The organism is Methylophilus sp. DMC18, assembly GCF_056314005.1.
In genome coordinates, this window is record NZ_JBQUZE010000005.1 from 166,234 (window position 1) to 222,627 (window position 56,394).

A 56,394-nucleotide genomic window follows, 5' to 3' on the forward strand; every position below is an offset into this window, starting at 1 on the left:
CTGATGGCACAAGGCAAAGCCGTGGTCGGTGATGTCGAGCTGTTTGCGCGCTTCCGTGCGCCTTATGCCAAGGTGATTGCCATCACCGGCTCCAACGGCAAAACCACCGTGACCTCGCTGGTGGGCGAAATCTGCAAACAGGCCGGTCTCAATACTATTGTGGCTGGCAATATCGGTTTGCCCGTGCTGGATACGCTGCACATGCCCGCGCCAGACGTTTATGTGCTGGAGCTGTCCAGTTTTCAGCTGGAAACCACGCACAGCCTGGAGATTGATGTTGCCACGGTGCTCAATCTGTCCGAGGACCATATGGATAGATACGACAGCATGACCGATTATGCGCAGGCTAAGGCCCGTATCTACCAGCATGCCCGCATTGCCGTGGTAAATCGTGATGATCCTGCCAGCATGGCCTTGGCTGGTGCCATGCCGCAGATTTCATTCGGCGTTAACCCGGCCCCTAGCATCAATGATTACGGCCTCAATGACGCAGGCTGGCTGTGCGCGGGTAATCGCCACTATATTGAAGCCGATACCCTGCAGATCCGCGGCAAACACAATATTGCCAATGCGCTGGCTGCCATTGCGCTGGCGCAGGCCATCGGCATAGACAAAGTTTCCATCCTGCATACCGTGCAGTCGTTTGCCGGCTTGCCACACCGCGTGGAGTGGGTGGCCAACATTGAGGATGTCGACTTTTACGATGACTCCAAAGGCACCAATGTTGGCGCGACCTGCGCTGCCATCAGCGGCATGCTCAAACAGGGCAAACCACAAAAAGTGGTGCTGATTGCGGGCGGCGACGGCAAGGGCCAGGACTTTAATCCCTTGCGTGATGCCGTGTTGCACCATGCACGCGCTGTAGTGTTGATCGGCCGTGATGGTCCCAAAATTCAACAGGTTTTGCAGCACTTGCAATTGCCTGTGGTCGATGCCGTTGATCTAACCGCGGCAGTGCATATTGCCAAAACACTGGCTGAGGCGGGCGATGCGGTCTTGCTGTCCCCTGCCTGCGCCAGTTTTGATATGTTCCGCAACTACGAACACCGCGCACAGGTATTTGTCGAGGCTGTGAAAGCCATGGAGGCCGCATGCTTGGGCCGTTGATGATGTCGCGTGAGCGCTATAACTCGCCCAGCTATGATCAGTCGCTGGTGTGGGTGGTGCTGTCACTGCTGGCGTTTGGCATGGTCATGGTGTATTCGGCCTCCATCGCCTACGCAGACTCAAGCAAGATGTTTGGCCATAACAGCACCTACTTCCTGGTGCGTCAGGCTTTGTATATTTCTGTCGGCTTGGGGGCGGCCATCGTGGTTTTTCAAGTGCCCATGGCCTGGTGGCAAAAGATGTCGCCCTACCTGTTTATTGCCGGCATTGTGCTGCTGATTCTGGTGTTGATCCCCGGCATCGGCAAAGTGGTCAATGGCAGCCGCCGCTGGATTTCCCTGTTGATCATGAATCTGCAGCCTTCAGAACTTATGAAGCTGTTTATTGCCATGTACGCCTCGGACTATGCCGTGCGTAAGGCCAGCAGCATGCACAGCTTTAAAAAAGGCTTTTTACCCATGCTGGGTGTGATGGTGTTTGTCGGCGTGCTGCTGTTGAAAGAGCCCGATTTTGGCGCGTTTGCTGTCACGGCCTCGATTGCGTTTTCCATCATGTGGCTGGGCGGCGTCAATCTCAAGGTGTTTCTGGCCATGCTGGGCGCCTTGCCATTGGCGGTGATTGGTCTGGTGGTGATGGAACCCTATCGTCTGGAGCGCATGAAAGGCTTTTTGAATCCGTTTGATGATCCATTTGATACCGGTTATCAGTTATCGCATGCCCTGATCGCGTTTGGTCGCGGTGAGTTTTGGGGCGTGGGTCTGGGCGGCAGTGTGGAAAAACTGCTCTACCTGCCAGAGGCACATACCGACTTTTTACTGGCTGTGGTGGCGGAAGAGCTGGGCTATGTGGGTGTGCTGGTCGTGGTCTTGCTGTTTGCCTGGCTGGTGATCCGCGCCTTTAGCATTGCCAAAGAAGCCGTTGCCAATGAGCGTTATTACTCGGCCTTGCTGGCACAAGGCATCGGCGTCTGGATGGGCGTGCAGGGTTTTATCAATATGGGCGTGAACATGGGCCTGTTGCCAACCAAAGGCCTGACTTTGCCACTTTTGTCTTACGGTGGTAGCGGCATTTTGGCAAATTGCATCGCTTTGTCGGTGTTGCTGCGCATTGACTTCGAGAACAGACGTCTGCAGAAAGGCTTGCAGTCATGACCCGTGCATACACATTACTGGTGATGGCGGGCGGCACTGGCGGCCATGTGTATCCTGCGATGGCCGTGGCCGATGCCTTGCATGCACAAGGTTGGCAAATTGTCTGGCTGGCCACCGAGGGGGGCATGGAAAACCGCCTGATTGCAGACAAACCCTATGCAAAAGCCATGATGACCATGCAAGGCGTGCGCGGTAAAGGGGTGATGGGCTGGTTGACTTTACCAGTCAAGCTGCTGCGTGCATTTGCCCAAGCCAGGCGGGCGATTGCGGAACATCAGCCCGATGTCGTGTTGGGCATGGGCGGCTTTGCCGCGTTTCCAGGCGGCGTCATGGCCAAGCTGGCTGGCGTGCCGCTGGTGATTCATGAGCAAAACTCGGTGGCGGGGTTGACCAATAAAGTGCTGGCCAAGCTGGCAAATCGGGTATTGACCGGTTTCCCCAATGCGTTGGGGGCCAAAGGGGAAATGGTCGGTAATCCGGTACGTGAAGGCATTACCACCTTGCCTACGCCCGAACAGCGTTTTGCCGAGCATCACGGCGTGTTGCGGGTCCTGGTGGTTGGCGGCAGTTTGGGCGCGGTGGCATTGAACACCTTGTTGCCACAGGCTTTTGCGCAGTTGCCGACCAATGCGCGGCCACAGATCATTCATCAGTCTGGTGAAAAACAGATTGAGGCTTTGAAAAAAGCCTATGCCGAGGCAGGTGTGGCGGCTGATTGCCGCGCCTTTATTCATGACATGGCAGAAGTGTATACCTGGGCGGATCTGGTCATTTGCCGGGCTGGAGCCCTGACCGTGGCGGAGTTGGCTAATGTGGGCGCTGCCAGCATTCTGGTGCCCTTCCCGTTTGCGGTGGATGATCACCAGACCACCAATGCCGCGTATTTGGCACAAGCAGGCGCGGCGCAGCTGATTCAACAGCGTGACCTGGATATTGGGTCATTGGCCGCCTTGTTGCAAACACTGGATAGAGCCACTTGCCTGGCGATGGCGCAAAAAGCGCGCGCACTTGCCAGGCCACAGGCCACGCGCCAGGTGGCAGCGGTTTGCCAGCAACTGGCCGAGAACAACGGAAAACTTAAAGCACTATGAAACATAAAGTCAAAAAAATTCATTTTATCGGCATCGGCGGCTCGGGCATGAGCGGCATTGCCGAAGTGCTGCTGAACCTGGGCTTTGAAGTCAGCGGGTCAGACCTGGCCAGCAATGCCACCACCAGACGCTTGCAAGGGTTTGGCGCCACCGTGTTTCAGGGCCATGCCACCGAGCATCTTGGCAATGCGGATGTGGTGGTGGTATCCAGTGCGATCAATGAAGAAAACCCGGAAATCATCGCCGCGCGTGCGCGCAAAGTGCCCGTGATTCCGCGTGCGGTCATGCTGGCCGAACTCATGCGCTTCAAGCAAGGTATCGCCGTGGCAGGGACACATGGCAAAACCACCACTACCAGCCTGATTGCCAGCATTCTGGCAGAGGCCGACATGGACCCGACCTTTGTCATTGGCGGCAAGCTGGAAGCGGCCAGCGCCAATGCGCGCTTGGGTACCGGTGAATTGATCGTGGTAGAGGCCGATGAGTCTGATGCGTCGTTCTTGCACCTGACGCCGATTATGGCGGTGGTGACTAATATCGACCAGGACCACATGGACACTTACGAGCACAGTTTTGACAAACTCAAAACCGCGTTTGTCGAGTTCTTACAGCAGATTCCATTCTGGGGCATGGCTGTGTTGTGCATCGATGACGCCAATGTGCGTGAAATCCTGCCGCGCGTCACCCGGCCGGTGACCACCTATGGCACGCACGAAGAGGCCGCGATTCGCGCGGAAAATATTGTTGCCGACAACGGCAAGATGCATTTCACCCTGGTGCGTAAAAACGGCGTGACCGTGCGTAATGAAGTGACTTTGAACCTGCCCGGCCACCACTATGTGCTGAATGCGCTGGCGGCAATTGCGATTGCTACCGAGTTGAATGTGCCGGATGCCGCCATCCTCAAGGCGCTGGCTGAGTTCCGCGGGGTGGGCCGTCGCTTTGAGCGTTATGGTGAAATCCCGACCAGTCAAGGCGAGCCTGCCGGTGGACACTTCACGCTGGTGGATGACTACGGACATCACCCGATTGAAATGCAGGCGGTGATTGCAGCCGCGCGCGGCGCCTTCCCGGGTCGCCGTCTGGTACTGGCCTTCCAGCCGCACCGCTATACCCGCACCCGCGACTGTTTTGAAGATTTTGTAAAAGTACTGTCGACCGTGGATGCCTTGCTGTTGACCGAAGTGTATTCGGCGGGCGAATCACCGATTGTGGCGGCGGATACGCGCAGCCTGATCCGCGCCATCCGCGTCAACGGCAAGGTGGAGCCTCGCTTTGTGGAAACCACCGAAGAACTGCCGGCAGCCATTCTTGAGAGTGTGTTGCCTGGCGATGTGGTGGTAGTGATGGGCGCTGGCAATATCGGTAGCGTGGCGGCCAAAACACGGGAAATGGCTAGCGTATGAGTGCCACCCGTGTGAAAACCTCAGGCTTGCAAGTGCTCAAGAACGAGCCTTTGGCCCGCTATACCAGCTGGCGTGTCGGCGGCCCGGCGGATCGCCTGGTGCTGGCTGACAGCGTAGAAGCCTTGCAGCAGTTTTTGCAGCAATTATCGGCCAGCGAGCCGCTGACTTTTATTGGCCTGGGTAGCAACCTGCTGGTAAGGGATGGTGGAGTGCGCGGCACAGTGGTGGTCATGCATCAGGCGCTGCAAGCGCTGGAGATGCACGGTGAGCGCATTTATGCGGATGCTGGCGTGACCTGTGCCAAGCTGGCGCGCTTTGCGGCCAGCCAGGACCGCGTTGGGGCCGAGTTTATGGCTGGCATTCCTGGCACCGTCGGCGGTGCACTGGCGATGAATGCTGGTTGTTACGGGGGGGAAACCTGGCAATGGGTGGATCAGGTAAAAACGATTAACCGTGCTGGCATCGTGCAAACCCGTGCAAAAGCTGAATACCAGCCCAGCTATCGTCATGTGGCGCATCCGGCGGCAGATGAGTGGTTTTTGGGTGGCTGGTTTGCAGTCCCTGCTGGCGATGGCAAGGCGTCTGCCGAACAGATCAAGCAGTTGCTGGCGAAGCGCTTGGCCAGCCAGCCACTGAATATGCCGAGTGCAGGATCTACCTTTAGAAATCCTGAAGGCGATTTTGCTGCGCGGCTGATTGAAGCTTCAGGGTTGAAGGGCGCCACCATCGGTGGCGCGCAGGTCTCTGAAAAGCATGCCAACTTTATTGTGAATCTGGGGCAGGCCAGCGCGGCGGATATTGAAGCCCTGATTGAGCACGTGAAAACCACCGTGCGCGCCAAACAGGGCGTGGCATTGGTGCAAGAAGTAAAAGTAATTGGGGAAGGTGTTTTACAAGCATGAGTACAAGTCAGTCTCAATTTGGCAAAGTGGCCGTGTTGTTCGGCGGTCGTTCCGGCGAGCGTGAAGTGTCGCTCAAAAGTGGCTCGGCTGTGCTGGCGGCCTTGCAGCGCCAGGGCGTGGATGCGCATGCCTTTGATCCGGCCAGCCAGGACTTGTCGGCGCTCAAGCAGTTTGACCGTGCCTTTATTGCCTTGCATGGCCGCTTTGGTGAAGACGGCACCATACAGGGGGCGCTTGAGTTAATGGGCATCCCTTATACCGGCAGCGGCGTCATGGCGTCGGCACTGGGCATGGATAAGTGGCGCACCAAGTTGTTGTGGACGGCTGCGGGTGTGACCACGCCTAACTATGTGCTCATGGATGACCGTACCCATGTTGAAAATGTCGTCACGGCATTGGGCTTGCCACTGTTTGTGAAACCAGCCAATGAAGGTTCCAGCATCGGTGTCAGCAAGGTCAAGCAGGCGGGGGATTTGCAGGCAGCCTATGCACTGGCCAAACAGTCAGACCCGCTGGTGATTGCCGAACAGTTTGTCGGTGGCGGTGAATATACCGTCGGCATTCTGGGCGAGACCGCACTGCCTGTCGTGCGCATTGTGCCCAAAAACGAATATTACGATTACGAAGCCAAGTATTTGCGCGACGACACCGAGTATCGCTGCCCTTGTGGCTTGTCTGCCGAGCAGGAACAACAGATCCAGGCTGAAGCCGTGCAGGCGTTCAAGGTGCTGGGCTGCAAAGGCTGGGGACGGGTGGACTTTTTGATGGATGAGGCCGGTAAACACTATTTTCTGGAGGTGAATACCAGCCCAGGCATGACCGATCACAGCCTGGTGCCGATGGCAGCGAAAGCGGCCGGCATGGACTTTGATGCCTTGGTGATCCGTATTTTGCAACAAACCTTGCGTGACGCATAACGAGGACGACTGAGACGATGTGGGATAGACCAACATTGCTGAACTGGATTGCCAATCTGCTGTTTTCACTGGCAGTGGTGATGCTGTTGTACGCCTTGTTGTTTGTGGTGTTGCATTTGCCCATCTTCCCGGTCAAGCAGGTACAGGTGGAGGGCAACCTCGATCATGTGAACCATGAGCAGATCCAGCTCATCGTGCGCAAATACCTGAAGGGCAATTTTTATACGCTGGATTTGCAACGCACGCGTACCGCTTTTGAAAAACTGCCCTGGGCGCGCAAGGTGGCCGTCCGTCGCCAGTGGCCAGACACTATTGTGGTACAGATTGAAGAGCATCAGGCCCTGGGTCGTTGGGGTGGTGTGGCATTGGTTAACAAGCATGGCGAACTGTTTCAGGCCGCCTCAGATGAGCAATTGCCCACCTTTTATGGGCCGGGCGATGCCGTGAAAGAAGTGGCGCAAGGCTATGCCAGTTTTGCACAGATGCTGTCAGGCACACCGCTACAGATACAGCAACTGAGCCTGTCCTCGCGCCGTGCCTGGGAAATTAAAACAGCGGATGGCCGCCAGATGATGCTGGGGCGTGAAGCCGCGAAACAAAGATTGCAACAGTTTGTGACGGCTTACCGTCAGCAAGCAAGTATTGCAGAGAGCGACTGGCGTTATGCCGATTTACGCTACCCGAATGGCTTTGCCTTGCGCATGCCACGGCCTGGGGCGTAGGCGGCACATTGCCAGAAAGAAGGTCAAGGAAAACACATGAGTAGAGTCAGAGAAGATAAAAATTTGATCGTGGGGCTGGATATCGGCACCTCGAAGATTGTTGCGATTGCGGCAGAGATTTTGCCGGAAGGCACCCTGAAAGTGATCGGGGTCGGGCAGCATGCTTCCCGTGGCTTGAAAAAAGGCGTGGTGGTGAATATTGACTCCACCATGCAGGCGATTCAGCGCGCGATTGAAGAAGTGGAGTTGATGGCGGATTGCAAGATCAATACCGTGTATTCCGGCATTGCGGGCAGCCACGTGAAAAGCCTCAATTCGCACGGCATGGTGAAAATCAAAGAGAGCGAAGTCTCGCAGATGGACATCGACCGCGTAGTAGAAACCGCCCGTGCGATTGCCTTGCCGGCAGACCAGCAGATTCTGCATATCCTGACCCAGGAATTCATTATCGACGGTCAGGAAGATGTGCGCGAACCGCTGGGCATGAGCGGCATCCGCCTCGAAGTGCGGGTACATATTGTGACCGGCGCCATTGCCGCGGCACAAAACATCGTCAAATGCATCAAGCGCTGCGGCCTGGAAGTCAGCGACCTGATTTTGCAGCCACTGGCTTCCAGTGAGTCAGTGCTCACTGATGATGAAAAAGAGCTGGGCGTGTGTCTGGTAGATATCGGTGGCGGTACCACAGACCTGGCGGTGTTCAAGAATGGCGCGATCCGCCATACCGCAGTGATCCCGATTGCCGGTGACCAGATTACCAATGATATCGCGGTGGCCTTGCGCACGCCGACGCAGTCGGCAGAAGAGATCAAGGTCAAGCATGGCTGTGCCTTGCGCCAGCTGGCCGACCCACGCGAAGTGGTGGAAGTACCTGCGGTGGATGGCCGTGAGCCACGCCAGTTGTCCTGCCAGGCGCTGACCGAGGTGATTGAGGACCGCGTCGAAGAGATTTACGAGTTTGTGCAGCAAGAGCTGCGCCGCAGTGGCATGGAATCCATGATTGCTTCCGGCATCGTCATTACCGGCGGCGCGGCACAAATGCGCGGCATGGTCGAGCTGGGCGAAGAGATTTTTCATACGCCGGTGCGTTTGGGTGTGCCGCGCTATGTGGAGGGCTTGTCAGAAGTGGTGGGCAATCCACGCTATGCCACTGGCATCGGCTTGTTGCTGATGGCCAAACAGCAGGTGGAGAAACAAATGGTAGGCGATCTGCAATCCGGATCATTTGGCAGATTGTTTGAAAGAATGAAGCGCTGGTTTACCGGCAACTTTTAGGTTTTTGTTGTTTTTTTAATGTGTTTTAGGGCGAGTGTACGGGGCAAACCAAGCACTCAAATAATAGGCAATGGAGGGTGAGTATGATTGAGATTTTTGACAAAGAGAATGATGGCGCCGTGATCAAGGTGATTGGGGTCGGTGGTTGCGGTGGAAACGCCGTAGAGCACATGATGACCAAGAGCGTGACAGGCGTTGAGTTTATTTGCGCCAACACGGATATGCAGGCCTTGAAAAAGAGCCATGCCAAAGTCGTGCTGCAAATTGGTTCTGACATTACCAAAGGCCTGGGCGCTGGTGCCAAACCGGAAATCGGTCGCGAAGCTGCGCTGGAAGACCGCGACAGTATCGCCGAAACCATTGATGGTGCAGACATGCTGTTTATTACCGCAGGCATGGGTGGCGGGACTGGTACTGGGGCTGCACCTATCATTGCAGAAGTGGCGCGTGAAATGGGCATCCTGACCGTGGCCGTGGTGACCAAGCCGTTTGCCTTTGAAGGCAAGCGTGCCAAAGTCGCACAGGAAGGTCTGGAAGAACTTTCCCAATACGTAGACTCTCTTATCGTTATCCCTAACGAAAAGCTGATGGACGTGCTGGGTGAAGACGTGACCGTGGTAGAAGCTTACCGTGCAGCCAATGACGTTTTGCACAATGCCGTGTCTGGCATCGCTGAAATCATCAACTGCCCAGGTCTGGTCAACGTGGACTTTGCTGACGTACGCACCGTGATGTCTGAAATGGGCATGGCGATGATGGGCTCTGCAGAAGCCAGCGGACCTAACCGTGCACGGATTGCCGCAGAACAAGCGGTTGCCAGCCCATTGCTGGAAGACGTGAATCTGGCCAATGCGCGTGGCGTATTGGTGAACATCAGTGCCAGCGGCAGCTTCAAGATGCGTGAATACTATGACGTGATGAACACGATCAAGGAGTTCACCGCAGAAGATGCGACCGTGATCGTCGGTAACGTGATGGATGAAAGCATGGGCGATAACCTGCGTGTGACCATGGTGGCCACCGGCTTGAATGGTTCTGTTGGCAAACGCCAGGCCAAACCTGAGCTCAAGGTGATGACGACCCTGCGTGATGGTACGACTAACCAGCCGATCTTCAACACGGTTGAAGAAGACGAGCCAGCCGTATTCACCAGCAACAGCCGTCGTGCGCAGGTCGAAGCCATGAAGAACTCCGGGATTGAGGAATACGATATTCCGGCATTTTTGCGCAAGCAGGCTGACTAATGATGCCCCTGGCGGAACCGGGTGCAACACAGGGAAGGCCAGATGAATCATGAGTGAGTACAGCGATTGGCTTATAATGTCGCCAATCATTAACAGTAGAGAAAACCATGTTAAAGCAACGCACGCTTAAACAATCGATCAGCGCCACTGGCGTTGGGCTGCACAGCGGTGAAAAAGTCACGCTGACGCTCAAGCCTGCGCCCGCTGATCACGGAGTGGTGTTCCAGCGCATCGATTTGCCCGATGCGCCTGCCATGCGGGTTGCCCCGACGGCAGTGAATGACACTCGCCTGAGCTCCGCCCTAGAGTTTTCAGGTGCGCGCGTGGCTACCGTGGAGCATTTAATGTCTGCCCTCGCCGGTTTGGGGGTAGACAATGTATTGATAGAACTGACGGCTGCCGAGGTGCCCATCATGGATGGCAGCTCGGGACCGTTTATCTATCTGTTGCAAACGGCCGGACTGGCTGAGTTGGAGGCACCGAAAAAATTCGTGCGTATCCTCAAGCCGGTAGAAGTAAGCGAAGGCGATAAATGGGCAAAATTTACGCCGCACCATGGCTTTAAAGCCGAATTTACCATTGATTTTGCACATCCCGTGTTCGAGTTTTCTGGTAAAACAGTCACCATTGATTACGACAGCCAGAGCTATGTGGACGAGATCAGCCGTGCACGCACATTCGGGTTTATGCATGAGGTCGAATACCTGCGGGCCAATGGGCTCGCCAAAGGCGGCAGCCTCGATAACGCGATTGTGCTGGATGAATACAAAGTCCTCAACGGCGGTGGCTTGCGTTATGAAGACGAATTCGCCAAACACAAAGTCCTCGATGCGATTGGCGATTTGTATATTCTGGGCTATCCGATTATCGGACAGTTTACTGCGTTCAAATCTGGGCATGCCTTGAATAACCAGTTACTGCGCGCCCTGCTGGCCGATGAAAGCGCCTGGGAATACTGTTCGTTTGATAACGACGCCCATGCCCCGGTTGGCTTTGTCAAACAACGCGACTATTTTAGTCCGGCGCCGCTGTTGCCGGCGTAAACCGCGTCCAGGCAGATCACAATGTGGTGGATACGAATCTTGTTTGCCGTGCTGGTGTTGAGCACCCTGATCCTGGGTTTGCTGAGCTGGCAGACCGGGCAGCCACGCTACTGGCGCTGGCTCAAAGCAGTCTGGCGCGGTGGGTTTGTGGTCATCCTGTTATTGCTGTTGTTCTTTTTCCTCAGTCGATTGGCCAGAATTTGAAATTGATCACGCCATCACGTGATCGTTAATGCATGAAGACTAGATTCCCCATTTTCGTGGCACTGGCTGCTGCGCTGTTCATTTTCGCGACTGCTGCATTCGCTGGCGACGCTGAGGTCTATGCACAGGCCAAACAGGCCTATCAAACCAGAAACCTCGCCCAATTATCCGAAGCTACTGATACGCTCAGGCAAAAGCGCTCGCCGTTGCTGCCTTATTTGCAATACTGGCAGATGATCCTCACGCTGGATCAACTCTCTTACAACCAGGTGCAGGCGTTTTTGCAGGAAAACAATGAATCCTTGCTGTCGCAACGGGTACGTGAACTGTGGTTGAAACGACTAGGCCGCTTGCAGTTCTGGGACCAGTTTATTGAAATGCGTGCGCAAATGCCCATGTATTACAGCCTGAACGATGTGGGTAACCAGTGTTACCAGATTCAGGCCGGGATCGCCATGGATGATCCGAACGCTTACGAGGACGGCAAGAAACTGTTGCTGGCGGGCAAAGACCTGCCGCCCGATTGTCAGGGCATGCTGGAAGCCTTGCAGCAAGTGGGCGTGCTCGACGAGAAGTTGTTACTGACCCTGTATCGGGACGCGCTGTTTGCCAACAAGCCCGGCTTGGCCAAAACAATGGCCAAACGCAGCAGCAAAACAGATGCTGCGCTGTTTAAACAACTGGACGAAGTCACGCAAAATCCGGCGTTGGCGCTGAAAAAAGGCACGATTCAGGACCGCAGCGCTTATGGCCGGGCGTTATACATGTATATCATCCATAGACAGGCCAAGGCTGAGATCGAGGTCGCGCGGGCCAGTTATCAAAAATATAACGGCTTGCTGGATGCTGAAGAAAAGCAACTGGTTCAGGCTTATATCGCACTGGAAGCGGCACGTAAACACGCGCCGGAAGCCTTGCAAAGTTTTAACAAAGTGACGGCCTCTGTGCTCAATAACGAGCAGTGGGAATGGTATGCACGGGCCGCTTTGCGTCAGCAGGACTGGAACCAGCTGCTGAAGGTGATCTCGGACATGCCGCCGGTCTTGGCCGAAGAGGCCGCCTGGCGGTACTGGAAAGCACGTGCGCTACTGATGAAAGGGACGCCTGCAGAGGCTAATGCCTTATTGGCCAAACTCTCGCAGGAACGGCATTTTTATGGCTGGCTGGCCGCTGAAGAGTTGGGGCCAATGCTGGGTGAGCCGACGGCCACTTATCAACCCGCTGACGACGAAGTCCGGCAGTTTTCACGGCAACCGGCAGTCAAACGCATGGAAGCCTTGTTTGACGTCGAGGCACGCTACGAGGCGAGGCTGGAGTGGATGTACTTGCTGGAAGCGCTGGATGATCCCGGACGTATCGTCGCCGCACAATATGCCATGCTCAAAGGCTGGTTTGACCTGGCGGTGCTGGCGGCAGACAAAACCAGTCGTACCCATAATTTTGAGTTGCGTTACCCCACGCCCTACCGCGATTACCTGCAAAAAGCCTCTCGCAGCCGGGAGATTGATGAAGCCTGGGTCTATGGCATTATCCGGCAGGAGAGCCGGTTTATGCACTACGCCAAGTCATCGGTGGGCGCAGGTGGTTTAATGCAGGTGATGCCTGCTACCGCCAAATGGATCGCCAAAAAACTCGGCTTGAATAGCTACCATGATGGCATGCTGCATGACATCGAAACCAATGTGAACCTGGGCACTTATTACATGCGCTACACGCTGGATACGTTTAATGGCCAGGAGGTGATGGCCACCGCCGCCTACAATGCCGGCCCCAGCCGTGCACGGCGCTGGGCGGCCAGTACGCCGCTGGAAGGCGCAATTTATGCCGAAACTATCCCGTTTAGCGAGACGCGCAATTACGTGAAAAAAGTACTGGCCAATGCGCATATGTATGCTGCGCGTCTGGGCTTGCCGGTGGTGACCCTCAAGAAACGTCTGGGGACGATCCCCGCACGTAGTGTGGCCGAGGCTGACACGGTCACCACCACGATCACGATTTCAGAGCAAGAGTAAGCGGCGGTTTTTCGGTACAATAAGCAAATTCGGACTCAGTTAACGCAAGACGCATCAGGAACAAGCAAATGAAGACAGTCACAGTGTTGGGTGGTAGCGGTTTTGTTGGTAGCAGTGTGGTCGCCAGGCTAGATCAGGCCGGTTACCAAGTCAAAGTGCTGACGCGGCGTCGCGAGCAGGCCAAGCACTTGATTTTGCTGCCTAATGTGCAGGTGGTTGAGTGTGATATTCATGATCACGCTGCTCTCAAGGCGCAATTGCAGGGCAGTGATGTGGTGATTAACCTGATTGGCATCTTGCATCAAACCCGTGATAACGCCTTTGAAAAAATGCATCACCAGTTTCCACGCCAGGTCGCGCAATTGTGCGAAGCGTTGGGGATCCCGCGTTTGCTGCATATGAGCGCCCTGCAGGCTTCTGCCAGCGCCCCCAGTGAATATTTGCGCAGCAAGGCCGCGGGGGACAGTGCCGTCATGGCGTTCAGCAAAAAACTGCATGTGACCATCTTCCGGCCTTCAGTCATTTTTGGCACGCGTGACCGCTTTATCAACCTGTTCGCCAAGCTGATCCAATGGATTCCCGTTTTGGCACTGGCCATGCCCAATGCCAAGTTCCAGCCGATTTGGGTGGAAGACGTCGCTGCCGCCATGGTGAATGCTGTCGATGAACCTGCGACCTATGGCAAGACTTATGAGCTGGGTGGCCCCGCCATCATGACCTTGCAGCAAATCATTGAGGCGGTCATGAAAACCATCCATGTGCAGCGCCCCATCCTGGGCTTGAGCCTGCGCATGTCCCTGCTGCAAGGCAGCTTTATGCAGCTGTTGCCCATCAAGCTGATCTCACGCGATAACGTCAAATCCATGCAGGTAGATAATGTGTGCCAGCAACCGATGGCCAACGAACTGTGTGTGGTCCCGACGGATATGTTCGCCGTGATTTCCGGGTATCTGGTCAAAAACAATCCGCGGGGGGCTTATGATCAGTTCCGCGCGGCCGCTGGGCGTGTCATCAACGCCAGACGTTGATTGCGTACAGGGCTGCCTGTCATGCAGATTTACCAGGTAGGGGGTGCCGTGCGGGACAGCCTGCTCGGCCTGCCCGTCAAAGACCGTGACTATGTGGTGGTGGGTGCCAGCCCCGAACAAATGCTAGCCGCAGGCTACCGCGCAGTCGGCAAGGATTTTCCGGTTTTTTTGCATCCCCAGACCCAGCAAGAATACGCGCTGGCGCGTACCGAGCGCAAAACCGCCAAAGGCTACAAGGGCTTTAGTGTTCACGCCGATCCAGACGTGACCTTGGAGGAAGATCTCGCTCGCCGTGACTTCACCATGAATGCCATTGCCCAGACCGCGGAGGGTCAACTGATTGATCCGTTCGGTGGCCAGGCAGATATTGAAAAAAGAATCTTGCGGCATGTGACAGCCGCGTTTAGTGAAGATCCGGTCAGAATCCTGCGTGCTGCCCGTTTTTTAGCCAGATTTACCGATTTTACTGTGGCACCTGAAACCATGGTGCTGATGCGCGAGATGGTCGCTGCAGGCGAGGTGGATGCCCTGGTGCCCGAGCGCGTCTGGCAAGAGATCGCCAAAGGCCTCATGGAGTCCCAACCGAGCCGCATGTTTGAGATGCTGCGTGCTTGCGGCGCGTTGAAAATCATCTTCCCAGAGCTGGACCGATTGTGGGGTGTACCGCAAACCGCCACTTATCATCCTGAAGTGGATACCGGCATCCATATCATGATGGTGATTGATTACGCTGCGACGCAAGCCTTTAGCCTGCCTGTACGCTTTGCGGCACTGACCCATGATCTGGGCAAGGGCACTACGCCTGCTGAAGTGCTGCCGCGCCATATTGGCCATGAGTTGCGCAGCGTTGATCTGATTAGGGATGTCGTGGCCCGCCTGAAAGTGCCCAATGATTGCAAGGATCTGTCACTGGTGGTGGCGAAATATCATGGCAAATTGCATGCGGCGCGGCAAATGAAGGCAAGTACGCTGCTGCATTTTCTAGAGGAGCTGGACGCATTCAGACAGCGCAGCCGTTTTGAGGATTTTCTCAAGGCCTGTGAATGTGACAGCCGAGGCCGGCTGGGATTAGAGCAATGCCCACTGGAGGATGCCGAGCATCTGAGCCGCGCATTGCAGGCGGCCTTGACCGTAGACGCGGGCGCAATTGCCAAACAATGCCAGTCGCCTGTGCAGATCAAACAAGCGGTGGCGGAAGCCAGAACACAGGCCATCCAGCAGGCCATGCATCTGAATTAACCAGTCCGCGACCGTTTAGGGTCTAAACCTCTTCCTGCAAGACTATCCGGTTTCTGCCTTGATGCTTGGCGTGATACATCAGTCTGTCTACATCCGCCAAAAAATCATTCATCTGGTCTGTTGCTGAGGGGATGATGCTGCCCACCCCCACACTGATGGTGAGCAGCTGACTGACGGCTGAGTGCGCATGCGGAATCTGTGCCTTGAAAATCAGATGGCGGCAACGCTCAGCGATCTTGCCTGCGGAAACAAGATCGGTCTCCGGTAAAATCCAGGCAAACTCTTCGCCGCCAAATCTGGCAAAAAAATCATTTACACGCACGCCAGCATGAGACAAGAGGCTGGAGACTTGCTTGAGTATCTCATCGCCTTTCAGATGCCCGTAAGCATCATTGAATTGCTTGAAATAGTCGATATCGATCATGATCAGTGCCAAGGGCTGCTGATGTCGGCTGGCTTCCAGCCATTCTTTTTCCAGCACGCTGTCAAACATGCGGCGGTTGGCGACGCCAGTCAGGCTATCCTGATAGGACAGCACTTCAAGTTGTTTTTGCAAATCCAGTAATTGTTGCTCTGTTTGTTTGCGTTCGCTGATATCAAACATAAAGCCAATCAGTGCCTCGGGCTCGCCGTTCGCAGCACGGATCACATGTACTACATCGCGTATCCAGACAAAGCCACCGTCAGCCGTCAGTGCGCGGTAGTCGGCTTCATGATCCAGGCCTTGCAGTGATTGCGAGATACAAAAATTGAATACCCGATCGCGGTCTTCCTCGTGCATGCGTGCGGCCCAGTCCTCTGCGGATTGCCAGCTGTCCTGTGTCCAGCCGAGTAAGGACTCAATTTGTGGGCCAATATAAGTGAACCGTTTGGAGGCCCAGTCTAATTTCCATGGAATCGCTTTGGTGGATTCCAGCAATGTTTTATAAGTATCGTTATCTTGAGGGGGCAGTACGTGATCCATGGCGAAAACGGTGGTGTGAGAAAATTGATTAAGGGTAGCGGACGGACAGCAGGATCGCAATAGCCAATTCAGGCTTGCTGCCCTAGAAATGCGTTCACTTCATGGGCCAGGGCTTGCCCTAATTGCAGATGTTGTGGAGCATCCAGATGCACGCCATCTATTTCACTGGCGGTGACGATGCGCCCTGCATCGACAAACAGGCAATCCATCGCCTGGCTGACTGCGCGGTAAGCCGCGGCCAGTCCCTGGCATTTTTGTGCGGCGCCAGCAAACTTTTCTGCAATCGGTCCTTGTGGTTGAGTGATGAGTGGTGGCGCCAGGATCATGACTTGGGGGACAGGCATGCCTGGTTCAATGGGGGCTTGCCGTATGGTGGTGACCAGGCTGGCTATGCCTTGCGCGGCGTGCCAGGCGGTGTGCGGATGCATGGACTGAAAGTCATTGGTGCCTAGCATGAGGATGACCAGCGCCAGCGGAGAATGGATTTCGATACGCTGCGCCAACCCTTGCTGGCCGTTGCGTCCGGGTTTGAACGGGTCTTCGAACACCGTGCGCCTGCCATTCAGGCAATCTTCAATCACGCGCACGCGTTGCTGCATTTGACTCAGGCTGATTTCGAGGACCCCAGGCCAGCGCTGGTCAAACGGCAGGCGCTGACGGGTATTGGGGATGATGCCCCAGCTTAACGAGTCTGAGTAAACCAGGATGTGCTGCATTGCTTCACCTCACCAAGGGAGCATGCAGTATAAAGCAGACGCTGGTTTTGATAAAACAGGTGAATATTCACTATCTGAATATTCAGCTAGTGAATATTCAGATAGTGCTGAATGGCAAATTTGGCCAGGAATCCGACCAGACCCAGCGTCAGGGCCAGAAACAAGGCAAAGGTGCCGGTTTTGCCCGCTTTGGATTTCCAGGCCAGGTTGCCCACAATAAAGACAATAAACAGCATGAGGAACGCAAGGCCCCAAGACATGCCAAACTCGGTGAGTTGGGCTTCATTCATGCCAAAAATAGTGGTTTCCATCCGTGATACTTTCTGTTGAAACTTATTGCAGGCAGCCCGTAATCAGCTGGGCCAAGTGTTGCTCAAGATTGTCGCTCGGTTTGCGTTTGAAGCCGCTTTTGGCAAAAGCATGCCAGCGGCCCAGCACAAAACTGATCATGGTATTGGCCGCCGTGCCGGCATCATTGATTTTGTGACCCTGAGCTTCGGCAATGCGCAACGATTGCTTGAGGCTGGCTTCTAACCTGTCCAGCAATTGGTTGATACGTAATTGCAAGGCGTCATCTTCATTGACCAGGGCATCGCCAATCAACACCCGTGACATGCCGGGATTGCGCTCAGCAAACTTGAGCATGGTTTGCAGCATCAGCTGTACTTGCTTGAGGCCATCGGTTTCGTCGGTGGTGATTTTGTTCATGACACCAAACAACGCGCTTTCAATAAACTCGATCAGGCCCTCAAACATTTTGGCCTTGTTGGCAAAGTGGCGGTAAAGTGCCGCCTCGGAAACATCGAGTTTGGCAGCCAGGGCTGCCGTGGTGACTTTTTCGCCACGTGGTGTTTGCAGCATGCCTGCCAGGGTTTCCAGAATTTGCTGTTTACGGTTTGCGCGTGCTTCTTTATTGATAGTAGCCATAATGATGTGGGAGCCTGAGCCTGATCGTTAGGTGGTTATTTTGACCCGTATTTTAACCTTATTCACAGACGGCGGGAATGTAAAGCGGCCCTTTTTTCAGGCCACTGTGAGTGAGCGCCAACATATGCGCTAACCTATATTGCACAAAGTTTGGTTTGCGTAACTTGCGGCTGATCCACACCGTGCGCATCCCCAGCCGTTTGGCCGTCATCAGTGCGGGCAGGCTGTCTTCAAACAAGGTGCAATCTGCCGCACGGCATTTAAGCTGGCGTAGCAGCAATTGAAACCCGCGCACGCTGGGTTTGGCGTGAAAGCCACTGGATTCCACACTGAAGACCAGTGAAAAGCAATCCTCAATGCCCAGCACTTGCAGCACGCGCAACGCATAGTGACGCGGCGCGTTGGTAAAGACGCATTTCCGCCCCGGCAGTTGCTGCAATAATTGCCTGAGCTGTTTGGTGGTGTGCACCATTTCGTCCGTCAGAAAGGCATGGGTTTCTGCAAGAAAATGATGCGGGTTGACCCCGTGGTGGCGCATCAGCCCTTTGAGGGTGGCGCCATAGACCTGCCAGTAATGCTGGCGCAAGGCGCAGGCGGCTGGTTCATCCAGTTGCAAGTGATCCTGGATATATTGGGTCATGGCCCGGTTCATCACCGGGAAGATGTGCGCCGAGGCGTTGTGCAGGGTGTCGTCCAGGTCAAAAATCCACACCCTGCGCGTCATTACTGTCGAGCCAGATTAAAGGGCATCTGCCCGCAATTTGGCCGGGCGGTGCAGCAGGCGGTTTAAGTAGTCGTCAAAGACGGCACGCGGCGGATAGGCTTTGGTGTAACGCATGCCAAACGCCAGATGGGTCGCCAGATAGACATCGGCGGCGGTGAACTGGTCGCCACACACATAGGCATGCTGGCGTAAATGCGATTCCAGGGTATCTAGCGTGAGTGTCAGTGAGCCAAAGCCCAGAAAAGCCTGACAAGGCGTACCCAAAGGTGTTTTTTCCGGCGTTTGCCAGCCCAGAAACTCAGCCGTCGTTGCCGCTTCCAACGGACCGGCGATAAAAAACATCCAGCGGTAAAAAGCTGCCCTTTCCGGGGTGCCCGCGGCTGGAATAAAGCCCTTGTCGGCAAACGTGTCTGCCAGATAGGTCAGGATCGCAGCCGTCTCGGTGACCACGGCCCCGCCATGCTGGAGGGCAGGTACTTTGCCCATGGGGTTGATGGCCAGGTAGTCTGCTTTTTTCATGGCCGGACCAAAGTCCAGCCACACCGCCTGATACGCAAGGCCCAACTCTTCGAGCAGCCAGTGCACGGCACGGCCACGCGACAGTTTGTTGCTGTATAAAATAATCTCAGCCATGGTTGGGCACTGCTGATGAGCGTGGCTGAATGGCTATTTCGCCTTGATCAGCGTGCCCACGCCTTCGTCAGTCAACACTTCCAGCAGCAAGGCATGCTCCACGCGGCCATCAATGATGTGCACAGACTTGACGCCACTGCGCGCCGCATCTAGCGCAGAACCGATTTTTGGCAACATGCCGCCACTCAGGGTGCCATCCTCTACCAGGTCATCGATTTGCTTGGGTGTCAGGCCGGTCAGCAGCTGGCCATTTTTATCCAGCACACCTGGTGTATTGGTCAGCAAAATGAGTTTTTCTGCATTAAGGATTTCAGCCAGTTTGCCCGCCACCACATCGGCATTGATGTTATAAGTTTCGCCATCCTTGCCTACGCCAATCGGCGCGACGACCGGTATAAAGTCACCGCTATCCAGAAACGTAATGATGCTGGGGTCTATGCCGGAAATCTCGCCCACCTGGCCGACATCAATCATTTTGCTCGGGTCTTTGAGGTCTTCCATCAGCAGTTTGTGCGCATGGATAAAGTTACCATCCTGGCCGGTCAAGCCGACGGCCTTGCCGCCATGGCGATTGATCAGGTTCACGATTTCCTTGTTCACCTGCCCCCCCAACACCATTTCCACCACGTCCATGGTTTCTTCGTCGGTGACGCGCATCCCCTGAATGAATTCGCCTTTTTTGCCCAGCTTGTCCAGCATTTCATTGATTTGCGGGCCGCCGCCATGCACCACCACCGGGTTCATGCCCACCAGTTTTAACAGCACCACATCCTGCGCAAAACACTCTTTGAGGCGATCGTCCGTCATGGCGTTGCCGCCATATTTGATCACGATGGTTTTATCAAAAAAGCGTTTGATGTAGGGCAGCGCTTCGGACAGGGTTTTTGCCTTTTGCGAGGCAGTGGCATGTTGCATCATCGGAGGTCCGTATTGAGTTCAAAACAGCGTGAATTTTACCGCAGAAATGTGAAGCGCTGATTAAAAAACAGCGCTTACACATCATGCGAATTTAGGGCAGCCAGTAGCTTAACCTGGATGCATCATCCAGATTAGGCTTGCTGAATCCCTGCCAATAACCATGGCGCATTGCTTGGCTGTAGCGCTTTTTGCAAGTGCCAGATTTCATTGATGTGTTCAATCGCACCATTGTTTTCGCGCAACTGACCCGAGTAACGCACACTGGCAATGGTGTAAGCGCCTTCATTGACCACCTCAATCAGCTCGGCATCAATATTCAATACCTCGGTTATTTGTGGGGCATCGCCGCGTTCTTGCAATTGCAGGCTGATTTCAGCATAGACCTCAGGGGTGGTGTATTCACGAATGTCTTGGATGTCTTTGCGGTCGTTGGCGGCTTGCAGACGAATAAATGAAGCTTTGGCACCACGTAAAAAACTATCCACCGGAAAATCGGCAGGAATATCAGCTTTTATTGTGGATGCAGCGCTGGCGTTGTATGCGGATTCAGATTGAAATCCGGCGGGGGCGTACGGTGCGCCTGCGCCGGCGTATTGCGGCGGCGAGGCTTGCACATTTTTGTAGCGACGCACTAAAAACATCAGCAAGGCAAAGCCTGCAACCACCATCAATAATGTGCTGAAATTATTGGCAAAATCGCCTAATCCGCCGTGTGAAAACAGGGTTGCCAAGCCGGCACCAATGGCAAGACCGGCCAATGGCCCCATCCATTTGCTCATCCCGTTACGTGGTGCAGCCGCAGGGGCTGGTTGTGGCGTCGCTTCGGGCGCACGTTGCATTTGTTTGGCAGGCGCAGGCCGATTTTTACCAAAACTGCCGCCACCGCCCAATCGCTTGGCCTCTGCCACACCAGAGAACAAACTCATGCAGACCATCAACACCATCAATAGCTTCCAAAACTGTTTCATGTTTTCCTTTTGTTTCTGTGTTTTAAATAAATGCTGGATTGCCAGAGCGCTTGCATGGCAATCGGATATCCAATGTAACGTAAGTGGGCATGAAATGGTTGCATTTCAAGAAGCTAAGGCCATTGTTTGTTTTTTAGGGGCCATAAAAGGGTCAGCCTTTTGGCTGCGGCCTTACAAAGGTTTCACAAACACCTTGGACTTGCGCTGGAAATTATAGAACTTGAGTTTCTCTTGCGGCAGTTGCTCCACGCTTTGTTCGCTAAAGCCGCGCTCCAGAAACCAGTGTTCGGTGCGGGTGGTCAGGCAGAAAAGCTGTTTAAAGCCTTTTTGACTGGCTTGCTGCTGGCAAAAGTTAAACAGCTTGTCACCGCGGCCACCGCCACGGTAAGCGGGATCTATCGCCAGGCAGGCGAACTCTACCATTTTTTCCTCGTGAAACGGATATAAAGCCGCGCAACCGATGACGCGGTTATCATGTTCCATCACATAAAAATAGTTGATCTCCATCTCGATGCGTTCGCGGCCGCGCCGCACCAGAATGCCCTCATTCTCCAGGGGTTCAATCAACCGCAAAATGCCGCCTACATCTTCGATATTGGCCTGGCGCATGGTTTCCAGTGACAGTTCGGTGATCATGGTGCCTATGCCCTGGCGCGTAAACAGCTCCTGAATAATGGCGCCATCAATGTGGCGCGAGATCAGGTGGGTTCTGGCCACGCCATGCTCGCAGGCACGCACGGCGGCGGGCAGGTAATAATTGACGTCCTCGGAATAGAAAATCGGCTCATCACTTTCCTGCACGTTACGTAGCAGGTTGCGCGCCTTGGCCGAGGTCATTTCGCGCAACAATTCGCCGCGCAGGTTCTGGATCCCTTCTGAGTCCATCAGGAAAATCAGTTTTTCTGCATCCAGCGCAATCGCGGCACTCACCGCGACATCTTCCAGGGTCAGGTTAAAGGTCTCGCCGGTGGGGGAGTAGCCCATGGGCGACAACAACACCATCTCGCCATCGTCCAGCCGTTTCTGGATGCCGACCGCATCAATCTTGCGCACTTCGCCGGTATGTTGCAGATCCACACCGTCGCGTACGCCCAAGGGTTTGGCAGTGACAAAATTACCACTAGCAACACGGATGTCGCTGCCTGCCATCGGCGAGTTGGCAATGCCCATGGATAACAGCGATTCAATCTCGACCCGGATGGCGCCATTGGCTTCTTTTACCGCCTCCATGGCGGCATCATCGGTAATCCGCAAGCCGTTATGCAGTTTGGGGGTGAGGTGGTCACGTTTCAGGCGTTGCTCAATTTGCGGCCGGGCGCCATGGACTAATACCAGTCTGACTTCGAGGCTGGCCAGCAGGTTGAGGTCGTGCGAGAGGGCCACAAACTGTTGTTCACTGACGACTTCTCCGCCAAATGCAATGACAAAGGTGCTGCCGCCAAAGGCGTGGATATAAGGCGCCGCAGAGCGAAACCAATGCACAAACTCTTTGCTATTAGTGCTAGAGAGGATGGCGGGTGGCGTGTTGGTCAGTGAGACGGGGGTTAGGTTGGCATCATAGAGCCGGCCAGGCGTGGTATGCAGCGCCTGTGCGGCGGCGCGTAGCAGGGCTTCAGAGATGCCAATCTCACCGCGTTCAATGCGCGATAAATTGCTGGCATCTGTGCCCATGCGGGCAGCCAGTTGCTGCAAGGTTAAATTTTGCGATTTACGCAATTCCCTGATGTTTGAGCCTAGCATTTTGCGTTTAATTTAAGGTTAATTTGCAAAATAATAAATAAAAATGGTTTATATTGCAAATATTGGGGTGTTGATTTTTCACCGATGAAAGCAGATAAACGCCGATCAGGCGGACCCGGTGTGAGTTTTTAGCGTAAGTAAAGCGCGCGCAGTTTCAAGCGCAGCAGAATGTTAGCAGGGCAGTCCGCGCTCATCGGCGTGTATCGGCGCTTAAAAATTTTTGTGGTTGTAGATTTTCAAGGGTAACGGCACATAAAAAAATGACGGCCAAGGCCGTCATATTAAGGTCAAGAACACAGAGAGACTACGTCAACATCAACTGACTGGCTGCGGGCGGATTGAGCGATAGACACGGTTGCTCTGCCGTTTGCTCAATACCAGCTGCCAGAGTTGCCCTTGCCGGGCGCGGAAATAGCCTGCACAACACATCAGGTAGTATTTCCACATCCGGTAAAAACTTTCATCATACTTAAACTGCAATTCAGGCCAGGCACGGTTGAATTTGTCCCACCAGGCCATCAGGGTGCGGTCATAATCCGGTCCGAAGTTATGCCAGTCTTCAATTAAAAACTTTTCTTCAATCGCCCCAGTGATTTCGCTGGCCGAGGGCAATTTGCCATTCGGAAAAATATAGCGGTCTATCCAGGCGTCGGTATGCAGGGCGGTTTTATGATTGCCTATGGTATGCAACAAAAACAGCCCGTTATCCTTAAGCAAACGCTGTGCGGTGGCAAAATACGTTTCGTAGTTCTTTTGGCCCACATGCTCAAACATGCCGACCGAGACAATTTTGTCGAATTGACCATGCAACTCGCGGTAGTCCTTGAGCTGGATATCCACCGGCAATCCTGCACAACGTTCTCTGGCTAAGGCCTGTTGTTCAACTGACACCGTGATGCCGAGCACCTGCACCCCATAGTGTTGTGCCATATGCTTGGCCAGCCCGCCCCAGCCACAGCCGATTTCCAGCACGCGGTCACCGGGTTGCAAATCCAGCTTTTGGCAAATCATATCCAGCTTGTGACGCTGGGCTTCTTCCAGCGTTTGCGCATGTTGCCAGTAGCCGCAAGAGTAACTCATGCTCGAATCCAGCATGGCTTCAAACACATCATTGCCAATATCGTAGTGTTGCTGCGCCACCTGATAAGCCCGGTGCGGCGCTTGCAGGTTAAACAGGGTATGACGAATGATCTCAGCCAATAATTTGAGTCTGGCCGTCCCGCCCATTTTTTCATCCAGGTCCGCCCGCATGACGCGATGGAAAAACTCGTCCAGTCGGTTGCAGCCCCAGCGGCCCTCGATAAACGCCTGTCCCAGTCCGAGCGAGCCTTTGGTCAACACATCGCGGTAGACGCTTTCTTCATACACCTGGATATCCCAGGGCGCGTTGCCATTAATCGTGATCCCGGCGCCCGCCAGCAAACTGGCCAGCGTATCCGGTGGCGCGGGATGCGCACTGAGGTAATGGTTGGTCGTGGTTTTCGGCATGATCGTTTGATAATCCCTAATAACACTTCACGGAGGCATGACTGATGGATTGCATCATAAAAACAGTTGCGCTTGCAGACAACTCGTCATATGACGTATGACAGATTTGACGGCAAAGATTCCGTCGGACAGGATGGTTTTAACGAGCTAAAGCGGTTGCTGTCAGGGCTGCAATGCTGCAAACCATACTGACAGGCTGGCGATGCTGAGCAGGGTACTCAAGAACACGGCCGCGGCATACAGTGCGCCATCCAGGTGATAGCGCTCGCAGATAATAATGCCAAATACCATGGTCGGCATGGCAGCCAGCAAAATGCATGCAGTCAGGGTGTCACCCGAGATGCCCAGCCATTGTGCAAAGCACCAGGTCACCAGCGGTGCGACGCACAGGCCAATCGCACACACGGGCAATAACAAGGGCATGAATTTCAGTTTAAAAGTATCCCAGCGGATGCTCATGCCCAGTGCAATCAGCATCAGGGGCACCACGCCGCCCGCCAGGGTATGCAAGGCATGTGCAACCATGACCGGTTGCGGAATGTGGCACAGATTGAGGATGGCCGCCAAGAGCATGCCCAGGCTGAGCAAGATGGGCGTGCAGGCAAACAGGTCAAACTTGAGCACAATTTCATGCGTCCAGTCGCCCAATACCTCGCTGGTCACCGGTAGTCCAAGGTAGGTCGCGTTCGGGAAGGTGGCCGCCAGCATCAATGCGCCTTGCTGTGCACGGGTCACGGTCATCAGACGTTGCAATAATTGCAGTATCAGCCACATGCACGAGGCCGCGACCGTCAAGCGGCACACGGCAGTCAGCGCAATTTTGACTGCACTCAAATCAAACGGTGCTTGCCATAAGATATTGAGCACCAAGGCTGGCAATAGCACATAAAACACCAGATCTGTCAGCGCACGACGGTGCGACAGGGCGGTGATGTGCGAGGGCGCCCACCGTTGCCAGAGCATGCCTGCCAGAATCAGCAAGGCCATTTGCAGCATGACTTGAAACATGTGCCGCCTTATAAACCGAGCGCGGTCAGTCCGGGGTGCTCATCCGGGCGTCTGCCCAGGGGCCAGAAGAATTTGCGGTCTGCTTCTTTAATCGGCAGGTCGTTAATACTGGCGTGGCGCTGCATCATCAGCCCGGCGTCGTTAAACATCCAGTTTTCATTACCGTAGCTGCGATACCAATTGCCAGCGTCGTCGTGCCATTCGTAGGCAAAGCGCACAGCAATCTTGTTATCCAGAAACGCCCAGATTTCCTTGATCAAACGGTAATCCAGTTCGCGCGCCCATTTGCGCGTTAAAAACTGATGCACCTCTGCACGCCCCACCGGAAACTCGGCACGGTTACGCCAAACCGTATCTTCCGTGTAGACCTGGATCACGCGATCCGGGTCGCGGCTGTTCCAGGCATCTTCGGCCATGCGTACTTTTTGCATGGCAGTTTCCAGGGTAAAGGGCGGTAAGGGTGGGCGGGTTTCCATAGAAGCTCCTTGGGTTGCTAAGTGCGCAGTGTCAGACCTGCTTAAAAGTCTCCCCACAGTGACTGCATCACGCTCATGGCAGTCAATGCTGCGGTTTCAGTACGTAAAATCCGTGGGCCAAGCACGATAGACTGGAAGTGATGTTGCGAAGCGAGCGCAATTTCTGCCGCACTCAGGCCGCCTTCCGGGCCAATTAATAAATGAATGGCGTTTTTTGGCGGGTTTAGTGATGCCAGCCTTTGTGCACCGACAGGATTCAATAACAGGTTAAGGCTGTCAGCGGTCGCGTGCTGGCTCAGCCATTGTGCAAGCGTGAGAGGCGCATGTACTAAAGGAATTATGGCGCGGCCACTTTGCTCGCAGGCGGCGATTGCCACGCCTTGCCAATGTTCGACGCGCTTTTCGGCGCGGTCGCCACTGAGTTTGGTCACGCAGCGCTCGGTACTTAACGGGAAAATTTCGCGCACACCCAGTTCCACCGCTTTCTGGATGGTGTAATCCATGCGGTCGCCGCTAGAGATGCCTTGTAGCAGGCGGATATTCAGTGGCGATTCATTGCTGACCTGTGTGCGGCTGAGGACTTCAACGGTAGCGGATTTTTTCTCGACCTGCGTCAGCGCGCAGAGATAGTCAAAACCATCCCCACAAAACAAAATCAACGTGTCGCCTACTTTGAGCCGCATAACCCTGACCGCATGCGCCATGGCGTTATCACTGAGTGGGACGGATTGGCCCACAGTCAATGCAGCCGGGCTATGAAATCGTAAATTACTCATGACTGGCATTGTAACCAAAATGCCTGTGTGCGGGCACGGTGGTGACAAGATTCACCTTGGCGTCTTAATCACGTACCATAATGGTTTGATCTAATTGCAGGAGCAACGCTGATGGCAAGTATTAGCCCCCCCGTATGTGATTTTGGCTGGAAAGCACCGGCATTCAATTTGCCTAATGTAGATGGCAAGCTCGTCAATCTTGAAACCAGCATGGGGCCAAATGGTCTGCTGGTGATGTTTATCTGTAACCATTGCCCTTACGTGAAAGCCATCTTGCCTCGCCTGATCGCTGACGTAAAAGAACTACAGACGCTGGGCGTGAATACGGTGGCAATTATGTCTAATGACCCTTCCGATTATCCGGAAGACAGCCCTGAGAACATGCGCAAAATTGCCACCGAGATGGCGTTTCCGTTTCCTTATCTGTTAGACGAAACTCAGCAAATTGCCAAACTTTATGATGCTGTGTGTACGCCAGACTTTTTTGGCTTTAATAAAGATTTTGCGTTGCAATACCGGGGTCGGTTTGACGAGAGCCGCAAGGAAACTGCTCCTGAGAGTACCCGTGAATTGTTCAAAGCCATGAAACAGGTGGCCGAAACTGGGCAGGGTCCAAAAGAGCAAATCGCCAGTATTGGTTGTTCTATCAAGTGGAAAGAATGAGCGTTAACCGGGCGTGCCGTCAATGCGTGGTTGACTGAGGATCGGCCAATAGACAATCGTAAATAATGTGAATGCGGCGATCCAGGTGCTGGCAGCCAGCATCACTGACAAACGGTAAAAGTCTGGCAGCACGATAGGCAATAACACCCGGCTCAGGGTAGCAAAAATGACCAGGCCAAATATCCATACCAAGCTACGCGGTGGGTTATGAATATTGCGGCCTGTGTGCCCTAAGGAGACCCTAGCCATCATCGCTAGCGTAATCACGCCGATGCCGCCAATCGCCCAGCAATGGATGGCCATAATCACCGAAATGCTTGGCAGCAAAAAACTCAAGACATAAAGTAAAAAGCCCAGGTTAATAAGCCACAGCCCCAGATAAAAACTCCACAGTAGCGGCAGCTGCCAAATACCTGGTGTATGCCAGCGCCATAACCTAAAGCTTGCGCTGATGCTGATAGTAAGTCCTAACACTGTATTCAGCATTTCAGCATTGGCGGTTAATATATTGATCAACAGTGCGGTCAGGCAGACCATCAACAGGCGGTCTATCCAAACTGAATTTTTGAGCGTCACCTGTTCTTTCACACCACGCTCAATAAACATGGGCAAAATGCGGCGGCTCATCACCATGATCAGGCTGACATTGAGCAGTAAACCCATCCATAGCGCGGCATGTGCACCTTGGTTTGTCCAGCCCAGCGCTTGCGAATAAAAAGCCAGGTTGCCAACCGACAGCAACAGTACTTTTGACAGTACGCCCAGTTGGCGCCATTGCTTCACCTGAATAATTGGTCTGGCAATCGCGATGAGCAGCCACAGGTTGAATAGGCCGTCAAACGCAGCTGCCAATGCGACCAGAGAGGGTGCCATCAGCATGACGGCGCGGGCCAATGCCCAGCAGGTGACCAAGCCCATGAGCGGGCGACCATACAAGGTCTGAAGACCGGTCCAGTTTTTGACCGCGGTCAGTAAAAATCCAGCAATCACGGCAAAGGCAAAACCATATAGCATTTCGTGTGCATGCCACTGTGATGCGGTCACGGTGCTCAACACTGGCGCAGAAAGCGTTGCATATTTCCACACCCAGAGGCCAATCGAGAGCACCGCAAAGCAGGCAGCTAACAAGAAAAAAGGCCTGAAGCCCAGGTTGAACAGTGCAAACTGGTTAGCCGGTACCTTGCGGCTGGGTGGTGAGATGGTGAGTGGTTGCATGCAGGCCTCCTCAAAAGCGTATAGCGAATAATACGGCGCTGAGGTGCCCGCATATTGCGCTGACGCAAACATGATGCATGCAAAAATGCCAATTAAAAACCCCGCGCTGAACGGGGTTAAATCAACATCAGGCCTGATGGCCAAGGTGTCGGTGAGTTATACACGCAGCGGTTGTTTTCTAAACAGGCACAAGCCTGCGACCCCCAGGCCAAGCAGGCTGGCGGATAACGGCTCGGGCACTGGCGTCGCCAGCGTCGTCGCATAGGTGACATCGTCTACGGCAAACGTACTGGAGCAGCAACCGGTGCCAGCAAAGACGATGCGATTAAACGCCACATCGGAGGTGAACCCAATAAAGCCATTTAGAGTTTGATTGCTGACGTAAGGGTCTGGCGCGGCATAGGTGGCAATATGATGGTATTCACCATAGGCTGGGCCGATACGGGCCAAGCTGATGGAGAGCAATTGTAGCCGACTATTGTTCATGGTGAGCCCAAAGGCAGTGATTGGCTGACTAAATATCAGATCCGCCCAGCCGCCGTATGAGGTGTTGAAATAGAGGTTGGTTGTGCCATTGATATCTATCGCTGAAGAAGGTGCATCGACACTGACACTGCCGCTCAATGTGAAGTCATTGAGGTGGATGCCGGTGCTGCTGGGATCTAGGTCTGCCGTCACTGCGTCAAAGGTTTCGCTAGACACCGTACCCGCTGCAGTCAAAAAGCTGGCTTTATCCGTGTATACCGTGAAGGCTGCCATCGCGGGCATGCTAGTCAGGCCAATAGTAAAAAGCGTAACGAGTTTGATAAACCAAGCTGGATTAATCGCTGGGGATGACATCATATGCTCCTTTTAAGTAAATGATGGGATGAGAATGCTTGTATGTGTGTTAAAGCGACCTGGCAAAATATGCCTGTATTTTCTCAAGCGCTTTGACGACGCCATAACAACAGTGGCAAGCCAATCATGAGCAGCCAGGCCTGGCTTGGCTCTGGCACTGGGGTCACTGCCCAGCTGGCGACGACCAAAAACTGGTTGCTGTATATATTGTTGAGTTGCAAGCGCGAGGCCGTGCTCTGTCCGCTGAGTTCTAGCAAACCACTAGAGATTTCGCCGATATAGACTTCACCTTCACCTTGCAACACTGCCGAACCGGCATAATCGCTGTTACCAATCACCGTCAGGCCATTTCCCTCCAGCAAACTGATGCGATCATATAATCCATTCCGTAACAGAGCATAGCGAGCAGCATCTGGCAGGTTGAGTTCTACCAAGCCGCTGCTGCTATTGCCCAAGTAATAGATGGAGAGCATGGCGTCAGTCAACCCAAGTAATGCCCCATCCAGCGTCAATTGAGGGGCGGCACTTGTCGTGAGCGGCATGCCCAGCGCTTGATCCAGTTTCGAAGCAAAATCATGCTCATTGCTGCCGCTGGCAATCAGCGATAATGCCGCCAGCGACAGGGCTGCATTATCACTGGTCAGGTCTTCGCTGCTAAAGCCAGCCGTTGAGCGTCCCAGAGAGGGGTTCACGGTTGCGGTGACGTTCCATAGCTGGCGCATGAGATCGAAGGGTGAGTTGAACGTGGTAGGGGCTGTCGCGCCTGCATTAAGCAAGGTTGCACTGTCTCTGGCGGCTGCGAGCAGTGTTTGTGCATCTTTTAGCTCGGGCGTGCGGGCGATTTTCAGGGTATTTTCGACTGCGACATCCGTCAGTACGCTATTGCGCAGGGATTGAATATCGGTTGCGGCAGCATCCCAGCGAGCGGCTGCGACTCCGCCACCTGCCCCTGGGGTGGCGGCGAGGGCATCTGCCACATATTGGCTACGTGTTTTGGCGGTAAAGGTGGCATTCACATTGACTGTGCCGGATAAAGAGAGCCCGGCATAATTGATGCTCACCCCATCCGCGGTAAACGTGGGTGCGCCACTGGCTTGCAAGCGTATGGGTTGCACCAGTGCCGCTGCACTGGTGGTTGAGTTTGAGAGCGGAGAGAGAAATTTTAACGTGCTATAGACTTCGTCGCGGGTACAGGAAAGCGCGGTTGCACGGCAAAACCAGGTGGCATCGAGGTTGAGTGACTCGATGGTGGTCAGTAGGCCGCCGCTTAATGTGGCGCCGGCTTCTATCCGCGTCAGTGTGCGTTGGGTATCTGGCAATACTGAAACCCCAGGGTCATTTAGTGAAATAAATTGATTTCCTCTTAGTTCAATCGTCATGCTGCCGCTACTGAACGTTCCAAGTCGGGTGCTCAAAAACCGCGCATTGGCAATACTTGGGTCCAAGGTCAACAGCTTGTCAATCTGGTTGCTGTAAGTGGTGATATCCACGCCATCGACAGACACCGAGGTGGTTCTGTTCATGATGGCAATCTCGTTAAAGTTTAGCCGCATGTTAGTTGCGATTTCTGTGGCGAGGGCCTGGAAAGGCAGGCAAGCAGCCAACACAATGATGGCGGCAGATGGTTTAGCGTAGCGCTGCAAGGTCAACATGACAAACCCTTTGCCCTGGTTGGGCACGATATTAAGAATGTCCCTAGACTAGTGCAATCATCTGAAAAAAGGCACCCCCAGTTCAGGGGGTGCCATCACAGCTACTCAAAGCGTGAAGCAGTCGTTTTTATTTTTTACTAGGATTTTGGCGCGTGACAGCGCCTTTATTCTGTAGTCGATTTGCGCGTGCGCCTGTATCCAGCCACGCCTAGCAAGCCCAGGCTGAGCATGAGCGCCGAGGTGGGCTCTGGCACACTGCTCACCATTTGCCCATACTGGATATGATCCACTTCAATGCCGCCCCCGGTGCCTATGGTGATTGATTTTATGCCGCCGGCAAACTGCACACCAAAGAAGCGGTCATCGCCGGTGGTGCCGCCAAACGTGCCATCAGGAATGCCCGTATAGGACTGTGAACCCAGTGATTGCCCCAGTGCATCTGTTGCGCTGAACGTAATGGTGCCAGAGCCATCCGTCCAGACCACACCAAAAGCCGTTGGCAGAGGGCCGCTACCCGTGTAAGTAAAGGTTACAGTGCCTGAAAACCAGCTACGTCCTGCGGTGCCAAAACCATCAATGTTGCCATCATCGGCATCCACCGAGTCGGCAATGCCGGTGGGTCCATACACTGAACCGTTACTGGCACTGATAGACGCATCCAGCGAGCCATCTTCCAGATTATCTAGTAGGACAGGATTGCCTCCCAGGTAAAAGCCAGTTGGGATGTCACTCGAAGATAGGTAAGGCGTGGGTCCCCAGAAGATCGCGGTACTACTCATGGCATGTGCCATATTGGCACTGGCAAATAAACAGCCAGCGAGTGCGGTCATTATTGTTAATCTGTGCATGTCTCTATCCTCCTGATGATTGGAGTGCTCATCTTAGAGACTTTGCCATTTTGCTTGCACCCCCTGGATAGGGGGGGTTAATGGGGAGCTTGCGCGAATGCTTGCAACGGCAGTTGCAGGCAGAGCTTGAGCCCGCCTGCGGACAAGGCTTCAAAGTGCACTTCACCGCCCAGCAGCGTCGCGCGTTTCTGAATATTGTTCAAACCGCGGCCTTTGTTTCTGGCCGACTCGACGGGCAGCCCGATGCCATTGTCACTTACCGTCAGTAACAGCTGCCTGTCGCTACGACTCAGGTTGACTGTGACTTGGCTTGCCTGGGCATGGCGGATCACATTTGAAACCGCCTCGCGGATAATACGGCCCAGGTTCAGGACTTGCGGTTGCGTCAGGAGCAAGTGGTCTTCCTTCATCTCAATTTGCCAAACCAGCTGGATATGGACATCACTCAAGCGTTTTTCGCACTCGATACGGTAGTCGGCCATGGCATCCGTCAATGGGATATGTTCTGTGCCGGCCCGTGAAACTACATCGCGCAGGTCTTGCAGGGCAGACCTGGCAAGTTCGGCATTGTTGCTGTCTTGGGCGCGGTATACCAGGGTCAGCAGTTTTGCACCCAAGTCGTCATGCAGGTCCTGGTAAATCCGCTCGCGCTCCTCCAGTGAGGCCTGCTCTTTGAGAATGGACTGCAATTGCTGAAAGTTTTGATTCAGCTCTTCATGCTTGGAAACCACGCGTTGTTCGAGTTGCTGATTCAGTTGCTCGTAATCATTGAGGGCCCCCACATACCTTGAAGTCATCATGAGCCCGACAATCAAAAACAGCACGGGGGCCGAGAATTGCATCAGATATTCCTCATTGCTCACCCAGTGGTTGAGTGCAGCAATATTGGTGTGTATCAGCCAGTCATGAAAGGCAAATAGCAGGATCAAACTCAAGGTCAGCAACAGTAAGTTGGCATCCTTGTTGCGGTGCATAATGCCTTCTTTTGCCAGCAAGCAGAGGCCGAACACCACCACGCCCATGGTCACCAGGTGCCATACATCGGTGACGTCAGTAAAGTAAGCATCGGGAGTGCACAGCAAAGTCAGCGGCGACATGATGAGGATCGCCCACAGCAACTGATTGAAACGCTTAAGTCGGATGCCGACAAAATCGAGCAGTGAGATCAGCCACAAGGTGGCAATCGCCTGAAAACTCGCATTCACAAACAACTCCCATTGTGGGGTCGGCAAGGGCGCGGTGATGATGTAAAAATTGAGGGATTGCAGTGCCCAGACAAAGGCGGCCAGTCCAAACAGGCCGTAGGCGGTATCCTGCTTTCTGCGCCACCACAGGCTCAGCATCAGCAGCCCAATCCCCACGATCAGCAAGCTTGACGTCTGGTTCAGTGTGATACGGATAAATCTGGCTTCTTCAAAGCGCGGTTGCAGATGCTCTAATGTATCTATTTGCGGCGGAGCGAGCATGCCTTGAGAGTGTGCGGGGGCAATGACTCTTACGAGTAACAGATTGTCGCGGGGCTTGAGCAGGTGGGGCGGGATGGCAAATAACAAGGGGCGGTTCCAGTGCCTGGCGACGGGCTCTTCAAACGCACCGCCAGAGCCTATCTTCTCACCATTGAGAAACGCTTCCGCATTCAGGCTGAGCCTGGAAAGGTAGAGTCCATACAAAGCCTTCTGGCTGAGTGTCGGGTAATCAAACTGAAAGCGATACCAGCCTATGCCCTCTGCCGTCGGATGACTGATCTTCCAGATGTCCGGCAGGCTGGCAGGTTGCCAGTCAGCCTCGTCACCTGGGGGCTGGGGAGCGGCACTCTGGACAAACTCTCCTTGTTTCATGCTGACTAGGGCTTTGCTGGTCACTGCCGGGGTTGCAAATGTGCTCAGAGAGGCGAGCAGCAGCCACAAAAAAATGCAGCTATCGCGCAATGGTTTTAAGGGAGTATGCACGCAAAAGCTCATCTAAACAAAGCCGTCACTTGCAGGTAAATGTCGCGGACATCGACAAAGTTGCGCCCGGAAAAAGTATCCTGCATTTCGAGCCTGACGATGAGCGGCAGCGGTAACTTGCCTTGTTGCCAGGCCTGGATACCACTCCAGGTCGCGCTGAGCCGGTATTGGTCTGCGCGGGTGTAGGTGTTCGTTTCCAGGCTGCTGGTATCGGTGCCAAGGTCAGAGCGGTAAGTGTCAGACTGCTTTTCATAACGGTGCCAGGTGGCCGCCCAGCGCCAGTTGGACCAGCGATACCCCAACTCAATATCGGTTTCATAAAAGTCCCCCAGGTCGCGCTGTAATCTTTGTTTGCTACTGGCGAGGGCCAGTAACTGGCCTGATGAGGGGATGCGCATGCTGGCTTTGTCGCGGGTTTGCCAGTTGTAATCGGCCAGTAACCGCAAGTCGAGGTGACTGCCTATATTCTTGAAATATTCTATGCGGGTGCGCAGGTCGTCGCTACCGTCGCCGGGCGGCGTATCCAGCAAGTTATCCGGGTCGTCTTTTCTGGCCAGGCCGACACGCCAGCCGATGCCCACAATCAGGCTCTGGTCTGCCGCCTTGTAGGCCCGCCAGAGTACGCCTATGGTCGGGTCGCTAAATCCCTCTGACTGTTGAGAAGCAATCTGCTTGTATTCATAACCATACGCCGGATTCGTCAGGATATTTTGCACGCCAGCCGTATCCATGGGAGCCACAGCGCCACCCGCAGGCGCAAACGGAAAGTTGCCCGCGCTGATGGGCTGACTCGCGTCAAACGCGGGGTTTGCGCCGACATTACCACCGTCGACGCCAAAACTGACGCGCGTGTGTGATTTCACATAAGGGATGATCGCGCCTACTGTGATATCTGGCGTGATGCCATAGCCGATGGTCAATGTGCTGATCTGGTTACGCACCTCACTCTTGAAGCGCGTCGTTCCCAGCGAGGCACCGGGACCTAATAGTGCGAGCGAAGGGAAAATGCTGCTATTTAATTGAATGCCGTCAAAGCTGGCGCCTAGTCCCTGCAAGTTGCCATGTTGATCATAGGTCTGGTGGTAGTCGTTGTTGCGTTGCTCAAAGCGGATGCCCCAGCTACTTTCTGGCGCCATGGTATTGAGGCCAAACGCCGTGGGTATGGGTAATTCATCCATGGCGAATGCCTCTTGGGTTAGAAAGTTACCCAGTAATAGCCCGCCCATCAATAAACTGATCCAGTTCGTGCGTAATAGGGGGCGCATTCGATTAGGTAACAAAACAGGCAAACACAAAAGAGTCTTAGTCATGAGTGTATTCGAATTATTTTTTGATCGGAGCCCCCTGTTTGCGGGGGTGTTATACGTTGAATTTGGTATATAGTTTTTATCCCAACGCTATTGCTGTCCTAGCCACTGCCCTATGATGAAAACTGCTTTTATTCTTGAGGATACTCCCGAGTCACAATTGTGGCTGTCTGAGGTCCTGCAACAGAGTTTTCCAGATATCCAGATACACGCAGCCAATCACATCGCGCAGGCACTCACTGCGTTGAACCATCTATCAGCAATCGATATCGCGCTCATTGATTTGAGTCTACCAGATGGTAGCGGGGTTGCGGTGATTGAATGGTTAAATCGTCATTCACCGCAAACAATTTGTGTGGTAGCCAGCATATTTGATGATGATAGCCACATTTTCCCGGCATTGCGCGCAGGGGCGCATGGTTATTTACTGAAAGACCAGCCACAAACCGCCATCGTACAGGCGCTGAATGGCATTGTGACGGGTCAGCCGCCACTGTCACCCGCGATTGCGCGCAAGTTATTGCGGCATTTTCACGAGCCCTATGTCGAGGCGACTGCACAAGGCGTTCTCACCGAGCGTGAAAAAGAGGTGCTGTCGATTATTGCCAAAGGCATGACCATGGCAGAAACTGCCAATATTCTCGGTCTCAAGCGCAATACGGTGGCTGGGTACGTCAAGGAAATCTACCGCAAATTAAATGTTTCTTCGCGGGCTGAAGCCGCCATCACGGCACAACGCATGGGGCTGATTTAATCTTTTAGGGCACTTACAAAGCTCTTGCCCTGTCTTTCTTAATGCAAAGGCGCATGACCCCGCCATTTTCTGCAAGGTATAATCAGCCAAATTAAAACATGGGAAGAGCATCATGACGACAAAACTAAAATGGGGCATTCTCGGTGCTGCGCGTGTGAATGAGCGCCTGCTACCTGCGATTGTAGAGGCCAGCAACTCACAACTGGTCGCCATCGCCAGCCGCCGCCCGGGCGCCGCCAAGGCCACGCTGGATAAATACGCACCCAATGCGGGTGGCGTTAGTTGTTATGACGATATGGACAGCCTGCTCACAGACAGCAATGTTGAAGCTGTCTATTGCCCCATGGCCAACGAAGAGCATGCCGAATGGGCGCTCAAGGCGATTGCGGCAGGCAAGCATGTGCTGATAGAAAAGCCGATGACCACCAAGTTGGCAGATATTGATGCGATTGAATCTGCCGCCAAAGCCAAAGGGGTGACCGTGATGGAAGGCTTTATGTACCGCTTTCATCCGCAGCATGCCAAGGTTAAAGAATTAATCGACAGCGGGCTCATCGGCGATGTGCTTTCATGCCGTGCCAGTTTTTCTTTCCTGATGGCGCCTGCACGTATGTACCGCATTACCCGTGATATGGCCAACGGTGGTGGTGCCATGTGGGATATTGGGCCTTACGCCATCCATGCCTTGCGCTGGTGTTTTGCGCAAAACGGCGTCCCTGCCGAACCTAAAGATGTATTGGCCTATGGCAAACTCAACGAGCATGGCGCCGATGTGGTTGCCAGTGGTGTGCTCGATTTTGGCCCTGATGCACAGGGACGTGCGCGTTTCGGCCACTTTGATGTGAGTTTTGAGCGTGGCCGCAAAGCCGAGTATGAGCTGATTGGCGATAAGGGCTGGATCAAGTGCCACAATATGTGGTCTTACCCGGGCGATGATCCGGCCATTAGCTGGGAAGCGGGCGGCAAGTCAGAAACCATTGTGCTGCCCAAGGCTAACCACTTTAATCTTGAGATTGAGCATTTCAGTGATTGCGTGCTCAATGGCAAAGCCCCCTTACTGACGTTTGACGATGCGCGTGGCAATTGCAAGGCGATTGAAGCGGTGATTGCTGCGTTGAAACGTTAAGGCTTTGCACAATAAAAAAAGGATGCCAAGGCATCCTTTTTTTATTGCTGAGTTGGTGTTTTAAAACTTGCCATGCTCTAAATCTTATTATCTAGGCCCATCTGATAATACTTATGCACAATCTTCTCCTGGTTTTCTAGCAGCCAGTCTATGCTCGGTTCGTTGCGCAAGGCTTTCTGGATCGCCTTGAAAGTGGCTTCGCGGTGAATATCAAACAGTGCTTTGTGGTCAATCTTCTCTTGTTCCAGAATCGCCGGGCTCAGCCACACTGAAACAATAATGCCCAAGTCATTGGCTTTTTCTTTGGGGATATCGCCGCTACGTACGGCATCCAGTACGCCGTTGGCAATGGCGCCCTGCACGGTGCCCATCAAAATATTGGTGTAACGCGGATCTTTCACAGTCACCTTGCTCACCATCAGCGTCGCTGGGCGCACCATAATGTCGGTGTTCATAATCGCCAGTACGCGGGTATGGCCTTTGACCTGGTCGCCCAGCAGGTTGGCAAATGCTGTGCCCATCGGGCCGTTCATTTCACCAATCGCCACCTCGGGTTCAGCGGCCGTGCCGGGTGGGCCGCCTGCCACCAGTGCTTCACCCACACGCATAATAATTCGATCATCAGACATCTTTGGAGCTCCTTTGCTATCAATGTATTGCAACATGGTAGGGGAATTCTCCCACCATGGCTAGTTGCATGCGCTCGGTATCGCGGTTTTACCGCTTGAGGCACCAAGCGCATGCATGAATTTAATAACCATTAACGCTTGAAGAAAAGCAGGTTCTAGGGAATAATCTAGCCTTTCCGTAAAAGGCTGGTTTTCTGGCTTTTTTAAAGAATTCAATCAAGGTTTTGCAGCTTTTTGTGTAAGACCGTTCACTTTCACTCTAGGGAGAAAACAATGGCAACTCGTGTCGACTTGTGCAACGCCATCCGTGCTCTGAGCATGGACGCTGTACAAAAAGCAAACTCCGGCCACCCAGGCGCACCTATGGGCATGGCTGAAATTGCTGAAGTATTGTGGAACCACAATCTGAGCCACAACCCAAACAACCCACAATGGGCTAACCGTGACCGTTTCGTATTGTCAAACGGCCATGGCTCAATGCTGATTTACTCCTTGCTGCACCTGACTGGTTACGATGTGACCATGGACGACATCAAGTCTTTCCGTCAATTGCACTCCCGTTGCGCTGGTCACCCAGAATACGGCTACGCACCTGGCGTTGAAACAACCACCGGTCCATTGGGCCAGGGTATTGCAAACGGCGTTGGTTTCGCCATGGCAGAAAAACTGCTGGCTAGCCAGTTCAACAAGCCAGGCCACGACATTGTTGACCACTACACATACGTGTTCCTGGGCGACGGCTGTATGATGGAAGGCGTTTCTCACGAAGCTTGCGCACTGGCTGGTACATGGGGCCTGGGCAAACTGATGGCTTTCTGGGATGACAACGGTATTTCTATCGACGGTCACATCGAAGGCTGGTACACAGACGACACCGCAGGCCGCTTCAAAGCTTACGGCTGGCACGTTGTTTCAGTCGATGGTCACGACCAGGCTGCGATTCAAAAAGCCATTGACGAAGCGAAATCAGTCACTGACAAACCATCACTGATCTGCTGCAAAACGATCATCGGTAAAGGTTCTCCAAACAAATCCGGTTCACACGACTGCCACGGTTCCGCATTGGGCGAAGCTGAAGTTGCTGCAACCCGTGCTGAAATCGGCTGGCCACACGAGCCATTCGTGATTCCTGCTGACGTATACGAAGGCTGGAACCAAAAAGACAAAGGCGCAAAACGCGAAGCTGACTGGAACGCCAAGTTCGACGCTTACGCTAAAGCCTACCCAGCAGAAGCTGCAGAATTCAAACGCCGTATGGCCGGTGAGTTGCCAGCTAACTGGAAAGCACTGACTGACGCAATCATTGCTGAAACGAACGAAAAAGCTGAGAAATTGGCTACTCGTCAAGCTTCACAAAAAGCCATTACAGCGTTAGCGCCAATCTTGCCAGAATTCTTGGGCGGTTCAGCTGACTTGACAGGTTCTAACCTGACAGCGGCTAAAGAGTTCAAACACGTGAGTGGTAAAGAGCCAGGCAACTACATCTCTTACGGTGTACGTGAATTTGGTATGGCTGCCATCATGAACGGTATGGCATTGCACGGTGGCTTGTTGCCATACGGCGGTACTTTCCACATGTTCTCTGACTACATGAAAAACGGCATGCGTATGTCTGCGTTGATGCATCAACGTGTGATCTACGTGCTGACCCATGACTCTATCGGTCAAGGTGAAGACGGTCCTACACACCAACCAGTAGAAAACACTTCTGGTCTGCGTATGATTCCTCGTATGGATGTATGGCGTCCAGCTGACTCTACAGAAACAACCGTTGCTTGGGTTGCTGCCGTAGAGCGCACTGAAGGCCCAACCAGCTTGGTATTGAGCCGTCAAGCGGTGCCAGGCATCAAGCACGATGCTAAAGACTTTGAACTGATCCGCAAGGGTGGCTATGTATTCTCCGACGTTGCTGGTAAAGCTGATGTGATCATCATCGCTAACGGTTCCGAGTTGGATCTGGCGATTCAAGCGGCTGCTGAATTGAACGCTGCGGGTACTAAAGTGCGTGTGGTTTCCATGCCATCCACCAACGTATTCGACCGTCAAGACCAGGCTTACAAAGACAGCGTATTGACTCCAGGCGTTAAACGCGTGGCTGTTGAAGCTGCTCACCCAGACTTCTGGCGTAAGTATGTCGGTATTGAAGGTGCCGTTGTTGGTATCGATACCTTCGGCGAATCCGCACCAGGCGGCGCACTGTTCAAACACTTCGGTTTCACCGTAGAGAATGTTGTGAACACAGTGAAATCTGTTTTGTAATTTAGACCAGATTGCTGCATAAAAAACCGCTTCCTCGTGAAGCGGTTTTTTTTCGCCTATATGCCGTGAAACAACCCATCCACGGCAAGGTTACTCTTGCTTAGCTTGTGAGCAAATTCACTTGTACATTCACAATCAACTTAGGCTGAATATTGGGGCCGATAAAGCTACCCGCCACTGGCGGGATCGTTTCCGGGTTACGGGATACCGCCACGGCAATATGTTGTGTGCCGGTCACCTTGCCTGCGGTGGGGTCAAAGCCTTTCCAGCCGGTGCCTGGCAAATACACCTCAGCCCAGGCATGCGTGGTGGCGTTACCGGCCTCAGTCGCCGGGGCATGCAAATAGCCACTGACAAACCGGCTGGCCAGTCCCAAGAGGCGGCAAGCTTCAATAAACAAGGTGGCATAGTCACGGCAAGAGCCACTCAGCTTATTCAAGGTGGTGGCCGGGGTCTGCACGCCAGGTTCTTCGCGAATCTGGTAGCGAAACTGGGTATAAATCGCCTGATTCAGGCGGGTCAGCAGTTCAAATGTATTGATGCTGCCGTTTCTCAGCCCCAGTTGTAGCAGCCACTGGCTCACCGTATCTTGGTCATCCATAAAAGTGGGTCGCTGAAAAGCCGCCAGGTCTTCCCAGTCAGCCTGCGCATAGGCAAACGGATAATTCACCGCATAGGGTTCAATCCAAAAGTCCAGTGGGGCCTCTTCATAGTGTTGAATCACCACTTCACTTGCAATGGTGAGTCTGTCGCTCGCTTGCAAAAACGTGACAGCCGCCAGCGAGTTATCAAACACATCGCGATACCATTTGATCTGATACGCTGGCGTAATATTCAGGATAGAAGACTCAATGCGCAAATCGTGCCCCTCACGCGGCCGCAGCAATAAATAATGCTGCTGCAGTGTGACTGTGCCCGAGAAGAGATATTCAGTCAGATGTTTGATTCTTAATCGTTTCATGGTGTGTTTCTCGCACCGCTTAAATCGGTGCGGCGGCCAATTGCGTGACACGCACCTGCATCAGCGCCGGGTACAAGGCCGGGCCAAACTGGTTAAAAATGGCAACATCCGCCGCATCGCGCCCATAGGCCACAGTAATGCGTCCGCCCATGGATTCTGACTGGCTCGGGTCAAACGTGTACCATCCCCCATTCACATACGCTTCAAACCAGGCATGAAAGTCCATCGGTTGTAGCCCGTGTAAATACCCCACCACCATGCGTGCCGGGATGCACAACCCTCGGCACAAGGCAATGCCCAAATGCGCCAGCTCGCGGCAAACGCCTTCGCGCTGCTGGTTCACCTCAACCGCAGACAGCTGAAAATGTGGAGAATCCGGATTAAAACGAATATTCTGGCGTATCCATTGCTCGATGGCCTTTACCTGGTCGTATCCAGGCAACACGTTGGCGACAATTTGCTGGCCCAGATCAATGAATTTATCTGACTCACAATAGCGTGACGGCAGTAAATAAGTCAGCACATGGTTAGGCAAATGCTGAACCTCTTCAAACCGCCCGCCGGGCGCAGTCTCAAGCTTGTCAGCGGTCAAAATATCCGCCGATGTGCTGATATAAAACTCACCCACAGGCGCAATCAGGCGCTGGCAAAGATTGCCATAAGTGTCGGTATATTCTTCCACCGGCACACTGGGCTTAAGCGTATAAGACTGCCGAGCCACCCACTGATGCACCCCACTGCGCGGCCTCAGCATCAAAATAAACGGTGTGGGAATACTGACAACAAAGCTGATATCACATTCAGTACGTAACCACATGTGCAATCCTTAAGTGATGCAAGCCAACCCATTCTAGCCTGCTTTCAAGGCATATGTGCAAAAGTGAATGAATAACTAAGACATATCAATAATAACCCTGTAAAATTTATGGTTTTACAGTTTTAGCCAGAAAGTTTTTTATGTCATTGCCAGCCTGCCCAAAATGCCAATCCGAATACACCTACGAAGACGGTGATAACTACGTCTGCCCAGAGTGCGCGCATGAGTGGAGCAAAGTGGCCACTGCCGAGTCAGAAGAAGTCAAAGTCGTGCGCGATGCCAACGGCAACGTGCTGCAAGACGGCGATACCATCACCGTGATCAAAGACCTGAAAGTCAAAGGTTCTTCATCCGTCGTTAAGGTCGGCACTAAAGTGAAAAACATCCGCCTGGTCGATGGCGACCACGATATCGACTGCAAAATTGATGGCTTTGGCGCGATGAAGCTGAAGTCGGAGTTTGTGAAAAAGGCTTAGTTGGTTTTATTGGCCGGCTCTTAAAGCCGCTCGATCTAGCTACATAGCGAGCATATTTCAATACGACACTTATTTCTTTTTTAGTCCCAACTGTTGGTTCTCAAGGATGTCTGACAGATTGACTTCTATCCAATCTGTCAGCGCCTCCACTTTCAGGCTGATGCCTTCGCCTAGCGGGGTCAGCGAGTATTCCACATGCGGCGGTACAACCGGGTAAGACACGCGTTGTACAAAGCCATCCTGCTCTAATTGTTGCAGCGTTTGTGTGAGCATTTTTTCACTGATCACCCCCACTCTTCGCCGCAGCTCACTGAAGCGGAGCGTCCCGCCCAACAACGCCACCAATACCAATACCCCCCATTGGCTGGTCACGTGCTTCAATATTTCTCGTGACGGGCAATCAGGCGAGAGCACTTCTCCGCGTCGCATGGCATTGGCCAATACACCTGTCTTCTGATCTATCTTCATACTTACCTTTTTGTTCGTACTTACTTTTAGTAAGTATAGGTGATAACCTGCGCGTTCTCAATTTATTTCATGTGTTGAAAGGGAATATTATGATTGTTGTTACCGGCGCTACGGGCCAGTTGGGTCGTTTAGTTATTGAACATTTACTCAAAAAAGTGCCTGCAAGCAGTATTGTGGCTGCTGTGCGCAATGTTGAAAAAGCGCAAGACATTGCGGCCTTGGGCGTGAAGGTACGCTTTGCCGATTACAACCAACCTGAAAGCTGGGATGCTGCATTGTCTGGCGCAGAAAAAGTCTTGCTGATCTCATCGAGCGAAATCGGCTTGCGCGTTAATCAGCATCAAGCCGTGATTGATGCCGCCAAGCGAGCAAATGTGCGCTTATTGGCTTACACCAGCCTGTTACGCGCGGATACTTCGTTACTGGGGCTGGCTGCCGAACATAAGGCGACCGAAGCTGCGATACAAAAAGCGGGCTTGCCGTTTGTCATATTGCGAAATGGTTGGTACACAGAAAACTATGCCGCAGGGATTCCAGCGGCATTAGCATTGGGCGCAGTGTATGGTGCGGCTGGACAAGGCAAGATCTCAGCTGCAGCACGCGCTGACTATGCAGAAGCGGCCACTGTAGTACTGACCACGGATCACCACACAGGCAAAGTGTATGAGCTGGCAGGGGACACGGCATTTACGTTGGACGAGTTTGCCGCCGAACTCTCACGTCAAACCGGTAAAGCGATCCCCTACGTGAATCTACCGCAAGTTGAATACAAGCAAGCATTACTCAATGCCGGCTTGCCTGAGCCCATTGCCGAGTTGTTGTCTGATTCGGATACTGGCGTATCAAACGGTCAGTTGTTTGATGATGGCAAGCAATTAAGTCAGCTCATTGGTCGCCCAACTACGGCATTAGAGGTGGTCATCAAAGCTGGTCTATAAATGAAGATGACGCTGAGCCCAATGACTCTTGTTCTGTCATTTAAAACAGCTTGACCGATAAACACCGCCTCTCAGGAGGCGGTGTTTTTTATGGTAATTGGCAGATAAACACGTCACGCACACTGCAATCACGCCTCTATCTTCCGGTTTAATGGTAGTCTGACCAAAATTATTAATAGCCCTTACGATGAAAACCCCAAAAAGATTAGAGCCGCTGCTTGAAGATGGCGTGGTAGATGAAGTGATGCGCCAGTTAATGAGTGGCAAAGAAGCCACGGTGTACGTGGTGCGCTGCGGTGAAGAAACACGCTGTGCCAAGGTGTATAAAGAAGCCAACAAACGCAGTTTCCGCCAAAGTGTCGATTACACCGAAGGCCGCAAAGTTAAAAGCAGCCGTCAGGCGCGGGCCATGGCAAAAGGCTCAAAATACGGCAAACAGGCACAAGAAGAAGCCTGGCAAAGCGCAGAGGTCGATGCCCTATATCGCCTAGCCGCCGCAGGTGTCAGCGTGCCCACCCCCTATCAGTTTTACGAAGGGGTGTTGATCATGGATTTAGTTACCGACGCCCAAGGCAATGCCGCGCCACGGCTCAACGACGTGGTATTCACCGCCGAAGAAGCCCGCCAGCATCATCAATCGCTGCTCAAAGAAGTCGTGCGCATGTTATGCGCTGGCATCGTCCACGGCGACCTTTCCGAATTCAATATCCTGCTGAGTAGCGATGGCCCCATCATCATCGACTTACCCCAAGCCGTCGATGCAGCAGGCAACAACCACGCCATGAGCATGTTAGAACGCGATGTCGGTAATTTGGCTGATTTTTTCGGCCAATTTGCGCCCGAGCTCATCAACACACACTATGGCAAAGAAATCTGGGCGCTCTACGCAAAAGGCGCCCTCACACCCGAAACGGTGCTGACTGGACAATTCAAACAAGACAGTAAACCGGTAGATTTAAAAAGCGTGGTGCGTGTGATAGACGCCGTGCGTGAGGATGAAGCCAAAAAGCAAATGCGGCTGGCAGAAGCCAAAGCCGCGCTGCCTAAGCCTAAACGATTTTAAAACGGTAAATAGCAAGCGGTAGAGGGCCTGCCATCTGCGGGCGCATGCAATGACAGTTCTTTTTAGTCTAACCCTACATATCCTGTTTCTTACGTTTGGCCATCCATCCCAGCAAGCCTAGACCTACTACAAGCATCGAGACAGTATTTGCCTCAGGAACGGGCGTAATCGAGAAGAATAAATTATCTGCATAGCCATCATTAGCAGAACCCTGCTCGCGTTGCATTTCAAGTTTAAATGCAATCTGAGTTGTACCCACTGGCGTGACGCCTGAGATCTCTTTAAATAGCAGTCCAGTAACGCCCCCGCGCTCACTAGGCGTTGTTGAACCAAAGGTGACAAAAGAAATGACAGATGCATTCACATCCAAGAATTGAATGGTGAGTTGGGAGTAATCCGTTTGACCTGCGAACCCACCAAAATAGCCAGAAGCATAAAATCCAGCATTACCCGCATTATCAAGAATGTCGGTTACTTGATAGGCAGAAGAGTAATTGTTACTAGTACCACCACCAAAGTAATTTGAACCACGATCAATAGGCCCTGGATCACCAGATGCCAAATAGCCGCCACCAATATCATATTTAATGACGGTAAAGTTACCAGTTAAATCCTGCCAGTTTGGTATCACCACCACTTCCGAGTTGCCCCCTAAACCTGTTTCAGCATCTCCGTTTTTAATCAGATTGACTGTAGCGTTTGCCGTGTTCACAAAGACCATCGCAAACAATAACGCAAGCAAGCTTTTAGTGTGCATTTAGATACTCCTCGAAATTAATATTATTAATGCAACAATGCAGTCGTTTTATACCAACACCACCTAATAGTATTCTGTTGCAAAAACTTGTCGACCCCTCGTTTAGGGGGCAAACATCAATTGGAGTGATCGGGGTTAAGGTCTAGCAAAACAACACCATTGTTTTTGATTGCTTTTAAAAGCCTCACACCATCACGGTGCTCTCCAGTTTAAAACGCTAGCGATCAAAGTTTTGAGCACCCAATATGCTTGATCATGCATGTTTAAGATTGGTTGTTAATCTGCTGATGGTTTGATGGTGTGGTTGGTTTGACGCTATTTCACTGGAGAGGACTCGTTCCGCAGGTTTTGTTATTACAGCTTTTTCAGTCCCTCTTTGTATCAAGCAAATAAAGATTTTTTAATCTGCCCCAATGATCTCTTTAGACAGAGTCTCAGATTGACATTTGATGACCGTGATTTGAAAACCATATAGATTAAGCATATACTTGCACAATTAATTGAACAAGTTGGAGGTCTCATGCACGTCATCAGTTATTCCGAAGCGCGCAATTCTCTAAAAACTGTCCTTGATAAAGTGGTTAACGATGTGGATGTCACCATTATCAACCGCCGTGATGCAGCCAATGCAGTGGTGATGTCGCTGGATCATTACAATAGCTTGATGGAAACCTTACATCTGTTGCAAAGCCCGGCCAACGCCGCCCATCTGGCCGAGTCTATCGCGCAACTTAAAGCGGGTAAAGCCGAGCCAAAAACGCTGATTCAAGATTAGCTATCATCATGGCAAGGCTCATCGTCTTTACGCCAAAGGCCTGGGAAGATTATCTCTATTGGCAAACGCAGGATAAAAAAACATTAAAGCGAATTAACTTACTGATTGAAGCATCCGCCCGCGAGCCATTTACTGGTATCGCAAAGCCAGAGCCACTCAAGGGCGATTTAACCGGCTTTTGGTCACGCCGGATTGATGATGTGAATAGGTTGGTTTATCAGGTGACAGAGACTGAGTTGCAGATTGTGGCCTGTCGATATCACTATGCTTGAAATGTTGTTTTGCAAGACCTGACCCTGATGTTCTTCTGAAATGATGGGTCGTAGAGAGAATGACCACCTTTTGATAGGTGGTCATTTGTTATTAAAAATATGTTAATTTTTTGCTTAATCAGTCCTAAATTTTTGACATTTCAAGAAAGTGTTCTGAATAACCCGTTTTTTCAAAAACTAGTCTGAGTCCTTCTTTGAAAACTTCATAATTGAATTCTTTCATATCAATAATGTTTTGTCCCAACGAATGTGACTCACGATTTACATAGCGATAGAACGCTTGATATTGATTAGCTTGTAATTCCTCTGATAAAAACACATTGTTTAAGTCTCTTTTTCTTACAAAATTAAAGAAGTACTCAATAATATTTCTCATGCAATTGGCTATTAGAGCCGGAGGTTGGGTAGGATCATTAATTACATTCCAATATGCCTGATAGTCATTTTGGATTTCTTCGTATTTCATTTCTTCGATTTTGCTTCCATCACCAGATTTTGTGATGCGGAATAATTTTTGGTTTGCTTTTCTTCTCTCATGATTAGGATCGGTTAACTCATAGAAAAAATATAAACTATGTGTTAAGACAAATACTTGAGAGAATTTTGAGTCTTTGAAAAATATTGTGCGAATTAGCTGACCAACGTTAAAAACGAATATATGGGATAAGCTCGATATTGGGTCATCAATAACAACTATCTTTTGAGTATTGGTATCTTCTGGATTAGCTTTACCTTTACAAAGTTCACAAAAGTACAGGAAGCTAATCATCATTCTCTCACCTTCACTTAATGTATGAAAAGCATCTGCTGGATCATCAGCTCTAACGACTCTGTATAAGCGATCACTGTGCTTGAGAATTTTGAATCCATCAATTCCAAGTTCTAGTAAGTTGGTATTGATGGCCGTTACTGCTTCGTCAACATTTACAGTTTCCTTCTGAGCAAGTGCAATCTGCTTTTTCGCTTCAGCAATTGAAGAGTCGATAGTAGTAATCTCTTCACCTAACTTTATAAGTTTGTTATTAGCTAACTGACGATCGGTTTCGAATCGCGCCAATGTCTGATCATATTGCCATCGCATTAGGTCCCAGAAGTCGTTTTTTAATGAATTTAGTGCGCTTTCTCGATTTCTCAATTGCTCATTATGAGCATAAATATTGAGGTTTATCAGGGTTATTTGTTGATTGAATTCCAACAGCAAAGAACTAGTGTCAGTTAAGGTCTGTGGTGATTTCGGAGCTTTTATTTTTAATTCTATTTTTTCAATATTACTGCGTAATGTATCAGTTATTTTTTGATATTTTGTAGATAGAGAGTCTATAAAACTCAGTGTGGCTGGGTGGCTATTAAATACACTAATTTCTTCTAAATTATTTAGAGCATTCAAATACTTTGATTTAAGAGTTTCCATCAACTCAATTTTTTGTTGATATGTCACATCAAAATATTCTTTTATGCTTTCTGAAAACTTTGATGTGATGGTCTTCTGCTGACAAAATGGGCATTCTGCTGCCGAGTCATTAATTTCTTGCGGTAAGTATTTCAGCCCTTGTTTTATCCAATCTGCGTTGCCAAGCGTTTCAATTAATTCGGCAATTTCACTATCTGTGTTGCCTAGAATTGCGCTGGCAAAAATGCTGTTCGATTCGATATCAGCGCCTAGGAAGTTTAATAATGGTAGTACTGGTTGTTCAGCTGCATTTTTATCTTGCAACGTTTCAACCTCATTTTTAATAAGCTGAATTGTTTTTCTTGGTTCGTGGTCAGGTTTTTTAATATTTTGGATGTAATCGAAAAGGGTTTCTTTTTTCCCCATCAATCCCTGAAGACAGTATTCAAGAACACGATCACCACCTGAGTATGTGGTTTTAATTTCCCATACCTTATCTATACAAGTTTGCTTCTGCGATAAAAACTCTTTATTGACGGCTTCTTTCTCTTTGCGCTTTTCTTCTAGAAGCTGATTCTGCTGCTGTAGGTTTTTGTTTGCTACAGCAATTTTTTCTTCAGCTTCTTTATTTTCTTTTGAGAGGCTAAAAATTCCTTTGAGTCTATCAGCTTCATAAAAAGTATCTTTAATAAAGATTTGGTTATAAACCATCACTGGATTTGTTTGGGCGGGCACTCTACTGCAACTTGCATATCGAACATCTTCGGGATTATAGAAGTAACCAGAAAAGGTTGATTTTCCTGTTCCATTGAGCCCATAAATTAGATTGATTTTCTTATCAGTAACTAGTTTTGTACTAGTTTTAAAGCTTGCAACTGCATTCATTTGAATTTCAGTGAGCATGAGAATCACCTAATTAGAATTTTTTATTTGAATGAGACCGTACTAATTGATTGTAATGCACTTAATAATTTAATGGGAGGATAAGCCGGGTCATGTGCTATGAATTTCCTCTTTTCCTACACTGTTTTCAGCATATGTCTGATACCACTATCTTTCTCAAAAATTATCATTTAAAAACTAAAAATCTAATTAATGAGGAGGCTGTATGTCATCGTTCGTTCTGTATCTTATCGGGTTCGCTATTCTGATTGGCGGGATTGCATGGGCGTTGGTAGAAGCGGGTGTGCCGCATTTGTACATCGTGATTGCTTCTGTGATTCTCACCGGTATCGGAATATTAAAGGCGGTATCACATACCAGAACTAAGGATATTTCCCGGAACTAAGCAGGCTCGGAGGCGTTCAATCTAGCTATTGTTGATAAATTTGCGAAGTAGATTGCAATGAACAATTTTAATAAAACTGATTTGAAGTTAGATGGGCTGGAGATTAATGGCCTGTATCTTGAAGATGTTTTTTCGGTGTGGGAGCATTTCGATAAAAACGCGAATAAGTACTTTACCGTTTTTATGATTAATAACTCCCGCATCACTGTGCCAGCAACAGAAGCTAATGCAGCATTACTGTATGAGAGCGGCCATCCTGTGTCTGAATTTGTGGTGAACGATGGCGTTGTGGATGAGCTTGAAATTGAAAAGCTTTAATAAGTCATCGGACTAAGCGTAATCAGTCGATTTATTTCAAGTATTACTTACAGTTTGTTCTGAAATGGCTTCGATAACTACTTTTTCAAGTCGCGAACGACGTAAGTAATTAGGATGGTAAGTGCGAAATATTTTGCCAGTTATTTCTTTAGAAACTATCTGGCAAAGCTTTCTTTGATTGATACCTTCTACAGGCAACATTTCACCTTTAAGTAAATTTGAAACTCTTCCATCGTAACGAGGGCCCGTCAAAAAAATCACGATATCGGGCGCAATTAGCTTTAGTTCTTCTAGTAGAAGAAAATCCAGCTCAGACAATATAAGTCGATTTTCTATTGATGGGGCTTTTTTTGCTTGGTCAAATTTATTAAGGTTTAGCCATGCCGAAGTGAGTATAGTGCCCGTAAGCATGATTTCTATTTTTCTAATAAAACTCCAAAATGGACTTGAGTAATATTTTTCACCAAGATTGAAATTAATGTAGGTGGTCATCTGTTCAAAAACATCAGTTTTGTTGGACCACCCGTGCGTCTCTTGTCCTACGAATGCAATTTTGATAGCTGATCGTCTATAAGTTTCATTGGGAGCTATTAAAAAAGGGCCATTAAAATTATCGCTATCGCAACGCGCTTTAATCTCTAGAATTTTATTTGCATGGCGCTTATAGAGCTCTAATAGGTGTTGATTTATCATTTTTATGAAAGTGCGGGTTCTTATGATTATTGGTTATGATCAGTTGGGGTTTAATGATAACAGTCAATAAATATGCGGAACTCAATCGCCGAGTCTACGGGGTTAGGTCTTGCAAAACGACAAAATTTTTTCTAACAATTGGAGTCATAATGACTCGTCCAGTCTACGCATGGATAGCAAGTGAGCCAGCCTTAGCTGTCAATGACTAGCTGCTACTGACTTTCTTTTGAGGACTTAGCCAAGCGCAAAAAATAAGCGACCTGCTCGACCCATTGCAAACGCTGCAATGGAGTTAACGCCATAAAGGCCCGTAAGCGTTCTTCACTCACATGATAAGTTCGGTCGGCTGGATTAAAGGGCGTGTTCATAGTGATTTTATTTTCTCTAAATGCTCAATATCACTCAGGTCTATCGGGCGACCAGCAGCACGTTTCATCGCAATTAAGTCATCTACGCAAGCCACTTCTACCGAGACATCCCCCAAGTTAAATTGCACAGCGCGTGTATGCATCTCGTTAAAATCCAAAGGTGGAAACAGCAGAATATCAATCGTGACCCCAGCCAAGTCTGGTGTGCGTAATGCAAATGCCAGCATGTTTTTTTCAGTGTGCCATTGGCGCAATAACGCGAGATTAGTCAGGCTTTCCAGCGGCACAGGCGCAACCGGCGTCAACTGCAACGCTTTTGCACATTGCAACATGCCTTCAAGGTTTTCTGGCTGCATGGCGACTGTGATATCCACATCCATGGTTGCTCGCTCAACGCCATGCAAAGAAACAGCCAAGCCACCGATCAACAGGTAATCGACATCAAATTTTTGCAGCGCTGCAAACAGATCTAAATAAAACATAGCTGCAGTTTAAAGCAGGTGGCTTAAAAAAAGAATTGCTTTTAATTTTGTGCTGTTCATCAAGTATTGATTTGGTGTGTTAATCAAAAGCCTCAATCAATTGAATGATGATTTCATGGAAAACCGTAGCCAATCGGATTAAACCAATTCAAAGAAGGCAACTCTCAAATATAATCCTTACTTAACTCTTAAAACTCTCAGGTAAATCCATGCGAACCGAAAACGCTGTTGCACCAAAAACAATCTACCTTAAAGACTACACACCTGCGCCGTATAACGCTGTACAGGTGAATCTGAGTTTTAACCTGTTGCAGGGCAAAACGATTGTGACCTCTGAAGTGAAGTATGTGAAAAACCCGGCGGGGGTTTCGAATGACCTGGTGCTGGACGGTGAAGATCAAACCATCGTTTCCGTGGCTTTGAATGGTCAGCCGTTTGAAGGCTACACGGTGGCGGATGGGCAGATGACGATAGTGAACCCAGGCAATGAATTCACATTAACCATCGTCAGCGAGATTGATCCGGCAGCGAATACAGCACTCGAAGGCTTGTATCAATCACAAGGCACTTATTGCACACAGTGCGAGGCGGAAGGCTTTAGGCGCATTACCTATTACCAGGATAGACCAGATGTATTGAGTGTGTTTACGGTGCGCATTGAGGCGGATGCCAAGGCGTATCCGGTGATGTTGTCGAATGGTAATTTGCAGGAAGAGGGCGGTTTGCCGGATGGCAGGCATTACCGTGTCTGGCATGACCCATTCCCCAAGCCTTGTTATTTGTTTGCGCTGGTGGCGGGCGACTTGGTGCGGGTGGCGGATACGTTCACCACCATGACGGGCCGCACCGTAGATTTGCATATTTACGTGCGTGCGGGCGACGAAGGGCAGTGCAGTCATGCCATGGAGTCACTGAAAAAATCCATGAAGTGGGACGAAGAGGTGTATGGCCGCGAGTATCAGCTCGACCTGTTTAATATTGTGGCGGTGAGCGACTTTAATATGGGCGCGATGGAAAACACTTCGCTCAATGTGTTTAACACCGCGCTGGTGCTGGCACATCAAGAGACCGCGACCGATAGCGATTTTATGAGCGTGGAAGGCGTGATTGGTCACGAATACTTCCACAACTGGACGGGTAACCGCGTGACTTGCCGCGACTGGTTTCAATTGTCCTTGAAAGAAGGGTTTACTGTGTTCCGCGACCAGGAGTTTAGTGCAGACTTGAACTCGCGTGCCGTGCAGCGGATTGACGATGTGAACGGTCTGCGTCGTTTGCAGTTTCCTGAAGATGGCAGCCCGCTGGCGCACTCGGTGCAGCCGGATCAGTTTATCGAGATTAGCAACTTTTACACCAAAACCATCTACGACAAAGGCGCTGAGCTGATTCGCATGCAGCATACGTTGCTCGGGCCGCAGACTTTCCGTAAGGCCACCGATTTGTATTTTGACCGCTTTGACGGCCAGGCGGTGACCTGTGATGATTTTGTGCAGTGCATGGCTGACGCTTCTGGCCGTGACATGACGCAGTTTTTCAGGTGGTATAAACAGGCAGGCACGCCTACCTTGGTCGTCAGCAGCCATTACGATGCGGCCCAGCAGCGTTATACGCTAAGCTTTAAACAATCGCAGCCGGAGACGCCGGGGCAGACCGACAAGCAGCCTTTGCATATCCCGATTGCGGTCGGTTTGCTGGCCGCGGATGGCAGCGAGATTGTGCCTACGCAAGTGCTGGAAATGACGGCACGTGAGCAATCATTCACTTTCGATGGCATCGCCGCCAAACCGGTGCCTTCGATGCTGCGAGGGTTCTCTGCCCCGGTCAAACTGGAGACCGATTTAAGTGACGATGATTTGCGCCTGTTGCAGGTGCATGACACCGATGGCTTTAACAAATGGGAGGCCGGGCAGACGCTGGCGCTGCGCACCATACAGCGCGTGATGGCAGATCCGCAGGCGGATATCAGCCAGTTTATTGCCGATGTCGGCACCTTGATTGCGCAAGGCTTGAGCGGGCAGGGTGACAAAGCCTTACTGGCGCGCGCCTTGAGTTTGCCCATGATAGGCGTGATTGGCCAATACCTGTCGGTGATAGACCCGGCAGCCATTGAGGCGGCGCGTAGCAGTATCCTCACTCAGATCAAGCGTGCGCATAAAGACGCTTTGGCCGCGCTGTATGAGGCCAACGCCAATCCGGGCGAGTTCACCATTACCCCGCAAGCCATGGGTCGCCGTGCTTTACAGGCCGCCGTGTTAGAGATTCTGACCACCACCAATGGCACTGGTTGTGCTGCACGCGCCAAAGCGCATTACGACGCAGCAGATAATATGACGGATCGGGTGACTGCATTGTCGTGCCTGTCTGAGAGTACACAGCCGCAACGGGCCGAGGTGTTTGCAGACTTTTATACCCGCTTTGAAAAGTATCCGCTGGTGGTCGACAAGTGGTTCTCATTGCAAGCGATTGCCAACCGCGAGCAAATTTTTGATGACCTCGCCTTATTGCGCGCGCACCCCGATTTCAACATCAAAAACCCTAACCGCGTGCGTTCGCTGTATAGCGCGTTTGCCATTAACAATCCGGTCAAGTTCCATGATCCTAGCGGCAAAGGGTATGCCTTTTTGCGTGATGCAATTATCGAGCTCAATAGCATCAACCCGCAAATTGCCGCGCGCCTTGTGACGCCGTTGCGTGAGTGGAAGCGCTACACACCTGCCTTGCAGGCGCAGATGAAAGCGGCGCTACAAGCGGTGCTGGATACGCCTAATTTGTCGGGTGATGTGTTTGAAGTGGTGAGTAAGAGCTTGGATGGCTAATAAAAAAGCGGAGCTTAAACTCCGCTTTTTTTAATGGTCTGTTCGCACTATTTCCCCATGGCCTCGCCCAGGCGTATCGGTTTGCCTGGGTGCCAGCTGGCATTAAACTCCAGTACGTCTTTTTCAAATAACATCACCACGGTAGAACCCAACAGAAAACGACCCATTTCTTCGCCTTGTTTCAAGATGATGTGTTGGTTGCTGTAATCCCAATGGATGACTTTGCCCGGACGTGGCGGGTTGATAATGTGGTCTTTGGCATCGTGCCAAACGGTAGCCATGCTGCCGACAATCGTCGCACCGACCAAAACCAGCACAAACTTGCCATGCTGGGCGGATTCAAAGGTGCAGACCACGCGCTCGTTACGCGCAAACAGGCCTGGCACATGGGCGGCAGTCAGGGGATTTACTGAGAATAAATCGCCAGGCACATAGGTCATGCTCAGCAGCTTGCCATCGCATGGCATATGGATGCGGTGATAATCTTTGGGGCTTAGATACAGGCAGGCAAAACGACCACTGTCAAAGTTTGCAGCTAAAGCAGCGTCGCCACCGACCAATGTCTGCGCTGTGTAATGATGGCCTTTAGCCTGAAAAATCTGGCCGTTTTCAACTTTGCCAAACTGGCTGATGGCGCCATCCACCGGGCATACAAAGGCATTATTTGCCAAGGGCCGGGCATCCGGTTTGAGTGGGCGCGTGAAGAACAGGTTAAACGTTTTGTAGCTGCTGATATCGCCGTTGAGTGCTTCTTCCATATTCACATGGTATTTGCGCACAAACCAGCCGATAAACGCCGTGGTCAGGCCACCCGCCTGCCAGTGCGCCAGTTTGCCGGCGGCGGCGGTGAGGAGTTGTTTGGGGGCAATGTATTGCAGCAGAATGGCGAGTTTCACTTCTTTCCCTTATTGAGTAGCGCTTGTTTGTTGCAAGCACTTGTTTTTATCATGTCTATATTCATGATTTTACAAATAAAAAAGCACAGGCGATACATCAGCCTGTGCTTTTTACCTATGGCCGGATTAATTTGTCATCAACCCAACCTTAGGTACTGATTCAAGGTCTAGAATTAGTTCTTAGACTGATCAACCAGTTTGTTTTTCGCAATCCAAGGCATCATGGCGCGCAGTTTGTTACCCACTTGCTCGATTGGGTGAGCAGCGTTCAAACGACGACGTGCCGTCATTTCTGGGTAGTTAGTACGGCCTTCCAGGATGAACTGTTTAGCGTAGTTACCATTCTGGATGTTTTTCAGGCATTGACGCATAGCCTCTTTGGACTGGCTGTTGATCACTTGTGGGCCTGTCACGTACTCACCATACTCCGCGTTGTTGGAGATGGAGTAGTTCATGTTGGCTATACCGCCTTCGTACATCAGGTCAACGATCAGTTTCAGTTCGTGCAAGCATTCGAAGTAGGCCATTTCTGGTGCGTAACCAGCTTCAACAAGCGTTTCAAAACCGGCTTTTACCAGTTCAACCGCGCCACCACACAGCACGGCTTGTTCGCCGAACAGGTCAGTTTCTGTTTCTTCGCGGAAGTCAGTTTCGATCACGCCACCTTTGGTGCCGCCGTTAGCTGCAGCGTAAGACAAGGCGATGTCTTTGGCTTTGCCTGAAGTGTTCTGGTAAACAGCGATCAATGAAGGTACGCCGCCACCTTTGAGGTACTCTGAACGTACGGTGTGGCCTGGGCCTTTAGGCGCGATCATGATCACGTCCAGGTCTGCGCGTGGCACGATCTGGTTGTAGTGAATGTTGAAGCCGTGGGCGAATGCCAGTGCTGCGCCTTTTTTCAGGTTAGGCGCGATTTCGGCATTGAAGATTTCTGCCATGGTTTCGTCTGGCAGCAATACCATGACCACGTCAGCGTCTTTAACTGCTGCTGCGATCTCTAAAGTGGTGTGACCAGCGCCTTCGGCTTTGGCCCATGAGCCGCCGCCTTTACGCAAACCAATGGTGACATTCACGCCGCTGTCGCGCAGGTTGGCTGCGTGTGCATGACCTTGAGAGCCGTAGCCCACAATCGTCACTTTTTTGCCTTTGATAATGCTTAAGTCGGCGTCCTTGTCGTAATAAACGTTCATCTCTGCTTTTGCCTTTCAATACAAATGCTTTGTCTGTAAAAAATAATTCCGGTTAAACCTTGAGGATGCGGTCGCCACGACCAATGCCGGAAGCACCCGTACGCACGGTTTCAAGAATCGCGCTGCGGTCTATGGCTTCAATAAACGCATCCAGTTTGCTGCAAGAGCCGGTAAGCTCAATGGTGTAGCTATTGTCGGCCACATCGATAATACGGCCGCGGAAAATGTCGCACATGCGCTTCATTTCGTCTTTATGGACGCCGGTGGCTTTGACCTTGACCAGCATCAGTTCGCGCTCAATGTGCTTGCCATCGTTGAGATCCAGCACCTTGACCACGTCAATCAACTTGTTGAGTTGCTTGATAATTTGTTCAATCACATCATCGGAGCCTGTGGTCACAATCGTCATGCGAGACAGGGTAGGGTCTTCGGTGACCGCCACCGTGAGTGATTCAATGTTGTAACCGCGGGCAGAAAACAGGCCGGCCACGCGTGACAGGGCGCC

Annotated in this window: 55 protein-coding genes (2 of these 55 cut by a window edge); 25 read left to right on the forward strand and 30 right to left on the reverse strand. The window is 51.8% G+C overall.

Annotated features, from left to right (window positions below):
• The 14 genes from murD to ACT53G_RS12575 all read left to right on the forward strand — a co-directional run.
• A protein-coding gene (gene murD / locus ACT53G_RS12510; RefSeq protein ID WP_194749190.1) for a UDP-N-acetylmuramoyl-L-alanine--D-glutamate ligase crosses the window boundary here: on the forward strand, positions 1-1,107 show its 3' portion. It extends 264 nt beyond the left edge of the window; only the last 1,107 of its 1,371 coding nucleotides appear in the window; its start codon lies beyond the left edge, outside the window; it ends in the stop codon at positions 1,105-1,107.
• Positions 1,092-2,258 (forward strand): putative lipid II flippase FtsW, encoded by a 1,167-nt coding sequence (gene ftsW, locus ACT53G_RS12515; RefSeq protein ID WP_228518902.1) that lies wholly within the window; start codon positions 1,092-1,094, stop codon positions 2,256-2,258. Before murD ends, ftsW begins: the two co-directional genes overlap by 16 nt.
• Positions 2,255-3,349 carry an undecaprenyldiphospho-muramoylpentapeptide beta-N-acetylglucosaminyltransferase gene (murG, locus tag ACT53G_RS12520; protein ID WP_476169571.1) on the forward strand — a complete coding sequence of 365 codons (1,095 nt, stop codon included), beginning with the start codon at positions 2,255-2,257 and terminating at the stop codon, positions 3,347-3,349. Before ftsW ends, murG begins: the two co-directional genes overlap by 4 nt.
• Complete coding sequence (murC, locus tag ACT53G_RS12525) at positions 3,346-4,755, forward strand: UDP-N-acetylmuramate--L-alanine ligase (protein ID WP_476169572.1); 1,410 nt, start codon at positions 3,346-3,348, stop codon at positions 4,753-4,755. The genes murG and murC overlap by 4 nt, the downstream gene beginning before the upstream one ends.
• Positions 4,752-5,657, forward strand: a complete 906-nt coding sequence (murB, locus tag ACT53G_RS12530) for a UDP-N-acetylmuramate dehydrogenase (RefSeq protein ID WP_275356560.1) — start codon at positions 4,752-4,754, stop codon at positions 5,655-5,657. The genes murC and murB overlap by 4 nt, the downstream gene beginning before the upstream one ends.
• Positions 5,654-6,574 (forward strand): D-alanine--D-alanine ligase, encoded by a 921-nt coding sequence (locus ACT53G_RS12535; RefSeq protein WP_476169573.1) that lies wholly within the window; start codon positions 5,654-5,656, stop codon positions 6,572-6,574. Before murB ends, ACT53G_RS12535 begins: the two co-directional genes overlap by 4 nt.
• Before the next feature lie 17 nt (positions 6,575-6,591).
• Positions 6,592-7,296: a cell division protein FtsQ/DivIB gene (locus ACT53G_RS12540; protein WP_194749195.1), complete on the forward strand. Its 705-nt coding sequence runs from the start codon at positions 6,592-6,594 to the stop codon at positions 7,294-7,296.
• 36 nt (positions 7,297-7,332) lie between these two features.
• Complete coding sequence (gene ftsA, locus ACT53G_RS12545) at positions 7,333-8,571, forward strand: cell division protein FtsA (RefSeq protein ID WP_194749196.1); 1,239 nt, start codon at positions 7,333-7,335, stop codon at positions 8,569-8,571.
• An 83-nt stretch (positions 8,572-8,654) separates the two neighbouring features.
• Positions 8,655-9,815, forward strand: a complete 1,161-nt coding sequence (gene ftsZ, locus ACT53G_RS12550; protein ID WP_194749197.1) for a cell division protein FtsZ — start codon at positions 8,655-8,657, stop codon at positions 9,813-9,815.
• 107 nt (positions 9,816-9,922) lie between these two features.
• On the forward strand, positions 9,923-10,858 hold the full coding sequence (lpxC, locus tag ACT53G_RS12555) for a UDP-3-O-acyl-N-acetylglucosamine deacetylase (RefSeq protein ID WP_476169574.1): 936 nt from the start codon (positions 9,923-9,925) through the stop codon (positions 10,856-10,858).
• A 21-nt stretch (positions 10,859-10,879) separates the two neighbouring features.
• Positions 10,880-11,062, forward strand: coding sequence for a hypothetical protein (locus ACT53G_RS12560; RefSeq protein WP_194749199.1), 183 nt, complete (start codon positions 10,880-10,882; stop codon positions 11,060-11,062).
• Between the two features lie 32 nt (positions 11,063-11,094).
• Positions 11,095-13,074 (forward strand): transglycosylase SLT domain-containing protein, encoded by a 1,980-nt coding sequence (locus ACT53G_RS12565; protein WP_476169575.1) that lies wholly within the window; start codon positions 11,095-11,097, stop codon positions 13,072-13,074.
• Positions 13,075-13,142: 68 nt separating this feature from the next.
• Positions 13,143-14,102 carry a complex I NDUFA9 subunit family protein gene (locus ACT53G_RS12570; protein ID WP_194749201.1) on the forward strand — a complete coding sequence of 320 codons (960 nt, stop codon included), beginning with the start codon at positions 13,143-13,145 and terminating at the stop codon, positions 14,100-14,102.
• 21 nt (positions 14,103-14,123) lie between these two features.
• Complete coding sequence (locus ACT53G_RS12575; protein WP_476169576.1) at positions 14,124-15,341, forward strand: multifunctional CCA addition/repair protein; 1,218 nt, start codon at positions 14,124-14,126, stop codon at positions 15,339-15,341.
• A 22-nt stretch (positions 15,342-15,363) separates the two neighbouring features.
• On the opposite strand, the gene ACT53G_RS12580 is transcribed toward ACT53G_RS12575, so the two are convergent.
• From ACT53G_RS12580 to ACT53G_RS12640, 13 genes are all read right to left on the reverse strand, one after another.
• Positions 15,364-16,305, reverse strand: a complete 942-nt coding sequence (locus ACT53G_RS12580; RefSeq protein ID WP_476169577.1) for a sensor domain-containing diguanylate cyclase — start codon at positions 16,303-16,305, stop codon at positions 15,364-15,366.
• Between the two features lie 68 nt (positions 16,306-16,373).
• Positions 16,374-17,021, reverse strand: a complete 648-nt coding sequence (locus tag ACT53G_RS12585) for an SGNH/GDSL hydrolase family protein (protein ID WP_476169578.1) — start codon at positions 17,019-17,021, stop codon at positions 16,374-16,376.
• 86 nt (positions 17,022-17,107) lie between these two features.
• The gene (locus tag ACT53G_RS12590) at positions 17,108-17,332 is read right to left on the reverse strand and encodes a DUF2788 domain-containing protein (protein ID WP_194749205.1); all 225 of its coding nucleotides are present in this window, start codon (positions 17,330-17,332) and stop codon (positions 17,108-17,110) included.
• A 22-nt stretch (positions 17,333-17,354) separates the two neighbouring features.
• The gene (gene slmA / locus ACT53G_RS12595) at positions 17,355-17,948 is read right to left on the reverse strand and encodes a nucleoid occlusion factor SlmA (protein ID WP_275356568.1); all 594 of its coding nucleotides are present in this window, start codon (positions 17,946-17,948) and stop codon (positions 17,355-17,357) included.
• A 58-nt stretch (positions 17,949-18,006) separates the two neighbouring features.
• Entirely contained in the window at positions 18,007-18,672 is a 666-nt protein-coding gene (locus ACT53G_RS12600; protein ID WP_476169579.1) for a pyrimidine 5'-nucleotidase, read from the reverse strand.
• Between the two features lie 15 nt (positions 18,673-18,687).
• Positions 18,688-19,305: a glutathione S-transferase family protein gene (locus ACT53G_RS12605; protein ID WP_476169580.1), complete on the reverse strand. Its 618-nt coding sequence runs from the start codon at positions 19,303-19,305 to the stop codon at positions 18,688-18,690.
• Positions 19,306-19,338: 33 nt separating this feature from the next.
• Positions 19,339-20,220, reverse strand: a complete 882-nt coding sequence (gene argB, locus ACT53G_RS12610; RefSeq protein ID WP_379073761.1) for an acetylglutamate kinase — start codon at positions 20,218-20,220, stop codon at positions 19,339-19,341.
• Between the two features lie 134 nt (positions 20,221-20,354).
• Positions 20,355-21,191, reverse strand: coding sequence for a Tim44 domain-containing protein (locus ACT53G_RS12615; protein ID WP_194749210.1), 837 nt, complete (start codon positions 21,189-21,191; stop codon positions 20,355-20,357).
• Positions 21,192-21,362: 171 nt separating this feature from the next.
• Positions 21,363-22,931 carry an amino-acid N-acetyltransferase gene (gene argA, locus ACT53G_RS12620; protein ID WP_194749211.1) on the reverse strand — a complete coding sequence of 523 codons (1,569 nt, stop codon included), beginning with the start codon at positions 22,929-22,931 and terminating at the stop codon, positions 21,363-21,365.
• 315 nt (positions 22,932-23,246) lie between these two features.
• The gene (cfa, locus tag ACT53G_RS12625; protein ID WP_313988651.1) at positions 23,247-24,419 is read right to left on the reverse strand and encodes a cyclopropane fatty acyl phospholipid synthase; all 1,173 of its coding nucleotides are present in this window, start codon (positions 24,417-24,419) and stop codon (positions 23,247-23,249) included.
• 162 nt (positions 24,420-24,581) lie between these two features.
• A complete protein-coding gene (locus tag ACT53G_RS12630) occupies positions 24,582-25,427 on the reverse strand; it encodes an AEC family transporter (RefSeq protein ID WP_476169581.1) in 846 nt (281 codons plus the stop codon).
• An 8-nt stretch (positions 25,428-25,435) separates the two neighbouring features.
• Positions 25,436-25,903 carry a nuclear transport factor 2 family protein gene (locus tag ACT53G_RS12635; RefSeq protein WP_338656395.1) on the reverse strand — a complete coding sequence of 156 codons (468 nt, stop codon included), beginning with the start codon at positions 25,901-25,903 and terminating at the stop codon, positions 25,436-25,438.
• Between the two features lie 41 nt (positions 25,904-25,944).
• Complete coding sequence (locus ACT53G_RS12640) at positions 25,945-26,679, reverse strand: 16S rRNA (uracil(1498)-N(3))-methyltransferase (protein WP_476145230.1); 735 nt, start codon at positions 26,677-26,679, stop codon at positions 25,945-25,947.
• A gap of 111 nt (positions 26,680-26,790) precedes the next feature.
• Here ACT53G_RS12640 and ACT53G_RS12645 point away from each other — a divergent pair, with 111 nt between their 5' ends.
• Positions 26,791-27,342: a thioredoxin family protein gene (locus tag ACT53G_RS12645; RefSeq protein ID WP_313988658.1), complete on the forward strand. Its 552-nt coding sequence runs from the start codon at positions 26,791-26,793 to the stop codon at positions 27,340-27,342.
• A gap of 3 nt (positions 27,343-27,345) precedes the next feature.
• Here the strand turns inward: ACT53G_RS12645 and ACT53G_RS12650 are convergent, their stop codons facing one another.
• The 6 genes from ACT53G_RS12650 to ACT53G_RS12675 all read right to left on the reverse strand — a co-directional run bounded on the left by ACT53G_RS12650 (position 27,346) and on the right by ACT53G_RS12675 (position 35,072).
• Positions 27,346-28,557 (reverse strand): NnrS family protein, encoded by a 1,212-nt coding sequence (locus ACT53G_RS12650; protein WP_476169582.1) that lies wholly within the window; start codon positions 28,555-28,557, stop codon positions 27,346-27,348.
• A gap of 156 nt (positions 28,558-28,713) precedes the next feature.
• The gene (locus ACT53G_RS12655) at positions 28,714-29,400 is read right to left on the reverse strand and encodes a PEP-CTERM sorting domain-containing protein (protein WP_476169583.1); all 687 of its coding nucleotides are present in this window, start codon (positions 29,398-29,400) and stop codon (positions 28,714-28,716) included.
• Positions 29,401-29,480: 80 nt separating this feature from the next.
• Positions 29,481-31,049 carry a hypothetical protein gene (locus ACT53G_RS12660; protein WP_476169584.1) on the reverse strand — a complete coding sequence of 523 codons (1,569 nt, stop codon included), beginning with the start codon at positions 31,047-31,049 and terminating at the stop codon, positions 29,481-29,483.
• Between the two features lie 164 nt (positions 31,050-31,213).
• Entirely contained in the window at positions 31,214-31,879 is a 666-nt protein-coding gene (locus tag ACT53G_RS12665; RefSeq protein ID WP_476169585.1) for a PEP-CTERM sorting domain-containing protein, read from the reverse strand.
• Between the two features lie 95 nt (positions 31,880-31,974).
• Positions 31,975-33,846, reverse strand: coding sequence for a sensor histidine kinase (locus ACT53G_RS12670; protein ID WP_476169586.1), 1,872 nt, complete (start codon positions 33,844-33,846; stop codon positions 31,975-31,977).
• A gap of 8 nt (positions 33,847-33,854) precedes the next feature.
• Positions 33,855-35,072, reverse strand: coding sequence for a hypothetical protein (locus ACT53G_RS12675; RefSeq protein WP_476169587.1), 1,218 nt, complete (start codon positions 35,070-35,072; stop codon positions 33,855-33,857).
• A 196-nt stretch (positions 35,073-35,268) separates the two neighbouring features.
• Here ACT53G_RS12675 and ACT53G_RS12680 point away from each other — a divergent pair, with 196 nt between their 5' ends.
• Complete coding sequence (locus ACT53G_RS12680; protein ID WP_228518904.1) at positions 35,269-35,907, forward strand: response regulator; 639 nt, start codon at positions 35,269-35,271, stop codon at positions 35,905-35,907.
• Positions 35,908-36,019: 112 nt separating this feature from the next.
• The gene (locus ACT53G_RS12685) at positions 36,020-37,033 is read left to right on the forward strand and encodes a Gfo/Idh/MocA family protein (protein WP_476169588.1); all 1,014 of its coding nucleotides are present in this window, start codon (positions 36,020-36,022) and stop codon (positions 37,031-37,033) included.
• A 77-nt stretch (positions 37,034-37,110) separates the two neighbouring features.
• Here the strand turns inward: ACT53G_RS12685 and fae are convergent, their stop codons facing one another.
• Positions 37,111-37,662 (reverse strand): formaldehyde-activating enzyme, encoded by a 552-nt coding sequence (gene fae, locus ACT53G_RS12690; protein WP_049639931.1) that lies wholly within the window; start codon positions 37,660-37,662, stop codon positions 37,111-37,113.
• 273 nt (positions 37,663-37,935) lie between these two features.
• On the opposite strand from fae, the gene tkt reads away from it, so the two are divergent.
• Entirely contained in the window at positions 37,936-39,921 is a 1,986-nt protein-coding gene (gene tkt, locus ACT53G_RS12695; RefSeq protein ID WP_476169589.1) for a transketolase, read from the forward strand.
• Positions 39,922-40,021: 100 nt separating this feature from the next.
• On the opposite strand, the gene ACT53G_RS12700 is transcribed toward tkt, so the two are convergent.
• Positions 40,022-40,882, reverse strand: a complete 861-nt coding sequence (locus ACT53G_RS12700) for a transglutaminase family protein (protein ID WP_476169590.1) — start codon at positions 40,880-40,882, stop codon at positions 40,022-40,024.
• 19 nt (positions 40,883-40,901) lie between these two features.
• Complete coding sequence (locus tag ACT53G_RS12705) at positions 40,902-41,699, reverse strand: transglutaminase family protein (protein ID WP_275356588.1); 798 nt, start codon at positions 41,697-41,699, stop codon at positions 40,902-40,904.
• A gap of 140 nt (positions 41,700-41,839) precedes the next feature.
• On the opposite strand from ACT53G_RS12705, the gene ACT53G_RS12710 reads away from it, so the two are divergent.
• On the forward strand, positions 41,840-42,175 hold the full coding sequence (locus ACT53G_RS12710) for a zinc ribbon domain-containing protein YjdM (RefSeq protein ID WP_476169591.1): 336 nt from the start codon (positions 41,840-41,842) through the stop codon (positions 42,173-42,175).
• 69 nt (positions 42,176-42,244) lie between these two features.
• On the opposite strand, the gene ACT53G_RS12715 is transcribed toward ACT53G_RS12710, so the two are convergent.
• Positions 42,245-42,643 (reverse strand): winged helix-turn-helix transcriptional regulator, encoded by a 399-nt coding sequence (locus tag ACT53G_RS12715; RefSeq protein ID WP_194749228.1) that lies wholly within the window; start codon positions 42,641-42,643, stop codon positions 42,245-42,247.
• A gap of 89 nt (positions 42,644-42,732) precedes the next feature.
• On the opposite strand from ACT53G_RS12715, the gene ACT53G_RS12720 reads away from it, so the two are divergent.
• Both ACT53G_RS12720 and ACT53G_RS12725 read left to right on the forward strand, forming a co-directional pair.
• The gene (locus tag ACT53G_RS12720) at positions 42,733-43,581 is read left to right on the forward strand and encodes an SDR family oxidoreductase (RefSeq protein WP_476169592.1); all 849 of its coding nucleotides are present in this window, start codon (positions 42,733-42,735) and stop codon (positions 43,579-43,581) included.
• A 187-nt stretch (positions 43,582-43,768) separates the two neighbouring features.
• On the forward strand, positions 43,769-44,644 hold the full coding sequence (locus ACT53G_RS12725) for a PA4780 family RIO1-like protein kinase (RefSeq protein ID WP_476169593.1): 876 nt from the start codon (positions 43,769-43,771) through the stop codon (positions 44,642-44,644).
• A 73-nt stretch (positions 44,645-44,717) separates the two neighbouring features.
• On the opposite strand, the gene ACT53G_RS12730 is transcribed toward ACT53G_RS12725, so the two are convergent.
• Positions 44,718-45,401 carry a PEP-CTERM sorting domain-containing protein gene (locus tag ACT53G_RS12730; RefSeq protein ID WP_476169594.1) on the reverse strand — a complete coding sequence of 228 codons (684 nt, stop codon included), beginning with the start codon at positions 45,399-45,401 and terminating at the stop codon, positions 44,718-44,720.
• A 520-nt stretch (positions 45,402-45,921) separates the two neighbouring features.
• Between ACT53G_RS12730 and ACT53G_RS12735 the strand changes: the two genes are divergently transcribed.
• Positions 45,922-46,176, forward strand: coding sequence for a type II toxin-antitoxin system Phd/YefM family antitoxin (locus tag ACT53G_RS12735; protein WP_476169595.1), 255 nt, complete (start codon positions 45,922-45,924; stop codon positions 46,174-46,176).
• An 8-nt stretch (positions 46,177-46,184) separates the two neighbouring features.
• Positions 46,185-46,448 (forward strand): Txe/YoeB family addiction module toxin, encoded by a 264-nt coding sequence (locus ACT53G_RS12740; protein WP_476169596.1) that lies wholly within the window; start codon positions 46,185-46,187, stop codon positions 46,446-46,448.
• Between the two features lie 124 nt (positions 46,449-46,572).
• Here the strand turns inward: ACT53G_RS12740 and ACT53G_RS12745 are convergent, their stop codons facing one another.
• Entirely contained in the window at positions 46,573-48,741 is a 2,169-nt protein-coding gene (locus ACT53G_RS12745) for an AAA family ATPase (RefSeq protein WP_476169597.1), read from the reverse strand.
• A gap of 442 nt (positions 48,742-49,183) precedes the next feature.
• Here ACT53G_RS12745 and ACT53G_RS12750 point away from each other — a divergent pair, with 442 nt between their 5' ends.
• A complete protein-coding gene (locus ACT53G_RS12750; protein WP_476169598.1) occupies positions 49,184-49,444 on the forward strand; it encodes a hypothetical protein in 261 nt (86 codons plus the stop codon).
• A gap of 36 nt (positions 49,445-49,480) precedes the next feature.
• Here the strand turns inward: ACT53G_RS12750 and ACT53G_RS12755 are convergent, their stop codons facing one another.
• Together ACT53G_RS12755 and ACT53G_RS12760 are read right to left on the reverse strand one after the other, a co-directional pair.
• Positions 49,481-50,137, reverse strand: coding sequence for a hypothetical protein (locus tag ACT53G_RS12755; RefSeq protein WP_476169599.1), 657 nt, complete (start codon positions 50,135-50,137; stop codon positions 49,481-49,483).
• A 364-nt stretch (positions 50,138-50,501) separates the two neighbouring features.
• Positions 50,502-50,987 (reverse strand): DUF6036 family nucleotidyltransferase, encoded by a 486-nt coding sequence (locus ACT53G_RS12760; RefSeq protein WP_476169600.1) that lies wholly within the window; start codon positions 50,985-50,987, stop codon positions 50,502-50,504.
• Positions 50,988-51,196: 209 nt separating this feature from the next.
• Here ACT53G_RS12760 and pepN point away from each other — a divergent pair, with 209 nt between their 5' ends.
• Positions 51,197-53,803 carry an aminopeptidase N gene (gene pepN, locus ACT53G_RS12765; RefSeq protein WP_476169601.1) on the forward strand — a complete coding sequence of 869 codons (2,607 nt, stop codon included), beginning with the start codon at positions 51,197-51,199 and terminating at the stop codon, positions 53,801-53,803.
• A 47-nt stretch (positions 53,804-53,850) separates the two neighbouring features.
• Here pepN and asd read toward each other — a convergent pair whose 3' ends face one another.
• The 3 genes from asd to ilvN all read right to left on the reverse strand — a co-directional run.
• Positions 53,851-54,699 (reverse strand): archaetidylserine decarboxylase, encoded by an 849-nt coding sequence (gene asd / locus ACT53G_RS12770; protein ID WP_476156539.1) that lies wholly within the window; start codon positions 54,697-54,699, stop codon positions 53,851-53,853.
• A gap of 173 nt (positions 54,700-54,872) precedes the next feature.
• Positions 54,873-55,889, reverse strand: a complete 1,017-nt coding sequence (ilvC, locus tag ACT53G_RS12775; protein ID WP_313985865.1) for a ketol-acid reductoisomerase — start codon at positions 55,887-55,889, stop codon at positions 54,873-54,875.
• A gap of 52 nt (positions 55,890-55,941) precedes the next feature.
• Positions 55,942-56,394 carry the 3' portion of an acetolactate synthase small subunit gene (gene ilvN, locus ACT53G_RS12780; protein WP_018987330.1) on the reverse strand. Its footprint extends 39 nt past the window's final position, so only the last 453 of its 492 coding nucleotides appear in the window; the start codon falls outside the window, past its right edge; it ends in the stop codon at positions 55,942-55,944.

What these genes read in the sequence shown, in the direction of transcription:
- ACT53G_RS12745 (WP_476169597.1), bottom strand. Translation starts at nt 48,741, where the DNA reads ATGCTCACTGAAATTCAAATGAATGCAGTTGCAAGCTTTAAAACTAGT.
- ACT53G_RS12630 (WP_476169581.1), bottom strand. Translation starts at nt 25,427, where the DNA reads ATGTTTCAAGTCATGCTGCAAATGGCCTTGCTGATTCTGGCAGGCATG.
- ACT53G_RS12585 (WP_476169578.1), bottom strand. Translation starts at nt 17,021, where the DNA reads ATGCAGCACATCCTGGTTTACTCAGACTCGTTAAGCTGGGGCATCATC.
- cfa (WP_313988651.1), bottom strand. Translation starts at nt 24,419, where the DNA reads ATGCCGAAAACCACGACCAACCATTACCTCAGTGCGCATCCCGCGCCA.
- murB (WP_275356560.1), top strand. Translation starts at nt 4,752, where the DNA reads ATGAGTGCCACCCGTGTGAAAACCTCAGGCTTGCAAGTGCTCAAGAAC.
- ACT53G_RS12600 (WP_476169579.1), bottom strand. Translation starts at nt 18,672, where the DNA reads ATGACGCGCAGGGTGTGGATTTTTGACCTGGACGACACCCTGCACAAC.
- ACT53G_RS12640 (WP_476145230.1), bottom strand. Translation starts at nt 26,679, where the DNA reads ATGAGTAATTTACGATTTCATAGCCCGGCTGCATTGACTGTGGGCCAA.
- ACT53G_RS12575 (WP_476169576.1), top strand. Translation starts at nt 14,124, where the DNA reads ATGCAGATTTACCAGGTAGGGGGTGCCGTGCGGGACAGCCTGCTCGGC.
- ftsA (WP_194749196.1), top strand. Translation starts at nt 7,333, where the DNA reads ATGAGTAGAGTCAGAGAAGATAAAAATTTGATCGTGGGGCTGGATATC.
- ACT53G_RS12720 (WP_476169592.1), top strand. Translation starts at nt 42,733, where the DNA reads ATGATTGTTGTTACCGGCGCTACGGGCCAGTTGGGTCGTTTAGTTATT.
- ftsW (WP_228518902.1), top strand. Translation starts at nt 1,092, where the DNA reads ATGCTTGGGCCGTTGATGATGTCGCGTGAGCGCTATAACTCGCCCAGC.
- ilvC (WP_313985865.1), bottom strand. Translation starts at nt 55,889, where the DNA reads ATGAACGTTTATTACGACAAGGACGCCGACTTAAGCATTATCAAAGGC.
- ACT53G_RS12655 (WP_476169583.1), bottom strand. Translation starts at nt 29,400, where the DNA reads ATGATGTCATCCCCAGCGATTAATCCAGCTTGGTTTATCAAACTCGTT.
- argB (WP_379073761.1), bottom strand. Translation starts at nt 20,220, where the DNA reads ATGCAACATGCCACTGCCTCGCAAAAGGCAAAAACCCTGTCCGAAGCG.
- ACT53G_RS12650 (WP_476169582.1), bottom strand. Translation starts at nt 28,557, where the DNA reads ATGCAACCACTCACCATCTCACCACCCAGCCGCAAGGTACCGGCTAAC.
- ACT53G_RS12570 (WP_194749201.1), top strand. Translation starts at nt 13,143, where the DNA reads ATGAAGACAGTCACAGTGTTGGGTGGTAGCGGTTTTGTTGGTAGCAGT.
- ACT53G_RS12685 (WP_476169588.1), top strand. Translation starts at nt 36,020, where the DNA reads ATGACGACAAAACTAAAATGGGGCATTCTCGGTGCTGCGCGTGTGAAT.
- ACT53G_RS12710 (WP_476169591.1), top strand. Translation starts at nt 41,840, where the DNA reads ATGTCATTGCCAGCCTGCCCAAAATGCCAATCCGAATACACCTACGAA.
- ACT53G_RS12705 (WP_275356588.1), bottom strand. Translation starts at nt 41,699, where the DNA reads ATGTGGTTACGTACTGAATGTGATATCAGCTTTGTTGTCAGTATTCCC.
- ACT53G_RS12590 (WP_194749205.1), bottom strand. Translation starts at nt 17,332, where the DNA reads ATGGAAACCACTATTTTTGGCATGAATGAAGCCCAACTCACCGAGTTT.
- lpxC (WP_476169574.1), top strand. Translation starts at nt 9,923, where the DNA reads ATGTTAAAGCAACGCACGCTTAAACAATCGATCAGCGCCACTGGCGTT.
- ACT53G_RS12725 (WP_476169593.1), top strand. Translation starts at nt 43,769, where the DNA reads ATGAAAACCCCAAAAAGATTAGAGCCGCTGCTTGAAGATGGCGTGGTA.
- fae (WP_049639931.1), bottom strand. Translation starts at nt 37,662, where the DNA reads ATGTCTGATGATCGAATTATTATGCGTGTGGGTGAAGCACTGGTGGCA.
- ACT53G_RS12535 (WP_476169573.1), top strand. Translation starts at nt 5,654, where the DNA reads ATGAGTACAAGTCAGTCTCAATTTGGCAAAGTGGCCGTGTTGTTCGGC.
- ACT53G_RS12730 (WP_476169594.1), bottom strand. Translation starts at nt 45,401, where the DNA reads ATGCACACTAAAAGCTTGCTTGCGTTATTGTTTGCGATGGTCTTTGTG.
- ACT53G_RS12635 (WP_338656395.1), bottom strand. Translation starts at nt 25,903, where the DNA reads ATGGAAACCCGCCCACCCTTACCGCCCTTTACCCTGGAAACTGCCATG.
- ACT53G_RS12615 (WP_194749210.1), bottom strand. Translation starts at nt 21,191, where the DNA reads ATGAAACAGTTTTGGAAGCTATTGATGGTGTTGATGGTCTGCATGAGT.
- ACT53G_RS12645 (WP_313988658.1), top strand. Translation starts at nt 26,791, where the DNA reads ATGGCAAGTATTAGCCCCCCCGTATGTGATTTTGGCTGGAAAGCACCG.
- argA (WP_194749211.1), bottom strand. Translation starts at nt 22,931, where the DNA reads ATGCTAGGCTCAAACATCAGGGAATTGCGTAAATCGCAAAATTTAACC.
- ACT53G_RS12605 (WP_476169580.1), bottom strand. Translation starts at nt 19,305, where the DNA reads ATGGCTGAGATTATTTTATACAGCAACAAACTGTCGCGTGGCCGTGCC.
- ACT53G_RS12665 (WP_476169585.1), bottom strand. Translation starts at nt 31,879, where the DNA reads ATGACCGCACTCGCTGGCTGTTTATTTGCCAGTGCCAATATGGCACAT.
- ACT53G_RS12675 (WP_476169587.1), bottom strand. Translation starts at nt 35,072, where the DNA reads ATGGGCGGGCTATTACTGGGTAACTTTCTAACCCAAGAGGCATTCGCC.
- ACT53G_RS12660 (WP_476169584.1), bottom strand. Translation starts at nt 31,049, where the DNA reads ATGTTGACCTTGCAGCGCTACGCTAAACCATCTGCCGCCATCATTGTG.
- ACT53G_RS12735 (WP_476169595.1), top strand. Translation starts at nt 45,922, where the DNA reads ATGCACGTCATCAGTTATTCCGAAGCGCGCAATTCTCTAAAAACTGTC.
- ACT53G_RS12565 (WP_476169575.1), top strand. Translation starts at nt 11,095, where the DNA reads ATGAAGACTAGATTCCCCATTTTCGTGGCACTGGCTGCTGCGCTGTTC.
- ACT53G_RS12715 (WP_194749228.1), bottom strand. Translation starts at nt 42,643, where the DNA reads ATGAAGATAGATCAGAAGACAGGTGTATTGGCCAATGCCATGCGACGC.
- ACT53G_RS12760 (WP_476169600.1), bottom strand. Translation starts at nt 50,987, where the DNA reads ATGTTTTATTTAGATCTGTTTGCAGCGCTGCAAAAATTTGATGTCGAT.
- ACT53G_RS12540 (WP_194749195.1), top strand. Translation starts at nt 6,592, where the DNA reads ATGTGGGATAGACCAACATTGCTGAACTGGATTGCCAATCTGCTGTTT.
- ACT53G_RS12680 (WP_228518904.1), top strand. Translation starts at nt 35,269, where the DNA reads ATGATGAAAACTGCTTTTATTCTTGAGGATACTCCCGAGTCACAATTG.
- ftsZ (WP_194749197.1), top strand. Translation starts at nt 8,655, where the DNA reads ATGATTGAGATTTTTGACAAAGAGAATGATGGCGCCGTGATCAAGGTG.
- ACT53G_RS12580 (WP_476169577.1), bottom strand. Translation starts at nt 16,305, where the DNA reads ATGGATCACGTACTGCCCCCTCAAGATAACGATACTTATAAAACATTG.
- murC (WP_476169572.1), top strand. Translation starts at nt 3,346, where the DNA reads ATGAAACATAAAGTCAAAAAAATTCATTTTATCGGCATCGGCGGCTCG.
- slmA (WP_275356568.1), bottom strand. Translation starts at nt 17,948, where the DNA reads ATGGCTACTATCAATAAAGAAGCACGCGCAAACCGTAAACAGCAAATT.
- ACT53G_RS12560 (WP_194749199.1), top strand. Translation starts at nt 10,880, where the DNA reads ATGTGGTGGATACGAATCTTGTTTGCCGTGCTGGTGTTGAGCACCCTG.
- pepN (WP_476169601.1), top strand. Translation starts at nt 51,197, where the DNA reads ATGCGAACCGAAAACGCTGTTGCACCAAAAACAATCTACCTTAAAGAC.
- ACT53G_RS12750 (WP_476169598.1), top strand. Translation starts at nt 49,184, where the DNA reads ATGAACAATTTTAATAAAACTGATTTGAAGTTAGATGGGCTGGAGATT.
- tkt (WP_476169589.1), top strand. Translation starts at nt 37,936, where the DNA reads ATGGCAACTCGTGTCGACTTGTGCAACGCCATCCGTGCTCTGAGCATG.
- ACT53G_RS12755 (WP_476169599.1), bottom strand. Translation starts at nt 50,137, where the DNA reads ATGATAAATCAACACCTATTAGAGCTCTATAAGCGCCATGCAAATAAA.
- murG (WP_476169571.1), top strand. Translation starts at nt 2,255, where the DNA reads ATGACCCGTGCATACACATTACTGGTGATGGCGGGCGGCACTGGCGGC.
- ACT53G_RS12700 (WP_476169590.1), bottom strand. Translation starts at nt 40,882, where the DNA reads ATGAAACGATTAAGAATCAAACATCTGACTGAATATCTCTTCTCGGGC.
- ACT53G_RS12740 (WP_476169596.1), top strand. Translation starts at nt 46,185, where the DNA reads ATGGCAAGGCTCATCGTCTTTACGCCAAAGGCCTGGGAAGATTATCTC.